This is a genomic window from Pauljensenia sp. 27098_8_83 (assembly GCF_041432695.1).
GTDB lineage: Bacteria > Actinomycetota > Actinomycetes > Actinomycetales > Actinomycetaceae > Pauljensenia.
Window position 1 is genome coordinate 57,672 of the sequence record NZ_JAPWAD010000006.1, and the last position, 49,560, is coordinate 107,231.

At 63.1% G+C, this 49,560-nt stretch carries 38 protein-coding genes and 5 tRNA genes (1 of these 43 cut by a window edge); 31 read left to right on the top strand and 12 right to left on the bottom strand.

Translation table 11 applies throughout. From position 1 onward, the window contains the following. Window positions 1–344: the 3' portion of a DUF3159 domain-containing protein gene (locus O3656_RS03860; RefSeq protein WP_500062705.1), read on the top strand. The gene continues 325 nt to the left of window position 1, outside the view; the window shows 344 of its 669 coding nt (coding positions 326–669); its start codon lies beyond the left edge, outside the window; it ends in the stop codon at window positions 342–344. On the opposite strand, the gene O3656_RS03865 is transcribed toward O3656_RS03860, so the two are convergent. Then, the gene (locus O3656_RS03865; RefSeq protein WP_500062706.1) at window positions 293–991 is read right to left on the bottom strand and encodes a potassium channel family protein; all 699 of its coding nucleotides are present in this window, start codon (window positions 989–991) and stop codon (window positions 293–295) included. The genes O3656_RS03860 and O3656_RS03865 overlap by 52 nt on opposite strands. A 2-nt stretch (window positions 992–993) precedes the next feature. Continuing rightward, on the bottom strand, window positions 994–1,644 hold the full coding sequence (locus O3656_RS03870; protein WP_500062740.1) for a potassium channel family protein: 651 nt from the start codon (window positions 1,642–1,644) through the stop codon (window positions 994–996). A gap of 106 nt (window positions 1,645–1,750) precedes the next feature. Here O3656_RS03870 and O3656_RS03875 point away from each other — a divergent pair, with 106 nt between their 5' ends. Both O3656_RS03875 and O3656_RS03880 read left to right on the top strand, forming a co-directional pair. Next, window positions 1,751–3,829 (top strand): APC family permease, encoded by a 2,079-nt coding sequence (locus O3656_RS03875; RefSeq protein WP_500062707.1) that lies wholly within the window; start codon window positions 1,751–1,753, stop codon window positions 3,827–3,829. After that, window positions 3,826–5,175 carry a class I SAM-dependent RNA methyltransferase gene (locus tag O3656_RS03880; protein ID WP_500062708.1) on the top strand — a complete coding sequence of 450 codons (1,350 nt, stop codon included), beginning with the start codon at window positions 3,826–3,828 and terminating at the stop codon, window positions 5,173–5,175. The genes O3656_RS03875 and O3656_RS03880 overlap by 4 nt, the downstream gene beginning before the upstream one ends. 162 nt (window positions 5,176–5,337) lie before the next feature. On the opposite strand, the gene O3656_RS03885 is transcribed toward O3656_RS03880, so the two are convergent. Next, the gene (locus tag O3656_RS03885; RefSeq protein WP_500062709.1) at window positions 5,338–7,179 is read right to left on the bottom strand and encodes a chloride channel protein; all 1,842 of its coding nucleotides are present in this window, start codon (window positions 7,177–7,179) and stop codon (window positions 5,338–5,340) included. Beyond that, window positions 7,176–9,176, bottom strand: coding sequence for an alpha/beta hydrolase family protein (locus tag O3656_RS03890; RefSeq protein WP_500062710.1), 2,001 nt, complete (start codon window positions 9,174–9,176; stop codon window positions 7,176–7,178). The genes O3656_RS03885 and O3656_RS03890 overlap by 4 nt, the downstream gene beginning before the upstream one ends. 134 nt (window positions 9,177–9,310) lie before the next feature. On the opposite strand from O3656_RS03890, the gene dxs reads away from it, so the two are divergent. Next, entirely contained in the window at window positions 9,311–11,212 is a 1,902-nt protein-coding gene (gene dxs / locus O3656_RS03895) for a 1-deoxy-D-xylulose-5-phosphate synthase (protein WP_500062711.1), read from the top strand. Between the two features lie 11 nt (window positions 11,213–11,223). On the opposite strand, the gene O3656_RS03900 is transcribed toward dxs, so the two are convergent. The 3 genes from O3656_RS03900 to glgX all read right to left on the bottom strand — a co-directional run bounded on the left by O3656_RS03900 (window position 11,224) and on the right by glgX (window position 15,247). After that, the gene (locus tag O3656_RS03900) at window positions 11,224–12,468 is read right to left on the bottom strand and encodes an HRDC domain-containing protein (protein WP_500062712.1); all 1,245 of its coding nucleotides are present in this window, start codon (window positions 12,466–12,468) and stop codon (window positions 11,224–11,226) included. Next, entirely contained in the window at window positions 12,469–12,993 is a 525-nt protein-coding gene (locus O3656_RS03905) for a DUF3000 family protein (protein ID WP_500062741.1), read from the bottom strand. A gap of 142 nt (window positions 12,994–13,135) precedes the next feature. Then, window positions 13,136–15,247, bottom strand: coding sequence for a glycogen debranching protein GlgX (gene glgX / locus O3656_RS03910; RefSeq protein ID WP_500062713.1), 2,112 nt, complete (start codon window positions 15,245–15,247; stop codon window positions 13,136–13,138). 153 nt (window positions 15,248–15,400) lie between these two features. Here glgX and O3656_RS03915 point away from each other — a divergent pair. The 6 genes from O3656_RS03915 (at window position 15,401) to O3656_RS03940 (ending at window position 17,967) form a co-directional block, all read left to right on the top strand. After that, window positions 15,401–15,473 (top strand) — tRNA-Gly (locus O3656_RS03915). Between the two features lies 1 nt (window position 15,474). Further along, a tRNA-Val gene (locus tag O3656_RS03920) sits at window positions 15,475–15,546 on the top strand. 56 nt (window positions 15,547–15,602) lie between these two features. Next, a tRNA-Gly gene (locus O3656_RS03925) sits at window positions 15,603–15,675 on the top strand. Window positions 15,676–15,709: 34 nt separating this feature from the next. Continuing rightward, window positions 15,710–15,780, top strand: a tRNA-Cys gene (locus O3656_RS03930). Window position 15,781: 1 nt separating this feature from the next. Further along, a tRNA-Val gene (locus O3656_RS03935) sits at window positions 15,782–15,856 on the top strand. Between the two features lie 482 nt (window positions 15,857–16,338). Next, on the top strand, window positions 16,339–17,967 hold the full coding sequence (locus O3656_RS03940) for a DUF5979 domain-containing protein (RefSeq protein ID WP_500062714.1): 1,629 nt from the start codon (window positions 16,339–16,341) through the stop codon (window positions 17,965–17,967). 218 nt (window positions 17,968–18,185) lie between these two features. Here the strand turns inward: O3656_RS03940 and O3656_RS03945 are convergent, their stop codons facing one another. From O3656_RS03945 to O3656_RS03955, 3 genes are all read right to left on the bottom strand, one after another. Continuing rightward, on the bottom strand, window positions 18,186–19,964 hold the full coding sequence (locus tag O3656_RS03945) for an alpha-glucosidase (RefSeq protein WP_500062715.1): 1,779 nt from the start codon (window positions 19,962–19,964) through the stop codon (window positions 18,186–18,188). Window positions 19,965–19,985: 21 nt separating this feature from the next. Next, a complete protein-coding gene (locus O3656_RS03950; RefSeq protein ID WP_500062716.1) occupies window positions 19,986–20,897 on the bottom strand; it encodes an adventurous gliding motility protein AgmX in 912 nt (303 codons plus the stop codon). Window positions 20,898–21,006: 109 nt separating this feature from the next. Continuing rightward, on the bottom strand, window positions 21,007–21,798 hold the full coding sequence (locus O3656_RS03955; RefSeq protein ID WP_500062717.1) for a hypothetical protein: 792 nt from the start codon (window positions 21,796–21,798) through the stop codon (window positions 21,007–21,009). Between the two features lie 71 nt (window positions 21,799–21,869). Here O3656_RS03955 and O3656_RS03960 point away from each other — a divergent pair, with 71 nt between their 5' ends. From O3656_RS03960 to O3656_RS04015, 12 genes are all read left to right on the top strand, one after another. Beyond that, complete coding sequence (locus O3656_RS03960) at window positions 21,870–23,147, top strand: carboxylate--amine ligase (RefSeq protein ID WP_500062718.1); 1,278 nt, start codon at window positions 21,870–21,872, stop codon at window positions 23,145–23,147. Between the two features lie 103 nt (window positions 23,148–23,250). Next, the gene (locus O3656_RS03965) at window positions 23,251–24,276 is read left to right on the top strand and encodes a lipid II:glycine glycyltransferase FemX (RefSeq protein ID WP_500062719.1); all 1,026 of its coding nucleotides are present in this window, start codon (window positions 23,251–23,253) and stop codon (window positions 24,274–24,276) included. A 72-nt stretch (window positions 24,277–24,348) separates the two neighbouring features. After that, complete coding sequence (gene thrS / locus O3656_RS03970) at window positions 24,349–26,382, top strand: threonine--tRNA ligase (protein WP_500062720.1); 2,034 nt, start codon at window positions 24,349–24,351, stop codon at window positions 26,380–26,382. A gap of 5 nt (window positions 26,383–26,387) precedes the next feature. Further along, window positions 26,388–26,981 (top strand): HIT family protein, encoded by a 594-nt coding sequence (locus O3656_RS03975; protein ID WP_500062721.1) that lies wholly within the window; start codon window positions 26,388–26,390, stop codon window positions 26,979–26,981. Further along, on the top strand, window positions 26,981–27,607 hold the full coding sequence (gene pgsA / locus O3656_RS03980) for a phosphatidylinositol phosphate synthase (RefSeq protein WP_500062722.1): 627 nt from the start codon (window positions 26,981–26,983) through the stop codon (window positions 27,605–27,607). The genes O3656_RS03975 and pgsA overlap by 1 nt, the downstream gene beginning before the upstream one ends. Then, window positions 27,604–28,530 carry a phosphatidylinositol mannoside acyltransferase gene (locus O3656_RS03985; RefSeq protein WP_500062723.1) on the top strand — a complete coding sequence of 309 codons (927 nt, stop codon included), beginning with the start codon at window positions 27,604–27,606 and terminating at the stop codon, window positions 28,528–28,530. Before pgsA ends, O3656_RS03985 begins: the two co-directional genes overlap by 4 nt. Continuing rightward, the gene (locus O3656_RS03990; protein WP_500062724.1) at window positions 28,527–29,705 is read left to right on the top strand and encodes a glycosyltransferase family 4 protein; all 1,179 of its coding nucleotides are present in this window, start codon (window positions 28,527–28,529) and stop codon (window positions 29,703–29,705) included. The genes O3656_RS03985 and O3656_RS03990 overlap by 4 nt, the downstream gene beginning before the upstream one ends. Further along, window positions 29,702–30,325, top strand: coding sequence for a hypothetical protein (locus O3656_RS03995; protein WP_500062725.1), 624 nt, complete (start codon window positions 29,702–29,704; stop codon window positions 30,323–30,325). Before O3656_RS03990 ends, O3656_RS03995 begins: the two co-directional genes overlap by 4 nt. Window position 30,326: 1 nt before the next feature. Continuing rightward, complete coding sequence (locus tag O3656_RS04000) at window positions 30,327–31,622, top strand: PrsW family intramembrane metalloprotease (RefSeq protein ID WP_500062726.1); 1,296 nt, start codon at window positions 30,327–30,329, stop codon at window positions 31,620–31,622. A 12-nt stretch (window positions 31,623–31,634) separates the two neighbouring features. Further along, on the top strand, window positions 31,635–33,221 hold the full coding sequence (locus tag O3656_RS04005; protein WP_500062727.1) for a PrsW family intramembrane metalloprotease: 1,587 nt from the start codon (window positions 31,635–31,637) through the stop codon (window positions 33,219–33,221). Window positions 33,222–33,312: 91 nt separating this feature from the next. Further along, window positions 33,313–34,161, top strand: coding sequence for a PrsW family intramembrane metalloprotease (locus O3656_RS04010; protein WP_500062728.1), 849 nt, complete (start codon window positions 33,313–33,315; stop codon window positions 34,159–34,161). Next, window positions 34,158–34,685: an NUDIX hydrolase gene (locus O3656_RS04015; protein WP_500062729.1), complete on the top strand. Its 528-nt coding sequence runs from the start codon at window positions 34,158–34,160 to the stop codon at window positions 34,683–34,685. The genes O3656_RS04010 and O3656_RS04015 overlap by 4 nt, the downstream gene beginning before the upstream one ends. A 9-nt stretch (window positions 34,686–34,694) precedes the next feature. Here O3656_RS04015 and serB read toward each other — a convergent pair whose 3' ends face one another. Both serB and O3656_RS04025 read right to left on the bottom strand, forming a co-directional pair. Next, on the bottom strand, window positions 34,695–35,378 hold the full coding sequence (serB, locus tag O3656_RS04020) for a phosphoserine phosphatase SerB (RefSeq protein ID WP_500062730.1): 684 nt from the start codon (window positions 35,376–35,378) through the stop codon (window positions 34,695–34,697). Between the two features lie 2 nt (window positions 35,379–35,380). Then, window positions 35,381–36,664: a glucose-1-phosphate adenylyltransferase gene (locus O3656_RS04025; protein ID WP_500062742.1), complete on the bottom strand. Its 1,284-nt coding sequence runs from the start codon at window positions 36,662–36,664 to the stop codon at window positions 35,381–35,383. Window positions 36,665–36,787: 123 nt separating this feature from the next. Here O3656_RS04025 and glgA point away from each other — a divergent pair, with 123 nt between their 5' ends. From glgA to O3656_RS04070, 9 genes are all read left to right on the top strand, one after another. After that, the gene (glgA, locus tag O3656_RS04030) at window positions 36,788–38,011 is read left to right on the top strand and encodes a glycogen synthase (RefSeq protein WP_500062731.1); all 1,224 of its coding nucleotides are present in this window, start codon (window positions 36,788–36,790) and stop codon (window positions 38,009–38,011) included. Window positions 38,012–38,047: 36 nt separating this feature from the next. Continuing rightward, window positions 38,048–38,836 (top strand): ABC transporter ATP-binding protein, encoded by a 789-nt coding sequence (locus O3656_RS04035; RefSeq protein ID WP_500062732.1) that lies wholly within the window; start codon window positions 38,048–38,050, stop codon window positions 38,834–38,836. Window positions 38,837–38,849: 13 nt separating this feature from the next. Continuing rightward, window positions 38,850–39,323, top strand: a complete 474-nt coding sequence (locus tag O3656_RS04040) for an NfeD family protein (RefSeq protein ID WP_500062733.1) — start codon at window positions 38,850–38,852, stop codon at window positions 39,321–39,323. A 44-nt stretch (window positions 39,324–39,367) separates the two neighbouring features. Further along, window positions 39,368–40,327, top strand: a complete 960-nt coding sequence (locus tag O3656_RS04045) for an SPFH domain-containing protein (protein ID WP_500062734.1) — start codon at window positions 39,368–39,370, stop codon at window positions 40,325–40,327. 70 nt (window positions 40,328–40,397) lie between these two features. Further along, window positions 40,398–41,738, top strand: a complete 1,341-nt coding sequence (locus O3656_RS04050) for a glutamine synthetase beta-grasp domain-containing protein (RefSeq protein ID WP_285098020.1) — start codon at window positions 40,398–40,400, stop codon at window positions 41,736–41,738. Beyond that, window positions 41,735–44,671: a bifunctional [glutamine synthetase] adenylyltransferase/[glutamine synthetase]-adenylyl-L-tyrosine phosphorylase gene (locus tag O3656_RS04055; RefSeq protein WP_500062735.1), complete on the top strand. Its 2,937-nt coding sequence runs from the start codon at window positions 41,735–41,737 to the stop codon at window positions 44,669–44,671. Before O3656_RS04050 ends, O3656_RS04055 begins: the two co-directional genes overlap by 4 nt. Next, the gene (locus O3656_RS04060) at window positions 44,668–45,339 is read left to right on the top strand and encodes a histidine phosphatase family protein (protein WP_500062736.1); all 672 of its coding nucleotides are present in this window, start codon (window positions 44,668–44,670) and stop codon (window positions 45,337–45,339) included. Before O3656_RS04055 ends, O3656_RS04060 begins: the two co-directional genes overlap by 4 nt. Before the next feature lie 173 nt (window positions 45,340–45,512). Beyond that, entirely contained in the window at window positions 45,513–46,895 is a 1,383-nt protein-coding gene (locus O3656_RS04065; protein ID WP_500062737.1) for a lipase family alpha/beta hydrolase, read from the top strand. Beyond that, window positions 46,892–49,560, top strand: a 2,669-nt coding sequence (locus O3656_RS04070) for a tetratricopeptide repeat protein (protein ID WP_500062738.1), incomplete at its 3' end; no start/stop codon positions are given. The genes O3656_RS04065 and O3656_RS04070, both read left to right, overlap by 4 nt.

Genomic DNA, 49,560 nt, shown 5'->3' on the forward strand with positions numbered 1-49,560 from the left:
TGGCCTTTGTTTTCGCGTTGTCCGTCCTGTGTCGGCGAGGCCTCGTCGCTCAGTTCTACGGGCCACTGACGGGTCTGGCTCAAGGATGGCGGACCGACCCGGCACACGCGGACCTGGCGCGCAGGTGCAACCTGCTGACGTGGATGTGGGCGGGAATCTTCGCGCTGCGTGTTGCCGTTCAGGCGCCCCTGTGGCTGAGCGGCCAGGTCGCGGCGCTCGGCGTCGCCAAGCTGGTCTTGGGCCTGCCGCTCTTTGCCGTTGGCGCCTGGGCCACCTGGTGGGGCTTGCGCTGCTACTCCTCGTCTTCCGAGGATGCTTCGGATTCAGGAAAAGCGACCAACTGACGCAGTTTCGTCAGCTCCTCAGCGTTTGCGTCGGGTACGAGCAGGAGTAGCTCGTCCGCAGCTTCGAACACGTCATCGGCGCTCGGTGTGATGGGTCGGCCGTCGCGCAGGAGAGCGGCCAGCACAGAGCGCGGAGGCAACTCAAGGGAGTGCACACGCTTGCCGACAACCGGAGAATCATCCGGCAGGATGAGGGCATGCATGGACACGGCTGCCGTGTTGAAAGAGAAGAGACGCACCGGGATACCCACCGATACGGCTTCCTCCACGAGGGAGGTCATGATGCGCGGCGTCGACACCGAGACGTCTACCCCCCACGCCTGATCGAAGAGCCACTCGTTCTTCGGATTATTCAGGCGCGCGACGACGCGGGGGACCGCAAACTCGGTCTTTGCCAGCAGGGAGATGACCAGGTTCGCCTTGTCGTCGCCCGTGGCAGCAACCATCACGTCGGCCTCAGCCACGCCAGCGTCGCGCAGGGCATCGGGCGAACATGCGTCTGCGAGCACCCAGTCAGCGTCCGCGACCGAGGAAATACGCAGTTTTTCCGGCATGTTGTCGATCAGGGTGATGTCGTGACCGTGAGCGAGGAGCTCCAGTGCGACGCTGCGTCCCACCGAACCGGCACCGGCAATGACGATCTTCATGCTCACTCCTCCGTCTTGGGCGCGCTCGCCAGCTGATTGCGCAGCGTGGCCGTATCTGTCCCATTGATCGCAAAGTACAGTTGGTCGTGCTCCTGAACGACCAGGTCAGGCGACGCCGTACGAATCGACCCCAGGCGCGAGGTAAACGCGATTCGACATCCCGTCAGTTCCTCGACGAGCTGGAAGCTCAGGCCATACCAGGGCGCCGAGGGCGTTGCGTTGACGAGAGCGACCTCACCGGTCGGATGCGACCAGATCAGTGAGGCATCCGGCGGCAGCAGGCGACGCAAGACCGAGTCCGCGGTGCGCTGGACAGACGCAACAGTCGGAATGCCGAGGCGCTCATACAGGTAGGCGCGAGTCGGGTCATAGATGCGCGCAACCACGTGTTCAACGTGAAAAACCTCACGAGCGACGCGCGCGGCAATAATGTTCGAGTTATCACCCGATGAGACTGCCGCAAACGCGTACGCCTCCTTGATGTTCGCTTGACGCAGGCAGTCACGGTCCATGCCCACGCCCGTCACGCGACGGCCGGAAAAGTCCGGTGACAGGCGAGAGAAAGCCTTGGAATCCTGGTCAATAACCGCCACGGAATGACCCGCAGCGTCCAACGTCGATGCAAGGCGGGCACCGACGCGCCCGCAACCCATGATCACAAAGTGCACGACTACCAAACTACTCCGGTCCCGGCGTAATAGCCATGCGTGACGTTTCGACGTTCTCACAGCCAGGCAAGGTGGACTACGCTTGCTTTTCGTGACGAACTTGTTGGCCTACGCAAAGCGCGTGCTCATCGGACGCCCGATGCGATCGGACGCGATGGGCCACCAGCTTCTCCCCAAACGTATCGCTCTGCCGATCTTCGCGTCGGATGCGCTCTCGTCGGTCGCCTACGCGCCCGATGAAGTCCTCCTGACGCTTGCGCTCGCCGGATCCATGGCCGCCCTTCAGTCGGTCTGGGTGGGCGTTGTTGTTGCTCTTGTGTTGGCTGTCGTGGTCGCGTCCTACCGCCAGACGGTTCACGCCTACCCCTCAGGTGGCGGCGACTACGAGGTTGTGACCACGAACTTGGGTCGGTCGTGGGGGCTACTCGTCGCCTCGGCCTTGTTGGTCGACTACATCCTCACCGTTGCGGTCTCGATTTCGTCGGGCGCCAACTACATCACGACGGCAGTCCCCGCTCTCCTCGGCCACGAGGTTCCCATCGCGGTGGCGCTCGTCATTATTCTGGCGACTCTGAACCTGCGCGGTACACGCGAGGCCGGTGGCGCGTTTGCCGTGCCCACCTACCTGTACATGGGCGCGATCGGCCTCATGGTCGTCGTCGGTTTCGCGAAGATGGCAACCGGGCATCTGGGCGCGGCTCCGACGGCCGCCTACGACCTCGTTGCTGCCCCCGCTCACGCGGACGGCCTCGCCGGACTCGCGGGCGCTTTCCTCCTCATGCGCGCCTTCTCGTCGGGTTGCGCGGCCCTCACCGGCGTCGAGGCGATCTCTAACGGCGTGCCGATGTTCCGCCGCCCCAAGTCGCGCAACGCGGCCACCACGCTGGCGATGCTCGGCCTCATCGCGGCTTCGATGATGCTCTCGATCCTCGTGCTGGCCCGTGCGACCGGCGTGAAAATCGTTGACGACGCGGCGAGCCAGCTGACCTATCAGGGCGCGCCCGTCCCGGAGAAAACGCCGATCGAACCGGCGATCTCTCAGATTGCGTCGGCCGTGTTCGGACAAGGGTCGATCCTGTTCATTCTGATCACCGTCGTCACCGGCTTCATCCTGGTTCTCGCCGGTAACACGGCGTTCAACGGATTCCCGACGCTGGCCTCGGTCCTGTCTCGCGACTCGTTCCTGCCTCACCAGATGGTGCGCCGTGGCGACCGCCTGTCCTATTCGAACGGCATCGTGGTTCTCACCGTTGCGGCAGTCGCACTCATCGTTGGTTTCCAGGCACAGACGACGCGCCTCATCCAGCTCTACGTCGTTGGTGTCTTCATTTCCTTCACGCTCTCGCAGCTGGGCATGATCAAGCACTGGAACAGGCAGCTGCGTTCTCGCCAGTCCGGCCAGGCGCGCATGGCCGTCCTGCGCTCGCGCGCTGTTAACATTGTCGGCTTTATGATGACCGGCATCGTGCTGCTCATCGTGTTGGCCACGAAGTTCACGCACGGCGCGTGGATTACTCTGCTCATGATAGCGGTCGCGTTTGGCGTCCAGATTTCAATTCACCACCACTATGAAACCGTACGCACGCAGCTGCGCGTGGACGACTGGAACGCGCGCCGCGCCCTGCCGACCCGCGTGCGTGCCCTCGTCCTCGTGTCCTCCCTGTCGCGCCCCGCTATGCGAGCGATCGCGGCGGCTCGCGCGTCCTCGCCGACGTCGATCGAGCTCGTCTCCGTCGTCGCGGATGACGAGGAGGAAAACAAGATTCTGCGCCAGTGGAAGGCTTCCGGCGTTCCCGTTCCGTTGACCTTGCTGTCTGCGCCCTACCGTGACATCTCATCGGTGATCCTGCAGTACGTGCGCGGCCGCCGACGCGCGATGCCCACGGAGATGCTCGTCGTCTACATGCCCCAGTTCCTCGTGACCCACTGGTGGGAAAACTTCGTCCACAACCAGTCGGCGCTGCGCCTGCGTGCCGCGCTGCTGACCGTTCCGGGTGTCGTTATTACGATCGTGCCGTGGCAGCTCGGCGAGGACGATATCGTCGAGGGCCGCCAGCGTGTCAACGACCCGTTCTTGCGCGTCGGGGCATCGGCGCCGAGTGAGTCGAATGCCCGTACTGAACAGCCCGGCACGGCCAGCGGGGACGCCACCCCTGAGGAGAGTGCATGAGCCCCCGTTCGTCCCGTCGCCGTCCCTCCCCGCGTCGTCGTCACGCTTCTGCGCGTGCGCGCGAGGGGATTGGTGAGATCCTCCAGCTCACCGTCGGCGAACCCGCACACGGTGGGGCGTGCGTCGCCCGCGACGAGAGCGGGCGCGTCGTCTTCGTGCGCCACGCGGCACCCGGTGAGGTGGTCCGTGCAAGGGTCACCGCCGTTCAGAACAAGCTCGCGTGGGCGGACGCTGTGGAGATTCTGGAGCCCTCGCCTGATCGCGTGGAGTCCGTGTGGCCACAGGCCGGACCGGGCGGTGTCGGTGGTGGGGAGCTCGGTCATCTGACCCCGGCCGCGCAGCGTGAGTGGAAGTCTCGCGTGATCGCCGGGCAGCTGCGTCGGGTGGGTGGCGAGGCCCTGGCCGAGGCCGTGGATGCCCTCGGGGGAGTGTACGTCGCACCTGCGCCTGGCGACGAGGAGCCGCACGATCCGTTGACCGGTCGCCGCTCGCGCATCGACGTCGTCATCGATGCGGATGGTCGCGCAGGCATGCACGAGTTCCGCGGCCGCCGGGTGATCGCACTCGATGATATGCCGCTGGCTGTTCCAGGGATCCGTGAGCTCGGCCTGTTCGACGCGGATTCTCCGTGGCGTCGACTGTGGAAGCCGGGGGATCGGGTGCGCGCTGTCGCCCCGTCCGGTGGTGATCCCGTCGTCCTGATCGGCGATGACACCTACGCCGCGGACGGCGAGCGTATTGACGCCGACGTCTTGCGTTGGAACGTGCCCGTCGGCTGCGGCGTCGAGTCGTATGACGTGCGTCCCTCCGGTTTTTGGCAGACCCACGTGCGCGGCGCCGAGGTGCTCGCCAACGCTGTGCTTGCTGCTGCGTTCGGATCGGACGAGGCCGGGGCTGGCCGTGCGGTCATGGAGCTATACTCGGGTGCCGGCCTATTCTCCGTGCCGCTTACGCGCGCCGTCGGCGAGACCGGGCGCGTCGTGACGCTCGAGGGTGACGAGGCCGCCGTGCGTGACGCGGGCGAAAACCTTGCAGCCTTCGATTGGGTGGATGCGTTCGCCGGAAACGTGGATCGCGAGGGTGTCGTCGATCTGTCCGGCCAGCTCGGCGCTGTGCCCGACGTGGTCGTGGCGGACCCGCCGCGTGCCGGCGCCGGTGCCGAGGTGTGCGAGGCGATCGCTGCCACGGGTGCTCCTCGCGTCGTCCTGGTGTCCTGCGACCCGGCAGCGGGCGCACGCGACCTGCGCACCCTCACCGAGGCCGGATACGAGCTCGAATCACTGCAGGCGTGGGACCTCTTCCCGCACACCCACCACGTGGAGATGGTGTCGGTCCTGAGCCGCTGACGACAGCTACTTTTCTCTACAATTCCGCATGCAATTCCCTTACTAACCGCATCAGTCTGATATGAACTGACACCGCCGTTGTGGGAATTGCATGCGGATTTTGTGCGCAGTCCGGCTGAGCTGTGTCGCACTGTGTGATCGGCAGGTATCGGGTTCTCGCCGCTAGTTGTTCTTCCTGCGCTCAAGCATGCGCGAGCCCCACGACGTCTGCGTGCGCGCCTCAATAGCACGGCGCTGATCGCGGTACATGCGATCCACCAGATCGCGCTCGGACACCCAGCCAACGACACGTCGATCAACGTCCACGACCGGCAGAGCCTGCAAGCCGGTACGCCGCAGCGCCCCGAGAACCTCGGACGGAGGAGCGGAGGCAGCCACGGCCTCGTCGATGAGAGGCAAATCTGCCAGGGGAGCATCCAGAGAACCATCCTTCTGCGTCATCTCAGCCAGGCGCAGCGAGGACACGAGGCCGACGAAACGCCCTTTGTCGGATACGACGGGCAGGACCGTCTCCCTCGTGCGGCGCAGGGCGGCGATCGCGGATGCCGCACTCGTTGTCGAAACCAGCGTCTCGGGGGCCTCCAGCATCCACTCGGACGCCGCGCGGGTACCCAGCAGAGTGCCCTCGACCGGGTCGTCAAGCACGTCACCGCGGCGGCGCAGCTTCTCCGTGTAGATCGTCGCGCGCGTGAGGAAACGCGACGCGCCCGTCGCGATCACGACCGCGAGCATCATCGGCAGGATGAGCGAGAACTGACCGGTCATCTCCACGATGATGAGCACGGCCGTCATGGGGGCACGTGCGGCGCCCGCGAAAGCGGCACCCATGCCGACCACGGCAAAAACACCAACGGGAGAATCCGAGAGCGGAGAGACGATGTTCCCGAAGGCCGCACCAGCCATGGCACCGATGAAGAGCGTAGGGGCAAAGACGCCGCCCGAACCACCCATACCGATCGTGAACGACGTGTAGACGGCGCGCCCCAGCATGAGGGCAAGAAGAAATGCGATCGAGAAGTTTCCGGCGATCGCCTCCTCCTCCAGCGGATATCCCGAACCGTACATGTACGGGAACGCCACGAGAGCCACGCCGAGGGCGAGACCGAGGACACCCGGACGCGCCCACTCGGGTAGATGCGTGCGTGCCCACACCCAGTCAATCGCGTCCTCTGAGGCATACAGGAGCTTCGAGAAACCCAAGCCGCACAGGCCAGCGATGAGACCGAGAACAGCAACCCACCACATGTCCGACATCGACGCGAACGTCAGGTTGTCGGCGACGCGCACGACCATCTCGTCGCCCTGGAGGAGACGCGCAACCACCGACGACGTGACGGCTGAGAGGACGACGAAACCAAAGGTCTCGGCCGTGAATTCGACGAGAATAACCTCAAGAGCGAAGACGGCACCCGCGAGAGGCGCATGGAACGTGGCCGCGATGCCGGCCGCCGACCCGCACGAGGCCAGCAACACCACGCGGGAGACGGGCATATGCAGCCACGAGGCAATAGTGGAACCCAGCGACGCTCCGACCTGAACGATTGGGCCCTCGCGGCCGGCGGACCCACCCGAGCCGATAGTCAGTGCCGACGCAAGGATCTTCACGATCGCAACGCGTCCCGGGATGCGCCCACCCTTACGACGCACAGCGAGCATCACCTCGGGGATGCCGTGGCCCTTCGCGGAAGGCGCGAAGCGCTGGATCAGCGGTCCGTAGAGGAGACCAGCGATAGCGGGGGAGAGGAGAAGAAAGAGCCACGGTGCCCACCCCCAGACGCCGTGCGACTGGCCGATGTGGGTCGTGTACTCGTCGAAACCTGTCGACACCCAGGTCCATGCGCGAATCGCTAGGTTAAACAGGACGGCTGCCGCGCCGACGACGCCGCCAACGAGTGCAGCGGCGACGCCGAGCAGGGAACGATGCGCGGCGACCGTATGGCCGACGCGTAAGCGAGTCCCCGCAGCCGGTTCCTCTGACTGCGGGGACTGTGCTGTATGTATCACAGGTTTGCGATCTCCACGTGAATGGGGGCGTCAGTGGCGATGCCCCAGATGGTCCGGTAGAAGGACAGCTCCGACTGCCATGCATCCTTGATGTTGATGGCCGAGCGGAAGCGGTGCCCCTCACCCTGATACAGCTTGAGGGCAACAGCATTGCCGTTCGCCCGCAGCGCGTCGTACATTTCCTGGGCCTGCGAGGCGGGGACCACTGGGTCTGCGGTGCCCTGCAGGAGCATGAGGGGTGCCTTGATGTGAGACACTCGGTTGATCGGCGAGCGCTGCGCCCACACCGGATCCGACCTATCGTCTGTACCGAGCAGAATGTCGTCGTAGTGCGACTCAAACTTGTGGCTGGTTTCGGCCAGCTTCGCCAGGTCCGCGATGCCCGAGAAAGACGCGCCAGCGGTGAACACGTCGGAGGACGCCAGCGCGTTGAGTACGGTGAAGCCACCGGAGGAACGGCCGCGGATCGCGATCCGCTTGGGATCGACGCGCCCCAGATCAACGAGGTACTGGGCACCGTCGATGCAGTCCTGAACGTCCATGACGCCCCAGTGGCCGTTGAGACGCTGACGGTAGGGACGCCCGAAGGAGGTCGAACCGCGGAAATTCACGTCTAGAACAGCGAAGCCGCGGCTGGTCCAGTACTGGAACGGTACCTGCAGGCCGGGTCGTGCTGCCTCGGTCGGGCCGCCGTGCACGTTCACAATGAGGGGCGGAAGCTCGCCCTCAGGCGCGGTGAAATCGGGGTTCACGGGCGCGTAGTAGAAGCCGTGGGCCTCCTCGCCATCCGAGGTCTTCCACGTCAGCATCTCGGCCGTGGAGACGAGCGCTGTCGGGACCTCGGCCTCCGACGACGGACGAAGCACCTTGGTCTTGCCGCGCGACACTTCGATGATGGCCGGCGTGTGGGTCGCGGAGTCAGCAAGGAAAACGACACGGCCGTCAGCGGCTGCCACGTTGCCGATGGGCCACCAGCCGGTCGCCCACTCCTCGGCCATGCCATTGTCGATACGAACGGTTCCGATGTGCCACACCTGCTCCTCGGTCCACGAACACACGAGGTAGTCGTTGTCGTAGTTGTCGTAGGAGTGTAGGCCGAGCTGCCAGTGCGGGTGCGAGAACGCGCAGTGTCCGGGGTGCAGTGCACGGGTGCGCAGCCTGGAGGTCCACGCGTTTGCGTCCTCGCCTTCCTTCCACACGAAGCCCTGGGTGCGGTAGAGGTTTGCCCAACCGGAGGAATCGTCGACGTGGATCAGGTCACCGTCAAGGGTCCAGCGCGGCTCGTAGACACACACGTCAGAGCGATCCACCAGGATAACCTCCTGGTCGATGGTGCCCTCGAAGGTGAGGGAGGCGACGCGCAGCTGGGAATACGTCCACGGCATGTTCGGGTGGTTCCAGGTGATCCAGGCGATCTTCGTGCCGTCCGGGGACACCGTGGGAGCCTGCGCGAAGTCGGTGCCCTCGAACACCGTGATGATTGCGCTGTCATTACGGGCGGCGGAACCATCGAGCGGAATGGCGACGATCTTGTTCACGGGTTCGCCCGGAGCTGAGTGGTCCTCGGCGACTGCGTACACGAGTTCGCGCACGTCGGCGATCCAGAAGTCGCCGTAACGGACCTTCGACAGGGTCGTGAGCGGGCGCACGACGCGGCGCGGATCGGCCGTATCAAAGGCGTACACGCGGCCATCGGTCTGATCGGAGAAGACAATGACGCCATGGTGAACGGCATACGCCTTACCGCCGTACTCGTGCACGCGTGTGCCGACGTCGGGCAGGCGAGAACCATCGATCAGGGGCAGAACCTCACCCGTCTCGCCCGTTGCACGACGGCGCAGCAACGTGCCGCGACCGCCCTGGAGTGGATGTCCTTCAACCCAGTAGGTATCGGGTCCGTCGACACGAACCTGGGAAAGCGTGACCGAACGGGCGGTGAAGGAATCGCCCGAGATGGGGGACTCCCACAGGCCGTGGGGTGCGACGGTGACGGACATAGTGCCTCCTTGAGCGGTACGGCGAGCCAACAGTGTCTATCTTAGTGCGCGTGCTTGTCGCCTGCGCGGGTCGAAGGCTGCTGACATGCACTTTGATCTGTAGGTGAGACGCTTCGGCAACTACACTGGTTGCTATGTCTGGAACACGAGAGTCGCGCGACCTGCTGTCGCGCTGCAGCGCACCGCGTGAGCTGCGTCGCCTGGAACGCGCGCAGCTGGACGATTTGGCGGCGGAAATTCGCGCGTTCCTCATCGACAACGTGTCGCGCACGGGCGGGCACCTTGGCCCCAACCTGGGTGTCGTCGAGCTAACGATCGGTTTGCACAGGGTGTTCCGATCCCCGCAGGACACGATCGTGTTTGATACGGGTCACCAGGCGTACGTGCACAAGCTCCTGACGGGCCGTCAGGATTTTTCATCGCTACGCTGCCCGGGCGGGTTGTCGGGCTATCCGTCGCGCGCCGAATCTGAGCATGACGTTGTGGAGTCTTCGCACGCGTCCGCGTCGATCGCGTGGGTGGATGGTATTTCGCGGGAAAAGCACCGCCGGGGGAACCGCACGTGGACGGTTGGTGTCATCGGCGATGGCGCGTTGACCGGCGGCCTCGCATGGGAGGCACTCAACAACATCGCGACGGCGAAGAATCGTCGCATCGTGATTGTGGTGAACGACAATGGGCGCTCGTATGCGCCGACGATCGGTGGACTCGCCGATCACCTCGATGCTTTGCGTACCTCGGCGGGTTACGAGAAGGCGCTTGCCTGGGGAAAACAGCATCTCCTCAGTCACGGCACGCCCGGCCGCGCGGCCTACGACGCGTTGCACGGCCTGAAGTCCGGCATCAAGGATGCGCTCATTCCCCAGGTGATGTTCGAAGACCTCGGTCTCAAATACATTGGGCCCGTCAACGGTCATGACATTTCTGCGGTGGAGACTGCGCTTCGCCGGGCGCGTTCGCTGGGCGAGCCCGTCCTCGTTCATATGATCACGGAGAAGGGGCGCGGATACACTCCCGCAGAGGAAGATATCGCAGATCGCTTCCACGCGGTTGGACCGATCCACCCGGAGACCGGCCTGCCCGTCGCTCCTGAGCGTTTTGGCTGGACCGGAGTGTTCGCCGATGAGATTTGTGCTCAGGCGGCGAGGCGCGACGACATCGTCGGCATTACCGCGGCGATGATGCGCCCGGTCGGTTTGGGTCCGATGCACGAGGCCTACCCGGGTCGCGTGATCGACGTCGGCATCGCCGAGGCAGAGGCCGTCGCCTCCGCAGCTGGCATGGCCTACGAGGGTGCGCATCCCGTTGTCGCGCTCTATGCGACGTTCCTGAACCGTGGCTTCGACCAGCTCCTCATGGATGTTGCTCTCCATCGTGCGGGAGTGACGCTCGTGTTGGATCGCGCGGGCGTCACGGGTGCGGACGGCGCGTCGCATAATGGCGTGTGGGATATTGCCATGTGTTCCCTGATTCCGGGCCTGCGTCTGGCCGCGCCCCGCGATGAGGACAGTCTGCGCTCACGTGTACGTGAGGCGCTCGACGTTGACGATGCGCCCACTGTCATCCGATACCGTAAGGGTTCTCTGCCAGAGCCTATGCCCGCGCTACGCACCGTTGGGGGAGTGGATATTCTTGTCGACGAGGCCGGGGATCCCTCATCCGATCGGGTTCTCATCGTCGGTACGGGGGCATGTGCGCCCGACGCGATCAAGGCCGCGCGCCGCCTGGTCGCCGACGGTGTGAGCGTGACCGTCGCGGATCCGCAGTGGATGATCCCGATCTCGCCCGATCTGGTGTCGCTGGCGGGGGAGTACGACTGTGTCGTGAGCGTCGAAGATGGCATCGTCCAGGGCGGTTTCGGTTGGTCGCTGCGCGATGCGTTGGCGGAGGCGCGCGTGCCCGTACGATGCCTCGGCGTCCCGCAGGGATTCCCCGAGCACGGTGATCGTGCAGCGATGATTGCCCGCTTCGGCTACGACGCCGACGGCATCGAGAGCGCCGTGCGCGAGCTACTCGAGCATATCTCCGCCCGGTAACGGGTCCTTGGTCAGACGCCGAGCGCGTCGCAAATCGGATCGAGCGTCAGGTCGATCTGCCAGTCGCGTGCACCGCGATTGACCATGCGCTCTTCGACCTCGTCGCCGGACGGGCGCGACGGGTCGAGGGGCGCCCATGCAAGGTATCGCTGTACCTGGGGAGCGAGCACAACCTCGGGTGCCAGCCCGAGACTCGACGCTACGGACGCGACTGCGTTGCGCACCGTTCCCAGGCGTGCGGCCGAGGCCTCGTCGATTCGGTTCCAATGACGGGGCTCCGGGATAGAGCCCGGCTGAACGGGTTTGCGCTTCGGCGGAAGTTCATCCTCCGTCATGGCGGCCACACTGGCGAGCGCGCGCATCCACTCGTCCTCGTACTGGCGGGCGACGGGGGAGCGGAACTCGCTGATGCTCATGAGGGCCCGCCTGTTACGCGGAGGATTCGACGCCGCGCGCACGAGCGCTGCATTACGCACGAGGCGCCCCGGACTCAGGTCGATGCGCTGAGCGATCGACTCGCGTGTCTCCCACAGGGCCTTAAGGACCGCGAGGCCGCGGCGCGACCGAATCTTGCCCGCGCCGGGTACCGAACGCCAACGATCCGGCTTAGGGGCGGGAGGAGTGACCGCCAGGGCGTGGGTGAACTCCTGCTGTGCCCACTCCCAACGGCCCATCTCATCGAGCCTCTTTGAGAGCCGGTAGTAGAGCTCGGTCAGCAACTCGACGTCAAGGGCCGCATAGCGCAACCACTCCTTGGGCAGGGGACGCACCGACCAATCCGATGCCTGATGATCCTTCACGAGGCCCAGGCCGAGAATCTGCTCGGCGACAGCCGCCAGTCCGAAACGCTCCAAGCCAATCAAGCGAGCGGCAATCTCAGTGTCAAAGAGAGCGGGGGGACGGAGCCCAACCTGGCGGAGATTCGGCAGATCCTGCAGGCAGTCATGCAAGAGCCACACGTCCTCCACACCTCTCTGAAGCACAGACAGGTCCGGTAGTGCGTGCGTATCGATGAGGAACGTGCCGACGTCCTCACGCCGAATCTGGACAAGGTAGGGGTCTGCGCCATAGCGGAACCCCTGCGCTCGCTCAACATCCACGGCGATCGGGGTTGAACCGGCGCTCAACGCGCGGGCCGCCACCTCAAGTTCCTTCTGGGTATCAATGACCGAGGGGGTACCCCCACGCGGCTGCGCGATAAGCTCCGGATTATCCGTATCGCCCTGCGGCAAGCCGCCGCCATTGTTGACCAGCACTCAGACTCCTTCGAGATGACGGGCAGGCACGATCCCTGCCGTCCGACGCATCACATCCGCCCAGCCGGACAGATGCTCACCAAGATACTCACTGTACGGCGTCCATGACGCGCGGACCTCGACGAATAGCGATGATCCGCGAAGCTCGAGACCGCCGAAGGCCTCACTGATTTCACGCGTCACCGTCCCCGTCATGTCGTGGAATCCTGCCCCTGCGCTCTCCATGCAGTCGAGCATCCAGCCCCAAATCCCCTCCGACAGCATCGGGTCGCCGATCATCTCAGCATCTATCTGGGTGCGCAGCTGGGAGACGATGCGGAAGGTACCGTTCCAGCCGATCTGCTCCACCGGGTCGTGCAGGATGACCATACGACCAGTCGACAGGGGCTGTCCGGCCTCGTCCTCGTCCGTGGTTCGCATCGCGAGCGCCGCCGTAAAGGGGGCCAAACGACGAGGTGGGGGGACCTCCTCGAGGAGGATGTGCGGCAGGTGGTCCGCCTGTCGCAGGGACAGCAGAGCCCGCATAAACTCCTCGGGCACCGCGTTTTCATTCACAAATCAAATCGTACGGGTGTCCACACGCCTTTTGGGCCAGACGCGCCGCCAACCCCCAGGTCGATAAGTAGTCGGTACGCGTACCTGGAAGTTGGCGGCCTGCATTGGTCGTCTAGAGCCCGCGCGGGTTGCGCAGGATAAACGACGTGCGTGGCTTGACGTGCACGACGTCGCCCGAGTGATACTCAGCGCGATCATCGTCGCCCGCCGTATCGACGACGGTGTGCCAGATTTGACCGTACTTTGTGTCGGGGAGCGTGAAATCGACGGGCTCCGGAGCAGCGTTCAGAAGAAGCAGGAAATCGTCGTCGAGGATCCGGCGTCCGTTCGCGTCGGGTTCGCGGATGGCATCGCCGTTGTAGAACACCATCGTCGATCGCGCCCACGGCTGGTTCCATTCCTCTTCCGTCATGTGAGTGCCGGCGGGGGTGAACCACTCAATTTCACCGAGCTCTGACTCGCCACCGCGCTGGGCCGGGCCTTCGAGGAAGCGACGCCGACGCATGACCGGATGATCGCGGCGCAGGTGGATGAGATGACGGGTAAATTGCAGCAACTGGTGATCGTTCTCGTCCAGATCCCAGTTGATCCACGAAATCTCATTGTCCTGACAGTACGCGTTGTTGTTACCGCGCTGGGTGCGCCCGAGTTCATCGCCATGGGCGATCATGGGCACGCCCTGGGAGAACACGAGGGTCGTCAGGAAGTTGCGCTGCTGTCGGTAGCGCAACTCGATGATGTCTGGGTCGTCTGTGTCGCCCTCTGCGCCGCAGTTCCATGAACGGTTGTCGTTCGCGCCATCCGCGCCGCCTTCGAGGTTCGCCTCATTGTGCTTCTCGTTGTAGGACACGAGGTCACGCAGTGTGAAGCCATCGTGCGCAACCACGAAGTTGATGGATGCCATGGGCTTGCGGCCCGTCGAGCCATACAGGTCCGAAGACCCCGCGAGGCGCGAGGCGAAGTCGGGCAGCGAGGAGAACTCTCCGCGCCAGAAGTCGCGCACCGTATCGCGGTACCTGCCATTCCACTCGGACCAGAGGGGAGGAAAGCCGCCCACCTGGTAGCCGTCTGAGCCCACGTCCCAGGGCTCAGCGATCAACTTGACCTGTGAGACCACGGGATCCTGATGGATCAGATCGAAGAAGGCGGATAGGCGGTCGACCTCAGCGAACTGTCGGGCCAGGGTGGAGGCTAGGTCGAAGCGGAAACCATCGACGTGCATCTCCGTGACCCAATAGCGCAGCGAATCCATGATGAGTTGCAGGACCTGGGGGGAACTCATAAGGAGCGAGTTGCCCGTGCCCGTCGTATCGAAGTAGTGCTGGCGGTCTCCGTCGACGAGGCGGTAGTAGGAGGGATTGTCGATGCCGCGGAAGGAGAGGGTTGGCCCCATGTGGTTACCCTCTGCCGTGTGGTTGTAGACGACGTCAAGGATGACCTCAATGTCGGCTGCGTGCAGGGCCTTGACCATTGCCTTGAACTCGGAGACCTGTGCGCCCGGTTCGTTCGTCGCCGCGTAGCCATAATGCGGGGCAAAATAACCGATCGTGTTGTAGCCCCAGTAGTTCGACAGCCCCTTCGCCTGCAGGGTTGTGTCGTTCGTGAACTGCTGGATCGGCATGAGCTCGACCGTGGTGATGCCCAGCTTCTTTAGGTGCTCGATGATCGCTGGATGTGCCATGCCGGCGTACGTTCCGCGCAGTTCCTCCGGGACTTCCGGGTGGCGCATCGTCATGCCCTTGATGTGGGCCTCGTAGATGATCGACTCAGAGTAATCATGGCCGGGGCTATGGTCGCCTTCCCAGTCGAAGAAGGGGTTGACCACGACGGAATGCATCGTAGCGTCGGCGGAGTCACCACCCTTGAGAGTGAGAGGATCATCGGCCTGATAGGACAGGAGGTCGAGTGAATCGGTCAGCTGTCCCTCGATAGCCTTTGCGTAGGGATCAAGGAGGAGCTTCGAGGCGTCGCATCGTAGACCGTTGTGAGGATCCCACGGGCCGTCAATGCGGTATCCGTAGCGCTGTCCGGCCCGCACCTGCGGCACGTAGACGTGCCACACGTAGGCGTCGACCTCCGTCATGGGGATGCGCATTTCATTGAGATCATCATCCAAGAGACACAGCGTCACAGACGTTGCAACCGAGGAGTAGATCGCGAAGTTCGTACCGGTTCCGTCAAAGGTGGCACCCAGGGGGTAGGCCTTGCCAGGTCGCGTTTCCATACCGTCAAGCCTCCCACGAATATGTCGAGACGGGCGATAAACCGTGCAAAAATGATCATGTGACTTGGATAACGGCTGTTTGGTTTTGCGTTCTGGGTGGATCGTCTGTTAAGGTTTTACCCGTTGCGAAGAACGGTTGACGTTCTGAGAAACGCGGATGTGGCTCAGTTGGTAGAGCATCACCTTGCCAAGGTGAGGGTCGCGGGTTCGAGTCCCGTCATCCGCTCGGGCGATTGGCGCAGCGGGAGCGCGCTTCCCTGACACGGAAGAGGTCACTGGTTCGATCCCAGTATCGCCCACGGTCATCCTGGTAACAGGATCGGCGGGCTTTAGCCCGGCCGCACATGCGGTTCACGCGGATGTGGCTCAGTTGGTAGAGCATCACCTTGCCAAGGTGAGGGTCGCGGGTTCGAGTCCCGTCATCCGCTCTCAATCGGGAATCCACTCGATCCCATTGGGTGTGGTGGGTTGGCCGAGAGGCGAGGCAGCGGCCTGCAAAGCCGTATACACGGGTTCGAATCCCGTACCCACCTCGGGCGATTGGCGCAGGGGTAGCGCGCTTCCTTCACACGGAAGAGGTCACTGGTTCGATCCCAGTATCGCCCACCAGTTAGCCGGATCTGTCGATCCGGTTTTTCGTTTATCTGGCTCCCGCGTTCCGGTGGGAGTTTTGTCGTGTGTGGGTAGTGGGCGTGCGCTGTCGATTCTCGCTCCTCTGTCGTGTTGGGGTTCCTGATGGCGCGGTCGGCCCGCTGGATGAGCGTCGACTGTCCGCATGGTCGGGAGGCTTAGTGGCGCATCGGTTCGAGCTCAGTGTTTCCTGCTATCCGTTCGGTTTGTTTACTGAACAGTTGGTTCGTTTGTCGGATGCTCGTCACTGCCGTTTGTGGGGTGGCGACACGCCCGGACAACAAATTTTGTCAGTTTATAAAGTAGCTCCAAAACTTAGCGAGAATCGCTTTTGTCGATCCGGCCTTTTCCGGTGTTTTCAGAACGCGTTATTTCCATTCTTGACCGTATTGCAGGTGATTGGCATAGACTGATCCGGTATGCGGCGACGCCGTCGCTCATCCCGTTGACAGGAGTTTTCTATGGTTGCCCTGAAGCGCCGTCACTTCGGCGTCCTTCTTGCGACTTTCGCATTGGTTCTGAGTTTCTTTGGTCTGGCGCAGTTTGTTGGTGCCCAGGCCCCTGCGTCCGCGGCTCCCTTGAGCTGCCCGACGCCGACCACGGATGTGAGCGACAAGGTCACATTGGATTGGAACAACGCTCAGCTCGTGGACCACAGCGGTCGAGAGACCCACGCTGTTGGTGACTGGTGGGACCTGGGCATCAAGCTCCCGTGGCAGACTGAGGGGCGCGTGAAGGCGGGCGACTACTTCACCTACGACGCGTCGATCGTGAACTCCGCAACGGGTCAGAGCGTCCTGCGCCCTAACATTACCCGCCAGTTTGAGGTTATCTCCAATAGCGGTGTTGTCGTCGGCTGTGGTACCTGGGGCACTGACGGCAAGGTGACCGTCGTCTTCAACGAGAAGGTCGAGTCTGCCGCGCAGTGGTACGGCCACGTTTCTACGAACGGCCTCACCAACTACACGGGCCCCGGAGATGAGACCTACACGGTGAAGCTGGGTAAGAAGGTGGAGCGCGAGCTGACCATGCTGCGCCGTACGCCCGGCGTGGCGCGCTACCAGAAGGATGGGTGGCTGACCCTTCCCGAGAACTCGGATGGCGACGAAAACCAGGCCATTATGTGGCGTGTCGTCTTCCCTGCGGGCAATGCAGCTGTCTCCGGCGCGTCGATCGTCGATGAGGTCCCCGCGGGCTCCAACTGGAACTTCAACTGCGATGTCGTGAACGAGTACACGAAGAACCACACCTACCTCGTCACCGATCCGACGACGTCCGCCGGTCTGAGCCAGGGTAACGATACGTCGCACGGCGCTTTCGGTGCCGCTGCGCAGGTCGACTGCACCTCGACCAAGGTGACTGTGACGCTCGCCGAGATCCCGGCGAACCAGTCCGCCATCATCCTCCTGCCCGGTCACGTCCAGGGCGCGAAGCGTGCTGGTGACATCAATGGTCTCTTCTCGAATACCGTCAACTTCAATGTCGCGGGCGTGAAGATTACTGAACCCATCACGAAGGTTCTGCGCTACGGGGCGTCCGCCGATGCGTACGCACACCAGACCTTCTCGGTGACCAAGAAGGTGGAGGGTGACCTTCCTGAGTCCGCGAAGGACCTCGAGTACACTCTCTCAATTACCCTGAAGAATGATGCTGATCCTTCGGTGAACAAGACGTTCGAGGCGACCCTCAAGGCGGGCGAAACCTACACCTACCCGACGTCTCTGCCGCTGGGGACTGTCGTCACGGTCTCTGAGGGTGACCTGCCCGCCGGTGCTGATATCACTTGGGTCGATGGCGAGAGCCGTGTCTTCGAGACCGCCGATGGTGTCACCCTCTCGGCGGACAATCGTGAGGCTACCTTCACCCTGAGCGATGACCAGGTCTACTCGCTGACTCTCACCAACGTTCTGGCTCCGACGCCGACCCCGTCGGCCACGCCCTCGACCCCTGCTCCGACGCCGTCGGCTACACCGTCGCCTGCCCCGCAGCTGGCGAAGACCGGTACTGATGCGGCTGGCCTTGGCGTCCTGGCTGGCATTGTCGCCATCGCGGGTCTGTCCCTCGTGGCCGCCAAGCGCCGCAGCCACTGATCGCGAAGAGGACTCGGCGCGCGTGAGCGCCTATCGGTGGGCGGGATGAGCAATGCTCGTCCCGCCCACCTTTATCTTCCGTTGTGATGTGTCGGGTGCCGAGTAGATGCGAGAGTGGTGAAATAGCAGGGCAAGCGCGGGCTGGCTATTCGCTGGGCTACGGGCGCAACCCCATGGATATGCGTGGATAATGATGCGCCCCCTACCATGTTTTCCAATTATGAGGGGGCTGTAGTGCGCACGTAGACGCGAGCCTCCCACGGTCTCATCGATGCGCATGGGGGGAGGGAACAATCCTCCTCGTTCTGCCCGTCAGGAGAACCACCTGCACGGGGCTCGTCCACATTGCCCAGATACAGTGCCCAGCGTGACGGCGTCCACGCCTCGTCGGGGGAGGGGAAGTGCGGCGTACGTGCAGTGCCCGAGAGGTTCACCATCACGAGAACCTCGCTTTGTGACGTGCGGCGACAGTACGTGAAGAGCGCCGGATCACCGACGTCAATGCGGTCGAATGTGCCGTCGGTCAGCGCCGGAATACGATGGCGAGCATCGATCAGCGCCTTGTAATACGACAGTACCGATGTGGGATCTGGAACCTGCGCTGCGACGTTAATGGAAGAAGCTGACGGCGGGATGTCAATCCAGGGATCGGCTGAAGTGAAACCGGCGGCGGGGGAGTCGTCCCACTGCATGGGGGTGCGCCCGTTATCGCGCGACATAGCCGCCACACCGGCAGGCACGTGGTCGCCGCTGAAACTAGCCAAATAGTTGAGGGATTCAACGTCACGGAAATCGGAGGGTGCTGAGAAAGAACCTCCGAGCATCCCGATTTCCTGACCCTGATAGATGAAAGGCGTTCCGCGCTGCAGGAAATACGCGGTCGCGAGGGCCGTTGCAGAGTCTCGCCAATACGCCTCAGGATCACCGAACCGGGCGACCGAACGTGGCTGATCATGGTTCTCCAGATACAGAGCGTTCCAGCCGCGTTCCCCGAGCGTCTCCTGCCAACGCGTGAAGACATCGGCGAGCTCGCCCTCCTGAAGGGGGTGAGGTGAGAACTTCCCGTCTTCGAGCCCCAGATTCATGTGTTCAAACTGAATGAGCATGTTGAACTCACCGCGCTCTGGTGCGCAGAACAGCAGCGCGGACTCAGGAGATGCATTCGAGGCCTCGCCGACCGTGAAGGTGCCCGGGTGATGGGCGAACGTTCGCGCGTTCATCTCCTGCAAGAACTCGTGCAGGCGAGGGCCATCTGCGTAGAGCTCATGCCCGACTCCGAATGGGGCGCGAGCCGGGCCACCATCGGGGAGCTCCGGCACCTTGGAAATGACGTCGATGGCGTCGACCCGGAAACCATCAACGCCACGGTCCAGCCACCAGTTCATCATCTCGTAGACGGCTTCGCGCACCCGTGGGTTCTCCCAGTTCAGATCCGCCTGCTCGCGGGCGAAAAGGTGCAGATAATACTGTCCCGAATCCGGGTCAAATTCCCAGGCTGATCCTCCGAAAAACGACTCCCAGTTGTTCGGCTCCGCACCGGGCGTTCCAGGCTCCGTGCCAGGGCGTGCGTCACGCCAGTAATACCAGTCACGGCGCGGTGAATGAACGGACGAGGCAGACTCAAGAAACCACGGGTGCTCGATCGACGTGTGGTTGACGACGAGATCCATCACAATGCGCATACCGAGCTCATGGGCACGTGCGACCAGACGATCGAAGGCCGCGAGGTCCCCGAAAAGCGGATCAATATCGCGGTAGTCCGAGATGTCGTAGCCGTTGTCGGCCTGCGGCGAACGGTAGATCGGGGAAATCCACACGATGTCGATCCCGAGATCCGCCAGGTAGTCCAACCGCTGATAGACGCCCTCTAGGTCACCAACTCCATCCCCGTTCGTGTCCTGATACGAACGGGGATAGATCTGGTAGAGAACCGCGTTTGTCCACCACGTTTGTGCTTCGTAGCGTGCGGAAGGAAGCAGTTCCGGACGGTACAGCATCGCTTGTGCTCGCTGCCAGGCTTACTTGTGTTCGATGGTCGACCAGGCCTCGTACAGCCCGGAGTCCTGGTGGTAGACGGCCGTGCATGTGAAGTTGTAGATACCCGTCTCGCCGGTGATCAGTGTGCCGTTAATTTGGCCCTTGGAGATGTATTGCTTCTCTCCCTTGGAATTCACGCCGTCGCGTTCGACGGTCCAGTTTTCCAGCTTGCCCTGTTGAACGAACTGTGTCATCGCATTCTTGCACTCAGATTTCACGCCGTATTCCTCGTCAACGGACACGGTGCTTGACGAGCTAGCGCTCTGAGACGGCGTCGGCTTGGAGGAGGCGCTGGAGGAAGGCGAGGATTGGCTCGGTGTCGGCTTTGAAGAGGAGGACGTCGACGGTTGAGAGGTCGAGGACGGTGAAGCTGACGGGGTAGTGCTGGTCGAGGTCGTCGGCGAGGCGCTGGGCGAGGCCGAGGAGTCGTCAGAGGAATCCCCCCTGTTCAGTGCGATGATTGCAATGACGGCAATGAGTATCACAACGATGACAGCGGCGATCGCACCGATAATGAGGCCGGTATTTGGCCCTTTCTTTTTCGGCTGTCCGCCATAGGGGCTTGCCGGGAACTGACCCGGAGGATAATAACCCTGCTGCTGTGCGTAGCCGGGCTGAGCCTGCCCATATCCGCCTGCGGTCGGCATTTGTTGGGTTGCTTGTTGGCCGTAGTTGGCTGCCGGCATTTGTTGGGTTGCTTGTTGGCCGTACCCGCCTACGGCCGGCATTTGTTGGGTTGCTTGTTGGCCGTAGTTGACTGCCGGCAACTGTTCGGTCGGTTGTTGGCCGTAGTCAACGGCTGGCAACTGTTCTGTCGGTTGTTGTTCAGTAGAGTACTGGCCGTTGTTATCGCCGTTAAGAGGTTGCTGATTGGGGTCGTACGGGTTGGACATGAGGACTCCCTGAAGTTGATAGTGGTAGAAGTCTGGTGAGTGCGGCCGATCTCGCCCGTGGCCGGAGACCGAAGAAGTAGCGGGACAGGCTGCAGCACAGGCTCGTTGATTACTGGAATGTTGTCTCGATCAAACCCGTCGCCGGGTCATAGTCTGCCTTGCAGTTGAAGTCGCCATTGACGGCCTCGTTGGTTGAGGCTTTCCTGCCGGTCACGCGACCCGTGTACTCGTAGGTTTGCTTACTGGAGGTCGAGGAAACCAAGGTGATCTGCTGATCCGTGATAGACGCGCCCTTGATCGCCGCGTTGATCTGGCTGTCGCAGGTGGACATGATCCTCGATTCGACATCGGGGTCGGATCCGCCATTCGACCCCTTCGAGCCCTTGGAGGAGCCCGTACCGGTGCCAGATCCCGACGTCGGTGACGGCTTGGAGCCGTAGGTGGGCGACGAGGAAGGCTGGCTCGTGGGCTTCGATCCGTATGACGGAGAGCTTGACGATGTGGGTGAGGGGCTTGCTGAACGGTCGTCTTGAGAGGACGACGAGCTGTATCCGAATACAAGATAGATGACTGTCGCTACGACGAGGGCAGCGACAAAAGAACCGGCAATGATCGCAAAGATCTTCCCGTTGTTGGAACCCGAAGGCTGCGGGCCCATCGGGCCGCCCGAGTAGGCGGGTTGGCCGTACGGGGAAGCGCCGTACCCGCCCTGAGGGGACTGCTGGGAGTATCCGCCCTGCTGATATGCACCTTGCTGGTAGCCTCCCTGCTGGTTTCCTCCCTGAGGGTAGCCTCCCTGCTGGTTTCCTCCCTGAGGGTAGCCTCCCTGATGGGGGTATCCGCCTGCTCCCTGCTGAGGCTGGAAGGGCTGTTGATTATGCTGCGAAAATGGCGAACTCATAGCGAACTTTCGTAGAGGTGAGAGAGGTCTCAGGGATAGTTCTGTATCCTACCAGGCGCTAGGCTTATGGCATGACAATCGACTACCTGGCCCGGCCTCGCCCCCTGTCGCCCCGCGACGATATTCTGCCTGTCATCATTGGCGGAGACTTCGGCGTGTATGGAATCGGGCGCTGTTTCAACGAAGCATTCGGTTGCCGATGCATCTGCGTCGGGTCCCAACCCACGGAGTCGATCACACGGTCACACTTTTTCGATGTCCGACACGTGAGCGCCCACGCGAGCGATGCACAGCTCCTCGACGTCCTGATGAGCATCGCCGGTGAGCATGCGGACAAGAAACTTATCCTGATGGCGAACCATGACATCTTCTCCGCGTTCGTCGCCCGCAATATGGAGGCGCTTTCGAGGCACTACGCCGTGCCTTTCCCGACCGAAGAGGTCATGGATCGACTCACTGATAAGGAAGAGTTTGCGCGCGCGTGTGAGCGCGCGGGGATTGACTCGCCGGGCACGGTCGCGGTCGATTTTTCCGGCGTTGACGACGAGGCCTGGGTTGCCCCGGACATTCCGTTCAGTTTCCCGGTCGTCGCCAAGTCCGCAAAGGGCGAGCCCTACGACGTTCTCGATTTCGACGGCAAGCGCAAGATCTGGTTCATTGATACGCCGGAGGAGCTGGCGCAACTCTGGAAGACCCTGAAGGATGCAGGCTTCCGCGATACTTTCCTGGTCCAGGAGCTGATCCCCGGGGACAACACGGCGATGCGATCGATCACCGCTTATGTCGACTCGCGTGGGAAGGTCACCCTCATCGGTTCGGCCCGCGTCCTACTGGAGGATCACGCCCCCACAATGATCGGCAACCCGGTTGCCATGATCACCGAAGACTTCCCCCAGCTGTGGGCCGACGCATGCGCGCTGCTCACCGAGAACGGGTATCGCGGATTCGCGAACTTCGACGTGAAGATCGACCCTCGCGACGGGCGCGCCCTCTTCTTCGAGGTCAACCCTCGAATCGGCCGTAACAACTGGTACATGGCCGCTGCCGGCGCGAATCCGATGATTCCCATGGTCGCAGACCTTATCGATGGGAAGGAATGCGAGCAGGTCCAGGCGAAGGACGAGATCCTGTACACCCTCGTCCCGGATTCCCTGCTCCTGCACTACATCACGGACCCCGAGCTGCGCAAGCGTGTCAAGCGCATCATCCGGGAGGGGCACCGCTTCGACCTGCTCCTGAACCCGACGGAGAAGGATCTGCGCCGTAATCTCACTGTTTGGCTGCAGAAGCAGAACCATCGTCGTAAGTTTGCCCGCTACTATCCGGAGCCCACGGAGACGTCCTACTGACGTCGTGGCTCTTCCGTGCGCTGCCCCGGCCTCGTCGGCGGGGGAGTAGGCCCTGATAGACTGACACCCTACGCGACCGATATTTCCGACCAACGAGGACACCATGACGACAACCGCACTCGTGCCCATTTCCAAGGACGATAAGATCGCTGCGGTCTCTGGCTTCCAGGACCGTTCACTTCCCATCGAGCAGGCGTGCGTGTGGGAGGCGTTCGAGGAGTCCCAGGGACACGGGGTGTGGGGCCGCTACGCGTGGTGCGAGGATGACGCGAAGATCGCGTTCATCACGCTCTATAAGTACTCCGTGCGCGGCGTCCACTACCTGTGGGCCAAGTGGGGACCGGCGTGGGTGAAGGAAGCGACCCCCGAGCGCGAAGCGGCTCTGCGTGCCGACCTCCTGCGTGAGATCAAGGCGAAGGACAAGTCGGTTGCCTTTGTGCGCCTTCATGCCATCTACCAGCACCCCGATCTGTGCATGCCGCTGCAGACAATCTCCTACGACCGTACCGTCGTCATCGACACCAGCGGCAAGACCGAGGAGGCAATCCTCGCCGCCATGCCCAAGGCCGGCAAGCGCTCCATCCGCTCGGGCCTGAAGAAGGGCAAGGCCCAGGGCGTGACCTTCCACGAGGACACCGCGAACGCGGCCGAGGTCATCGACGAGTACTACGCCGTCATGGAGGAGACCGCCCAACGTGACGGATTCCGCCCGCATCCCAAGGATTACTACCTCACGCTCCTGACGATCCTCGGCCCCAAGCACGCGCGTATCTTCTCGATGCGTGACGCCGAGGGCGACATCCTCTGCTGGGACTTCTGCCTCGTCGAGGGAATCCGCGCGCAGGCAGAGTACGGCGCCTCCACTGAGGGCGGCCGACGCCTGCGTCAGCCCCCGGTCCTGGACTTCCTGGCCGCCGAATTCCTCGCCCGCGACGGCGTGCGCGAATTCGACCTTATGGGTGCCCACTCGCCGCGCTGCCCCGAGCTCTACAGCGTCGGCAAGTACAAGAGCGCCTTTGCCTCGCACTTCACAGACGTTCCCGGCGGATGGGACATGCCGATCAAAAAGGCGACCTACCGGGCCCTCAGCGCGGCGAAAGCCGTCAAGGACTGGCGTGCCCGCTCCTGAAGCGTTCGCGCCACAGGGATAGAATCCCAGTAACAACACAATCTCGCGTACCTCATGAAACTAGGAGACACAGTGCCCGATATCTCGCTCGTCATTGACGGACATGAACAAACCGTACCGGCGGGGACCACGGGCACGACGTGGTTCGAGAAGTCTCGCGATGTCGTCGCTATCAAGGTTGACGGAACTCCGCGCGACCTCGAAACCCCCTTCGAGGAGGGCACGACCGTCGAGGCCATCACGCTGGCTAGCGAGGACGGCCTGAACATCCTGCGCCACAGCGCCACCCACGTGCTCGCCCAGGCCGTCCAGGACGTGTTCCCCGACGTCAACCTCGGCATCGGCCCCTTCATCACCGACGGTTTCTACTACGACTTCGGCAACATCGACGCGGTCACGCCCGAGCTGCTGCGTGAACTCGAGAAGCGCATGAAGCGCATCGTCAAGGAGGGGCAGCGCTTCGTGCGCCGCGAAATCTCCGAAGAGGAGGCCACCCGCGAGCTGGCCGCTCAGCCCTACAAGCTTGAGCTCGTCACCACCAAGGGCAAGGGCGCCGAGGGTGCCTCCGTCGAGGTTGGCGGTGCCACGCTCACCATGTACGACAACGTCCGCCGCGACGGCTCCGTCGCGTGGAAGGACCTGTGCCGCGGTCCCCACCTGCCCTCCACCAAGCTCATCGGTAACGGCTTCGCGCTGACCAAGGCTTCGGCTGCCTACTGGAAGGGCGACCAGTCGAACGATCAGCTCCAGCGCATTTACGGCACCGCCTGGGCCTCCAAGGAGGACCTCGTCGCCTACCAGGAGCGCATCAAGGAGGCCGAGCGCCGCGACCACCGTCGCCTCGGCGCCGAGCTGGACCTATACTCCTTCCCCGAGGAAATCGGCCCCGGCCTCGTCATCTTCCACCCCAAGGGCGGCATCCTGCGCCACGAGATCGAGTCCTACGTGACCGACCGACACAAGTTGGCCGGCTTCGACTTCGTGCACACCCCCGAGATCTCCAAGGGCGGACTCTTCCACACGTCGGGTCACCTGCCCTACTACGCGGACACGATGTTCCCGCCCATGCTCGTCGACGAAGAGCGCGATGAGGACGGCAACGTGACCAAGGCAGGCCAGGAGTACTACCTCAAGGCCATGAACTGCCCGATGCACAACCTCATCTTCCGTTCGCGCGGCCGCTCCTACCGTGAGCTGCCCCTGCGCTTCTACGAGCTGGGCCACGACTACCGTTACGAGAAGAGCGGTGTCGTTCACGGCCTGACCCGCATGCGCGGCTTCACGCAGGACGACTCGCACACCTACTGCACCCCCGAGCAGGCCTCGGAGGAGATCCGCAGCCAGATCGAGTTCTTCCTGTCGATCCTGTCGGCCTTCGGCCTCAAGGACTTCTACCTCGAGCTGTCCACGCGCGACGAGGACGGCAAGAAGAAGGATAAGTTCATCGGCTCGGACGAAGACTGGGCGGCCGCCACGAAGGCCCTCGAGGATGCCTGCGCCGCAACCGGTCTCGACCTCGTTCCCGATCCGGGTGGTGCCGCCTTCTACGGCCCCAAGGTCTCCGTCCAGGTCAAGGACGCGATCGGCCGCACCTGGCAGATGTCGACGATTCAGTATGACTTCAACCAGCCCGAGCGTTTCGACCTCGAGTACACGGCGGCCGACGGTAGCCGTCAGCGCCCCGTGATGATCCACTCTGCGAAGCTTGGCTCCGTTGAGCGCTTCATCGGCGTCCTCACCGAGCACTACGCGGGTGCGTTCCCGGCGTGGCTCTCGCCCGTTCAGGTCCGCCTCATCCCCGTCGCCGAAGCCTTCGACGGATACGTCAAGGACGTCGCCGCCAAGCTACGCGAGCGCGGCGTGCGCGTTGAGACCGACCTGTCCGATGACCGCTTCGGGAAGAAGATCCGCAACGCCTCCAAGGACAAGGTTCCCTTCACGCTCATCGCGGGTGGCGAGGACGTCGAGGCGGGAGCGGTTTCCTTCCGCCTGCGTGACGGTTCGCAGCATAACGGCATTGCTGTTGACCGCGCGATCGAGCTGATTGTGTCGCACATCGAGGCGCGTAACAACGCGGATCAGATCGACGGTCTCGACGAAGCGTGAGAGACATGAGCCGCGACGCCGATCCCGATGCGATCGGTATTACGAACGGCCCGTTGCCGACCGAGGACGCCCGCTCGCTGGCGGGCGTCCCGGACGGCTTCGGTCGCTTCTGGACCCCCTATCGGATGGCTTACATCCGCGGTGAGGGGAAGCCTTCAGAAGCCTCGGATGTCGGCTGCCCGTTTTGTACGGCACCCGGCAAAGACGACCAGACTGGCCTGATTGTCCACCGCGGACGTACGTGCTTCGTCCTCATGAACCTGTTCCCCTACAACTCGGGGCACCTGCTCGTGTGCCCGTATCGGCATGTTTCCGACTACACGGAGCTCACCGATGAGGAACGCGTCGAGTTGGGTGACCTTACGGCCACCGCGATGCGAGTGACGCGGGCTGTTGCTGCGCCAGCAGGTTTCAACCTCGGCATGAACCAGGGAGAGGTCGCCGGGGCAGGAATCGCCGCGCACCTCCATCAGCACGTTGTTCCCCGCTGGCTGGGAGACGCCAACTTTCTGCCGATTATCGCTCAGACGAAGGCTGTCCCCGAGCTGCTTGAGGACGCTCGCGCCCGGCTGGCCGCTGCCTGGCCCAAGGAGAACTGATGCTCGGAAATCACGGACGTTCTATCACGAGGGCCGTCTTTACACCGCTCGCGCGTGTTCTCGCGCGCGCGGGGGTAACCCCCAACATGGTGACCGTCGCGGGAACGGTCGCGACTGTCGCCATCGCGGTCATCTGCATCCCGCAGGGGTGGATCTGGCAGGGAGGCATCGCTCTCGCGGTCGTGATGTTCGGCGATTCCGTCGATGGGACGCTCGCGCGTATGACGACGGGAGGCACCCGTTTTGGTGCCTTCCTTGACTCGACGCTTGACCGTCTGGGTGATGGTGCCGTGTTTGGATCGCTTACTGCTTACGCGGTCTTTCACATGGACAACTCGTCCGTTCGTACGTGGACGATCATTGCCGGTATCTGCTCGATCGTCGGTGCAGCCGCCGTTCCTTACGCACGCGCCCGCGCGGAGTCCGTTGGAGTTGTCGCCAAACTGGGGATCGCCGAGCGAACCGACCGGCTCATCATCGGTATGGGAACGGCCATGCTGATGAGCCTCGGCCTGCCGGAGTGGGTGTTCGCGTGCGGCCTGACGTGGGTTGCGTTCGCCTCATTCGTCACGGTGTGCCAGCGCATTTGGTTTACCGCTCGCCACATTGACGAAGGAGCCCAGTGAGTTTCTCGCCCCTGTCACTCGCTTTTTCCGTTGCGCCACGCCTTCCGCTACGCCTTGTCATACGCATGGCGGATACGGGTGCATCGATCGCTGCGAGACGTGGGGGAGCCATGATCGAGCGGCTGCGCTCCAACATGGCTCGTTTGACCGGAATTGATCCATCGGATGCGCAGGTGCGCGATGCGGTTCGCTCCCACATCCGCAACTACGCCGAGCAGCTGATGCTCGGATCACGTCGCGGCGCACCATTGCTTGAGGGCGTGTCCTTTGAAGGGTTCGAGGCCTTGGTACAGGCGAGCGAGGATGGGCCTGTCGTCCTCGCTCTGGGGCATTCGGGCAGCTGGGACCGCGCGGGTGCTTGGGTCTGCGCGCACGGTCGTGGCATCGTTACCGTGGCCGAGAAAGTTGAACCTCCCAGTCTCTTCGATCGTTTTGTCGCTCTGCGCGAGGGACTGGGCATGGAAATTATCGGCGTCGCGAAGGGCGAATCGGTGTTCTCGACGCTCATGGAGCGCGTTCGCGGACGCAGCGTGATTGTGCCGCTTCTGGCGGATCGAGACATTTCCGGCTCGGGTATTGAAGTCGATTTAGGGACGCGGCGGGCGCTCGTCGCGGCAGGGCCGGCCGCCCTAGCAACAAAGCTCGAACGCCCGCTTTTTGCGGCGTGCATTACCTACGAGAATGAGAGCGCAACGGGGGCTGACGTGCGCGTGCGCTGCGTCGGGCCGATCACCGTCGGTGAAGAGGAACGCCCGGGGTTCAACCGCGTCGAGGCTCTCACGCAGGCGTGGGTGGAACAGTTTGCCGCCATGATGGCTTCGAAGCCTCAGGACTGGCACATGATGCAGAGGGTGTTTGTCGAAGACCTTGACCCCGAACGGCTTGCACGCGCGAGGGCCGAGCACGAGAGGAAGAATCGATGAAGATCGGGATCGTGAACCCGTACTCCTGGGACGTGCCCGGGGGAGTGGGCTTTCATATTCGTGACCTTGCGCTGAAGCTTCGTTCGCGCGGCCACGATGTGCGGGTGCTGACCCCTTCAACATCCGATGACCTGCCCGAGTGGATTACATCCGCCGGCTCCTCTGTGTCTATTCCCTTCAACGGGTCGGTTGCAAATATTTCCATCAAGCCCAAGGCTCTCGCGCGCACCCGTCGGTGGCTCGCGGACAACGACTTCGATGTGGTGCACGTTCACGAACCCGTCGTGCCTTCGGTGTCGATGGCTGCCGCGATGCTCTCGAGTGCACCTCTCGTGGGTACGTTCCATGCAGCACTCGGACGCTCAGTATCTCGCGCGATTGCGTCGGCTCCGATGCGCCTGTACATGGAACGCATTGGCGTGCGCATCGCTGTCTCAGAAGAGGCTCGACGCACCCTGATTGAGCACCATGGGGGAGACGCCGTCATTATCCCGAACGGCGTGGAAACGGCATCGTTCCGCACGGCGCAGCCCCTGGACCAGTGGGTTGCGACGGACGAACGACCGGTCATCGTGTTCCTTGGCCGCCTTGATGAGCCGCGCAAGGGACTGGGTATTTTCGCGGGTGCGATCGAGTCTGTCCTCGAGCGCGTTCCAGGCACCCGTTTCTTGATCGCGGGGCGCGGAGATGCCCCCGATATTCGCGCGACTGTGGCACGTTTCGGAGATTCAGTCTCGTTCCTGGGTGGAATCAGCGATGAGGAGAAGGAATCCCTCCTCGCCGGAGCGTCGATCTATGTGGCTCCGCAAACCGGCGGGGAGTCCTTCGGTATTGTCCTTGTCGAGGCCATGGCGGCCCGAACCACCGTTGTTGCCTCCGATATTCCAGCGTTCCGAGCCGTTTTGGAGGATGGTCGAGCAGGCGCACTCTTCGAGACCGGTAACAGCGACTCCCTTGCCTCAGTCCTGACGGACCTGCTGGGTGATCGCGAGCGCCTCGACGCCCTCGCGGATGCGGGTCAGCGCGCGTCCGCTCAGTACGACTGGGAGGTCGTCGCGGATAAGGTCTTTGAGGTCTACAAGCTCGCCATCGACATGGGCAGTCCTGCAGATTCGGGTTCGAGGCGGGCGCTCGATCTGATTCGTGGCCGTGATGACGAGGAGAACCCCCGATGATTCATGTCTCGCCTTGGACGGTTGTTCTCGCCTGCGTGTGCGTCATCGTGGCAGCCCTCGTCGCGGGCGTCGCCATCACGCGTGCGCGTCGGCTCGATCGCCTGCATCAGCGAATCCTCGCATCGCGCGACGCGCTCTCTCGTCTGCTGTTGCGTCGCGCCTCGGAGGCGGAACTGCTGGCTCACGCAGCCAGCCTTGAAAGCGCCGGTGGCCCCAGCCTCGTCGATGCCGCACGCGCGTATATCCAAGACGGTGGCGATCAGCTGACGACAGACGGACTCGACCGGCGCACGAGTGCGCAGCGTCAGGCGGATCGCGTCGAGGTGAGTGCTCGGCTGGAGCGAGCGTCGGCATTGACGCGTGCGATCCGGGAAATGCTCACACCGGACGTGCGTGCGCGGATTGAAGAGGACCCGCAAGCAAAAGCGCGACTCGAGGCACTCGACGCGACGTGTTACCGCATCGAACTAACCCGAAACGTCCACAACGTCGATGTAGCGGGAGTCCGTGCTCTGCGTTCCGCACGAATGGTAAAATTACTTCGGCTCGCCGGACACGCGCCGGTGCCCGAGCCTATTGACTTTGATGACGACACACATATCGGCGGACGGGGATACTGACATGAACACGACCCACTGGGGAGGGCCGGGAGAAGACTATCGCCTGAAGAAAATCAGCAGCGTCAACGTCGACATGGTGAACGGCATGTCCACGCCTGCCCCCGACGATGCCGCGCCCGTGTGGCAGACGCCGAAGGCACGGCATTCGTTTCCGTGGCTCGAGGTCATCATCGCGACGGTCAGTACTATCGGTTTCGTTGCGCTCGTTATCTTCTGGCTGAGCCCGGCGTCATCGGGTGTCGTATCCCTTGTTCGGACGAGCCTTCTCGCCGTCGTGCCTCTCCTTATCGTCGTCAGCTTCATCCTGCTCATCGACCGCTGGGAGCCTGAGCCGTGGAAGACGAAGGGAGCTCTCTTTCTCTGGGGAGCGGGGGTTGCCACTATTTCTGCCGGTATCTTGAACACGGCCCTTCAGGAAAACATCATCCTCTCGCTCGGTGATGTCAATCAATCCAACGCACTCGCCGCTACCTTTATCGCCCCACTCATCGAAGAGACCCTCAAGGGGTTGGGTGTTCTCATCGTCGTCGTCGTGCGTCGAACCAACATCAATTCGATTATCGATGGCGTCGTCTACGCGGGTTTTTCTGCCTGTGGATTCATGTTTGCCGAGGACATCCTGTACTTCCTCAGGGTCGATGATCCCGCTGATAACAGTCTCCTGTTTACCTTCATTATGCGTGGAATCGCCAGCCCCTTCGTGCACGCCATGGCGACCTCGATGACGGGTATCGGCCTCGCGCTGGCGCTCATCAAGTTCAAGCGCGGCTGGTCCAAGACCGGCATTGTCCTGGTGTTCTGGTTCTTCGCGATGGTCATCCACTTTGTATGGAACGGAACCGCGTCGTTCCTGGGTCAATACTTCTTCCTGATCTATCTCGGGATCGAAGTTCCAGCCTTCTTGGTCTGGGCGATCACGCTCATCATTTTGTCCCGGAAGGAAGCCGAGAAGATCCGCGTCGGACTCGTCCCGTACGTGCGTACCGGGTGGCTTATTCCTGGCGAGGTCACGATGGCCACGGACAGGCGAGCGCGCAGGGCTGCCCTCAAGTGGGCACGCAGTGGCGGACGCGAGGCCAAGCGAGCCATGCGGTCCTTCCTCGTCAACCTCGCCTCGCTGGGCATGGATCAGCGACTCATGGCCAAGCATGGTCCTGACCGCGCACGCATCGATAACGATCAGCGCATGCTGGCCGAGGCCGTCGAGAATAGGCGCGAATTCTTGCGTCTGACGTCCATCGCCGAGCAGCAACAGGACGTGACCGACGCCGTTTCCCGCCTCGCACAGGCACGCTAAGAAAGAAGAACTATGAGCAACAATTTCCCGCATTCCATGCCTCCGCAGGGCAATATGCCGCTGAATCAGCAGCAGAACCAGTCGGCTCTGGGCGGTCAGTACGGTGCGCCGGCGAGTTCGGGTTACGCTCCCGTGCCTCAGCCCCAGCAGGGACAGTCGGCGCCGGGTGGGCAGTACGGTGCGCCTGCGGGTTCGGGTTACGCTCCCGTGCCTCAGCCGGGCGCTTCGGATGTGCCGCAGCCGCAGGAAGCGAGCGTTCCGCAGCCGCAGCCTGCGCGAAGCTACGCTCCCACTGCTTCCACCGGACAGTCTTTCGGCACTTCGGCACAGATTCCTGCTCCAGACCCGATGACCCGCTTCGAACCAGAAGCACAGTTCACCCCGTCCTTCCAGTCGTTCGTCAATACTGCGCCGACCATGCCCGGGCCCAGCGCCGCACAGTATCCGCAGGCTGCACCACAGCAGGTGCAGGCGTGGGCTATGCCCACAACTGCCAAGAAAGCGCCGGTTTTCGAAGCCGTCGTGATCGGTGTCGGCGCGGCTTTGATGCTTGTGGGTATCAGCGGCTTCCTCTTCGCGAGCGGACCGTTCCTTGGTCTTCTCCTCGCCATCTGCTGCCTGATTCCTCTTGCCATTACTCTGACGTTCCTCCAGTTCGTGGACCGCTTTGAGCCCGAACCGTGGTGGACGAAGATCGCGGCTCTGCTGTGGGGCGGTGGTGTGGCGATTTTCTTCGGCATCATCTCGAACGAAATCGCCGGCAGTGTTATCGCAAGCGCAACCGGTAGCGAAGCTGCGGGACAGATTTTTATGGTCGTTGTTGCCGCTCCAGTCGGCGAGGAATTCCTCAAGGCCCTCGGCGTGCTCGTGATCGTGATGATGCGTCGTAACAGCATTTCCTCCCCGCTCGATGGCCTCGTTTACGCCGGTTATTCAGCGGCCGGATTCCTGGTTGTCGAAGACTTCACCTATTTCGTGAGAGGCGCCTACGCCGGGCAATTCGCTCAAATGTTCATGATGCGTGTCTTCCTGGGTGTCTTCGGACACATCATGTACACCTCGTGCACCGGCTGGGCGATCGGGTGGGCTGCGACGCGCACTCGTTCGGTGGGTACCGGCATCGGCGTGAGCCTCCTCGGCTACCTCATCGGTGTGACGATGCACGGTGTGTGGAACGGATCCTCGGTGATCTCTGGCAGCCGCGGTGGCTTCTTGTTGCTCTACTTCATCATTCAGGTTCCCCTGTTCTGTGGCTGGCTGTTCTTCGTGTCCCGTGCGATGCGTCGAGAGCGGCGCGATATCGCCGCCGGTCTCATGCCCTACGTCAACCAGGGCTGGATTCTGCCCAGCGAAGTCCAGATGGTGTGCGATCCCGCTGCACGCCGAAACGCGCTCTCCTGGGTGGCGAGCGGCGGCCCTGAAGCAAAGCGGGCGATGAAGTCCTTCATGAACAACTTGGCGTCCCTCGGCCTCGACCAGGTCATCATGAACGTGCGTGGTCCCGAACCGGGGCGGATTGAGGATACGCAGCAAAAGGTGCAGGAGGCGACGACGCAGCGTCAGACGTTCCAGGCGCTCATGGGCATCCGCCCCATGTGAGTCTTTCGATTCACACGGTCGTTGCATGGCGTTTTCATAGGTCACGCATAGGTTGATGTCGCACGATGGTGGGGATAGAAAGGAAACAAACGTGACTCACACTCATCCTGCCCGCCCTTCGTCGCGGGCCCTCACCGTGTGCTCGATCATCTTGATCGTCATCAGCATTCCGGCACTAGCTCACGAGGTGCGTGGTGCGATTGACGATGCCAGCAGTTCCACGGCGGCTCTCGCAGTGAGCGCCTCGTGCGTCAGCGCTCTCATCGGCCTCCTCTTCTTGGCCTGGGCGGCGCGATTCACTCCGTCGATCCTGTCATGGATTGCCGCGTTCACGTGGGGCACCGGCGGTGCGCTCATGATCGCAGGCATCGGGAACGGCCTGATCGACGCCGCGGTGGAATCAACCAGCATGAGTGACGATGCGGTTGACTTTGTCACTTCCGTTGCCACGGGGCCCGTCGTGGAGGAGACCGCGAAGGGCATCGGTGTTCTTATCCTGATCCTCGCCGCCCGTAAACTGCTGACCCATCCGTCTCAGGGCGCAGTCCTGGGTGTCCTCGTTGGTCTCGGCTTCGCGTGGGGCGAGGACATGGGCTACTACGTGAGCGCCCTCGACGAGGGGATGGGCGGACTGTGGGAATCCTTCCTGGCGCGTGCGCTCCTGGGCGGATACGGGCACGCGATCTTCACGGGCGTCTTCGGCTACGCTCTCGCGTGGGCTGCGCTGCGCGCGAAGAATGTGCTTGCGGGCATCCTCGTTGCGGTCGGTGGATTCGTCGCAGCCCTCGTGCTTCATGGGCAGGCCAACGGCGTTGGCTTCCTGGCGCCCGAGGACTCGTGGAACCTCACCTACGGAGCTATCGAGGTGCCCGTCCTGCTTGTGAGCGTTGCGCTCCTCGTGTGGGGCCTGCGTCGTCACCGGGCTACCCTGGAGGCATGAGCGCACTCGACTGGCCCGTGGACGCGGACGGCTATCCCCACCGGGAGGCCGCCCGCGTCCTCCTGTTTGACGATGCGGGACGTGTCCTGTTGGCGAAGGGCCATGATGAGGATCAGCCTGAGCGATTCTGGTGGTTCACGATTGGCGGTGGCATCGAGGAAGGAGAGGATCCGCGCAGCGCAGCTGTCCGTGAGGTTTTCGAAGAAACCGGGATCGTGCTGGCCCCTGACGATTTGGTCGGCCCCGTCCTCTATCGGACCGCTGAGTTTGACTTCCTGGCGGTCACCGCACGCCAGGACGAGTGGTTCTTCCTCGCTCATGCGCCGTCGACGGCGCTGAGTCGGGAGGGGTGGACCGATCTGGAGCGATCCGTCATCGACGCGCAGGCCTGGTGGGACCTTGACGAGGCTGTGGCTCAGATTGACGCAGACATCTACCCCGCGCAGATTCTCGAGTACGCCCGTACGTGGCGTGACGGCTGGGACGGGCACATGATCCGCCTCACGGACACGCGCGAGCCCTGACGTCGGCGGCTAGGCGAGTCCGAGGGGAGTGATCGCCAGGGAGAGATCCGGCGTGTTGAGCTGGATCGACACCTGATCGCGAACGGCGGGCTTTGCGCAGAACGCGATACCGACGCCGGCCTCGTGCATCATGGGGATGTCGTTCGCCCCGTCGCCGATCGCAACCGTGCGCTCGAGGGGGAGGTTGAGCGCCGAGGCCCACGAACGCAGGCAGTCGACCTTCACCTGGGAGGTGACGATGCGGCCCAACACGCGGCCCGTCAGTACACCATCTACGACCTCAAGGTGGTTTGCCACGTAGAAATCAATGCCGAGGGAGGCCGCCAGGGGAGCGACCACTTCCTCGAAGCCGCCCGACACGATGCCGAACTTGCCGCCGCAGCGGTGGACCGCTTCGATCAGCTCGCGTGCGCCCTTCGTGGGAGTGATGGAGGTCAGGACATCGCCGAACACGGATTCTGGGACACCCGCGAGGGTCGCGACTCGCTCGCCCAGCGACTGCGCGAAATCGAGCTCGCCGTTCATGGCGCGGGAGGTAATCTCGGCGACCTGCTCTCGCGTACCCGCGGCCTCGGCGAGCTCCTCGATGACCTCCTGGCAGATCAGCGTCGAGTCGACGTCTGTGACGACGAGGCCGGGTGCCCCGCTGGGAAATAGCAGCGGGGCACCCGGCTCATCGAGATGGAGCATCATACTCACTTGTGGACGACAGTGCCCTTGGGAACGACCGTGATGCCGGACTCGGTCACCGTAAAGCCGCGCTCGAGGTCGTGCTCGAGATCGACGCCGACGACGGCGCCCTCCTCGACGATGACGTTCTTATCCAGAATCGTCTTGACGACCCGTGAGGAACGACCGATGCGAGACCCGTGCATAACGACCGAATCCTCGATCTTCGCCCATGAATGAACGTAGGTGTGAGGGGAGACGATCGAGCGCACGATCTCGCCACCGGAAACAATGACGCCGGGGGAAACGAACGAGTCGATCGCATGACCCAGGCGATCCTTATCACCGTAGACGAACTTTGCGGGTGGCAGGGAACCGTCGATCATCGTCATCGTCGGCCAGTCGCGGTTGTACAGGTTGAACACCGGGTGCACCGAGATGAGGTCCATGTTCGCCTCGTAGTAGGCGTCCAGCGTACCAACGTCGCGCCAGTAATCGCGGTCGCGGTCGGTCGAACCCGGCACGTCGTTGTCCTGGAAGTCGTAAACGCCGCACTCGCCGCGCTCCACGAACCACGGGATGATGTTGCCTCCCATGTCGTGCTTGGAATCGGGGTTGGCCGCGTCCTCGCGCAGGGCGTTGACCAGATCCTTCGTGGTGAACACGTAGTTGCCCATCGAGGCAAGCACCTTGGTTGGGTCGTCGGGCAGGCCGACAGCGTGCTTCGGCTTCTCGAGGAAGTTCTTCACGACGCCGCCCTCGCCGTCGATGACGCCGAGCGCGGGAGCCAGCTCGATCGGCTGGCGGATGCCGGCTACCGTGGCGGGCAGGCCCGAATCGATGTGGTGCTGGACCATCTGCGAGAAGTCCATGCGGTAGATGTTGTCAGCGCCGATGATGACGATGTATTCCGGTGCCTCGTCATCAACGATGTTGAGGGACTGGTAGATAGCATCCGCGCTACCCAGGTACCAGTGCGGTCCGCGACGCTGCTGGGCCGGCACGGGGGCAATGAAGTTGCCGAGTAGGGGAGATGTGTACCAGGTCTTCGTGACGTGGCGGTCAAGGGAATGGGACTTGTACTGCGTCAAGACGACAATCTTGAGGTATCCGGAATTCACGATGTTCGACAGCGCGAAATCGATGAGACGGAAGTGACCACCGAACGGGACGGCCGGCTTTGCGCGGTCCTCCGTCAGGGGCATCAGTCGCTTACCCTCACCGCCCGCGAGAACGATTGCCAGGACGTGGTTCTTTGCCATGTGGCACCTCTTCGTTGGTCGAGTGGACTCGCATCGGCGCGAATCCATGGGAGTGGTCACACTGTATTACAAATGTCTATCGATTGCTACACCGTCTCGTTTTCTATCAGCACTGACGTGAGATCGGATACCATGTGTGCTACGCGTCGCTACTGTCGGAAGGACCCCATCATGCGCGTCGATCTGCTTACCCGCGAATACCCGCCCCACGTCTACGGAGGCGCTGGCGTTCACGTCCTTGAACTGGCAAAGGTCCTGCGTGGGCTGATCGATGACCTGCGGGTGCAGGCGTTTGACGGTCCGCGCGAGCCGGGCACCGACGGTGCTGACCCGGGAGTGACCGGGCATGCCGACCTGCCTCAGTTGGCCGGAGCGAATCCGGCCTTACGTACCCTGGGCGTTGACCTTGAGATCGCTGCTGCATGTGAGGGCTCGGACCTCGTGCACTCGCACACGTGGTACGCGAACTTCGCCGGTCATGTGGCTTCATTGCTGAGTGACATTCCCCACGTTATCTCCGCCCACTCGCTCGAGCCGCTGCGCCCCTGGAAGGCCGAGCAGCTCGGCGGCGGCTACCGCCTCTCCTCCTACGTGGAGAAGACCGCCTACGAGGCGGCCAGCGCGATCGTCGCCGTGTCGAACGGTATGCGCGACGACATCCTGCGCTGCTACCCGGGCATTGATCCCGACCGAGTGCACGTCATCCACAACGGCATCGACCTGAACAAGTGGCACGCGCCCGAAGGCGAAGCAGGAGAGGAACTGCGTGCCCGCGTGCTCGCCGAGCACGGTATTGACCCGTCGCGTCGCACCGTCGTCTTCGTCGGCCGTATCACCCGCCAGAAGGGCCTGCCGTACTTCCTGCGCGCCGCCCAGCTTCTCCCCGAGGACGTCCAGCTGGTCCTGTGCGCAGGTGCCCCCGATACCCCCGAAATCGCGGCCGAGGTTGAGGGCCTCGTCGCCGAGCTGCGTGCCCGACGCTCCGGCGTCGTCCTCATTTCCGAAATGCTTCCCCAGCCGGAGGTTGCTGCGATCCTTTCCTCGGCGCAGGTGTTCATTACGCCTTCCGTCTACGAACCCCTCGGTATTGTGAACCTGGAGGCGATGGCCCTGGGCCTGCCCGTCGTTGGTACCGCAACCGGCGGCATTCCCGACGTGATCGTCGACGGAGAGACGGGCTACCTCGTGCCGATCGAGCAGAAGCAGGACGGGACGGGAACGCCGCTGGATCCGCGTGCGTTCGAGGAAGCGATGGCCGACCGCCTGATTCGTGTTCTCGACGATCCCGAGCTGGGCCGCCGCATGGGCGAGGCCGGCCTGGCACGCGCGCGCGATCACTTCTCGTGGGAAGCGATCGGCGTTAAGACCGCCGAGCTGTATCGTTCGCTCGTTTAGGGCGCACGCCACCCTACAGACGACTAGGCTGGATACATGACTTACGTCCTGAATCTTTCGCACGTGTCCGTCCAACGAGGGGATACGCAGATCCTGTCCGATGTCTCATGGTCAACGCGTCCGCGTCAGCACTGGGTCATTGTTGGTCCAAACGGTGCGGGCAAGACCACGCTGGCGCGCGTCGCATCTGGTCGCGTTGCGCCGGACGCCGGTGAGGTGACTGTCTCGGACACGGATTTGGCGCAGGCGGATCCTGCCGAGGTAGCTACTCGCGTCGGACTGGCCTCCGCTGCGGTGGGTGCCAAGATCGTGCCGACGCAGTCGGTTCTCGACACTGTTCGCAGCGCCGCCTGGGGTTTGGCTGTGGCTCACGACGAGGAGTACGAACAGGTTGATGACGAGCGTGCTCGTGCGCTCATGGAGATCTTCGGCATTGATCACCTCGCTCAGCGTGAGTTTGCGACACTGTCGGAGGGGGAGGCGCAGCGCGTGCTCCTCGCCCGAGCGCTCATGACCGACCCGGAGGTCCTCGTCTTAGACGAGCCGACGTCCGGGCTCGATCTGGGCGCTCGTGAGTTGCTGATCGCCGCTCTTTCTGAGATCATGAAAGGTTCCAAGTCTCCTCAGATCATCTTGGTGACCCACCAGATCGAGGAGATTCCTGATGGCGTGACGCATTGCGCGATCATGTCACAGGGGCAGATTGCCCATCAGGGTCCGATTGAGGATGTTCTGACGGGCGTCAATCTGTCGCAGGTCTATGGCATGCCGCTGCTCGCCGGTCGCACCGATGGTCGCTGGTGGGCGCGCGGTGTGACCGAGTAAGAGAGGCAGGGCGATGAATACCTGGTGGCTGTGGATCCTTGCGGCACTCGTGTGCGGCATTGTCGAGGTCATGAGTGTGAGCTTCGTGTTCTTGATGTTCGCGATTGGAGCTCTTGCCGCCGGTATCGCGGGAGCGTGTGGCGCGAGTCTGACGGTCCAGGTGATCGTCTTCATCGTCATATCCATCGCTCTCCTGTTTCTGTTGCGTCCGTTCCTGAAAGGACGGATTGAACGATCGAGCAATTATGTTCCCAGCAATACGGACCGCCTGATCGGCAAGAGTGGCTACGTCACCGAGGCAGTGGGTGTGCGTCACGGACGTATCCAGTTTTCTGGCGGTGAATGGAGCGCGCGGACCGAAGGACCGGAGTTGCCCGTTGGTGCCGAGGTACGCGTTGATCGTATCGATGGTGCAACTGCCGTTGTCAGCGCTCTTCACCTGGCGCAGCAGCCCCCCGCCCAGCCGTCTGCAGGTTCGGCCTCCTGATAGACCCGACTTGTTGACTTTGAAGTAAGAAAGGAAAGACGACAGTGAGCTCAGCAGAACTCTTTGGCGATGTCGCGTTCATCGTGATCCTTGCCCTCGTCATCTTTGTCGTTGTATCGCTTGTCCGCGCGGTCCGCATCGTTCCGCAGTCGCAGGCGTACGTCGTCGAGCGTCTGGGACGTTACCAGGCCGTGATGGAGGGTGGTTTCCACCTCCTCGTCCCCTTCGTGGATCGCGTCGCAGCCCGTATCGACCTGCGTGAGCAGGTTGCGAACTTCCCGCCGCAGCCTGTCATCACCGCCGACCAGGCGATGGTGTCGATCGACTCCGTGATCTACTTCCAGATCACGGATCCGCGCAGTGCTACCTACGAGGTGGCCAACTTCCTGCAGGCGATTGAGCAGCTGACCGCGACGACCCTGCGTAACCTGATTGGTTCGCTCGATCTCGAGCAGACGCAGACCTCGCGCGAGTCGATCAACAAGCAGCTGCGCGGTGTCCTCGATGAGGCCACGGGCCCGTGGGGCATTCGCGTCACCCGCGTGGAACTCAAGTCGATTGAGCCGCCGCCGCGAGTGCTGGCCGCCATGGAGCAGCAGATCACGGCTGAGCGCACCAAGCGTGCGACGATTCTGACGGCCGAGGCTGAGCGTGAGGCACAGATCAAGAAGGCTGAGGGCGCCAAGCAGGCCGCAGTGCTGGCGGCTTCTGCTCAGCAGGAAGCACAGGTGCTCCAGGCCAAGGGCCAGAGGGAAGCGCTGATCCTGCAGGCCGAAGGTGCACGTCAGGCGCAGATCCTGCGTGCGCAGGGCGAGTCCGAGGCCATCCAGACGGTCTTTGCGGCAATTAACGCCGGCAAGGCCACGCCCGAGCTCCTGTCCTACAAGTACCTTGAAATGCTGCCGAAGATCGCTGACGGTCAGGCGTCCAAGCTGTGGATGCTTCCTTCCGATCTCACCGGCGCACTGGAATCCATCTCGAAGGGTTTCAACCTGGGCAAGTAGACTGAAGCCATGCCGGGCCGACCGCAGTCCCTGCGGTCGGCCCGTTCATTTTCTCGACGGGAGGACATCGGTGGATTCGCATCAGGAATATGTGCTGCGTGAGGTGGCGCAGAAGAATATTCGTTTTATTCGTTTGTGGTTCACGGATGTTGCGGGCGTCTTGAAGTCAATTTCGATCGACCCGGGCGAGCTTGAAGAAGCGTTCGCCGAGGGCATTGGTTTCGACGGCTCGGCGGTCGAGGGCTTGACGCGCGTCTACGAGTCGGACATGCTCCTGAAGCCGGATGCCTCGACGTTCCAGTTGCTCCCGTGGCGTTCGAATGATGACCCGGTGGCGCGCATGTTCTGCGACGTGCTCATGCCTGACGGGCGGCCTGCGCCTTCCGATCCGCGCGGCGTACTTGAGCGCACCGTCCAGCGGGCCGCGGATGCGGGTTTCCGCGTCATGATCCACCCTGAGATCGAGTTTTATCTCCTGCGTCAGCCGGTCACCCCCGACCGCATGATTCCGGTCGACCAGGCCGGCTACTTTGACCACGTCGCACGCGGGGATTCGAATGACTTCCGTCGTCGTGCGGTTCGTATGTTGGAGGACATGGCGATCCCTGTCGAGTTCTCCCACCACGAGGGCGGGCCCGGGCAAAACGAGATCGACCTGCGTGCGGTGGATCCCGTACGCGCTGCGGACAACATCATGACTGCACGTACCCTGATCGAAGAGGTCGCGCTGCGTGAGGAGCTCGTCGCCACGTTTATGCCCAAGCCGTTCATCGAGCATCCGGGCTCGGGCATGCACACGCACCTGTCGCTGTTCGAGGGCGAAGAAAATGCGTTCTTCTCCCCGGCGGGTCAGTACCGTCTGTCGACGACGGGGCGCCAGTTCATCGCGGGCCTGCTCGCGCACGCGGAGGAGATCGCGGCGATCACGAACCAGCACGTGAACTCCTACAAGCGTCTGTGGGGCGGGGGAGAAGCTCCTTCCTACGTGTGCTGGGGTCACTTGAATCGTTCTGCGCTCGTGCGCGTCCCGCTGTACAAGCCGAAGAAGGCCGCTGCCGCGCGCATCGAGTACCGCGCTCCCGACCCGAGCGCGAATCCCTACCTCGCCTTCGCGGTCCTTATTGCGGCGGGCCTGGAAGGCATCGAGAAGAAGATGGAGCTCATGCCCGAGGCCGAGGATAACGTGTGGGACCTGTCGGATCGTGAACGCCAGGTGATGGGTATTCGCGCGCTTCCGGCATCCCTGGCTGACGCCGTGCGCTCCATGAAGAGCTCCGATCTGGTGGCTTCTACCCTCGGTGAGCAGGTTTTCGACTACGTTATTCGTAACAAGCGCAAGGAATGGACGGAATATCGTCAGCAGATCACTCGCCAGGAGCTTGAGCAATTCCTGAAGGTCGTTCCGCGGTGACGCCGGACGAGCTTCGGATTGCCGGGTTCCTGGACCCGCGCCGCGCGCTCAGCTTTTTCGAGGAGCTGCCGGGCGGTGCCGAGGCGTGGGAGCGTGACCTGGGCGCGAGCGCCGATCCCGACCAGGCGCTCCTGGCCGCGATCCGTCTGCACGAAGCAGACCCCGGCCTCGTGCGCGGGCTCGTGGACAAGCCCGACGCCCGGCGTCGCGTGTGTGCCGTGCTGGGCGGCAGTCAGTGGCTGGGCGACTACGTGATCGCCGATCCCGCGCGTGCGGTGTCTATCTGGGAGGACCCCGGCCAGAGCAGGCAGGTGCTCCTGGCTTCCGTGGGCGCAACTCGGGCTGAGGGGGGAGCCTATGTAGCCGCAGAGGGGGCGAGCGCGGACGACTTGCGCGCAGCCTACCGACGCGTTCTCCTGTCTGTGGCCGCCGACGATCTGACAAGTGAGGATCCCGAGGCTCTCATGCCCGAGGTTGGGCGACGCATTGCGGACCTCGTGGATGCGACGCTCGAGGCTGGTCTCGCACTCGCCCGTCGCGACATCGATCCACAGGGGCAGACCCCGTTTGCGATCATCGCGATGGGTAAGACGGGGGCGCGCGAGCTCAACTACATCTCCGACGTTGATGTCGTCTACGTCGCGCAAGCCGGGCTAGACCAGGACGAGCGTGTGGCCCTTGAGGTCGCTACGCGACTTGCGGCGGCAACGGCTTCCGCGTGCTCGGGGCCGGGCACGCAGGCGCCACTGTGGACCGTGGACGCGAACCTGCGCCCGGAGGGACGCAACGGGGCCCTCGTTCGCACGGTTGAGTCCTACCGCCAATACTGGGACAAATGGGCACAGACGTGGGAGTTTCAGGCGCTGCTGAAGGCCCGTGCCTGCGCCGGAGACGAGACTGTTGGGCGCGCCTTCGAGGATGCCGCGCAGCCCTACGTGTGGAGCGCCGCCACTCGTGAAGGGTTCGTCGAGGCTGCGCGTGCGATGCGTCGAAGAGTCGAGGACAACATCTCGCGTTTGCATGCGTCGCGTGAACTTAAGCTCGGACGTGGCGGCCTGCGCGACGTCGAGTTCACGGTCCAGCTGCTCCAACTTGTCCACGGCCGCACGGATGCTTTCTTGCGCGTGCGCTCGACGCTGGAGGCGATTGAAGCGCTGCGAGACGGCGGCTATATCGCTCGCAGTGATGCTGATCAGCTCGCATCCTGCTATCGCTTCCTGCGTGCCGTCGAGCACCGTACGCAGCTGCCTCGTATGCGCCGCACCCACCTGATCCCGGACAAGGATCGGGAACTGCGTGTCCTCGGGCGCGCGATGGATCGCTCGCGCTTCCCCGACGCGGGCTCGATCAGTGCCGCGATCGATGAGGTACGTGCACGGGTACGGGCCCTCCATGAGGATGTGTTCTACCGACCGATCATCGCCGCGACTGCGTCGCTGAGCGAGGACGAGGTGTCCCTGCATGCAGATGGCGCGCGCGACCGACTGGCCGCGATCGGCTACCGTGATCCGGCGGGTGCCCTCACACATATCGCTGCTCTCACGCAGGGGACGAGCAGACGCGCTGCAATTCAGCGCCACCTGCTCCCGGTGTTTATCTCGTGGCTTGCGGCGGGGGCCGACCCCGACATGGGTCTGCTGAATTTCCGGATCCTGTCCGAGGACATCGGCGATTCGCACTGGTACCTCGCGCTCCTGCGTGACTCCGGCGTTGCTGCTCGCAGGCTCACGACCATGCTCCCGAACTCCAGGTGGATCGCCGAGGCGCTCGCCAAGCGTCCCGAGGCCGTCGCCTGGCTCGATGACGATGACGAGCTGGCACCGCGCGAGCCGCATCGGCTGGCTCGGGAAGTGGCGGCGCTCATTGACCGCCATGAGGATGCGTCCGAGGCAGCTGCCCGAGTCCGTGCTGTGCGCACGCGTGAGCTGACCCGTTGCGCGATGACCGACCTCCTGGATGGCGTCAATCCTCGTGGAAACGCGATCGCCGACGCCACGGATGCTGCAATCCTGGGAGCCCTCGCCATCGCCCAGCGGGAGGAAATCGAGCGCTGGGGCGGGCAGCGGGCGAACGTTGTCTTTGTCGCGATGGGCCGCTACGGCGGACGGGAATGCTCGTACGCATCGGACGCAGACGTGATTGCCCTGCACGAGGCCGCCGGCGGAGCTTCCGACGCGGAGGCGGCGGCAAGCGCGACGGCGATCGTCAACCGCGTGAAGAAGCTCCTTGGCTCTGCGACTAATCAGCTGGGCATTGTCGTCGACCTCGATCTGCGGCCCGAGGGCAAGAACGGCCCGATGAGCCGCACGATCGAGTCGCACCGTGAGTATGCGCAGCGCTGGGCATCGACGTGGGAGAGACAGGCGGCGGTGCGTGCGCGCCCGATCGGGGAGGGGAGCCTCGCCGATCAGGCTCGAGAACTTTTCGCGGAGCTTGCGTACGGGGGAGTGAGCGAGGCAGACGTGCGCGACATCCGCTTGCTCAAAGCCCGCATGGAAAACGAGCGCCTGCCGCGCGGCATTGAGCCTGCTCGTCACGTGAAGCTCGGACCCGGTGGCCTCACCGACGTCGAGTGGACGATCCAGCTCATTCAGATGCGAGCAGGAACAAACAACCCCGCACTGCGTACGCCCTCGACGACGCAGGCGATTCGAAGCGCTCGGGAGCACGAGCTGATCAGCGCTCAAGACGCGCAGACTCTTCTCGATGCCTGGGACATGGCCACCCGCATTCGCGTGGCCAACACGCTGGCGACTGGGCGCATGAGCGGTGTGAAGCTCGACGTCTTGCCTCGTGACAGCGCGGAGCTGCGTGCCCTCGCAGCGATCCTCGGGTACGGTAGCGGCGGGCTGAATGCCCTCGAAGACGATTGGCTGCGCGCTGGACGCAAGGCGCGCGCCGTCATGGAACGACTTTTCTGGGAGCAGCAGTGAAGATTGTGCTGGTACGGCACGGACAGACCCCCGCGAATCGCCTCGGCGCGCTCGATACGGTGCGCCCCGGCCTCGGACTGACTCCCGAAGGGCTTCTCCAGGCCCAGCGCCTCGCGGATCGATGGGAGTCCGAGGTTGCGCCTCCTCCCACGGTCATCGCTTTGTCTGGGCTCCACCGCACGCGTCTGACCGCGGCCCCGCTGGCGAGCGCCTACGGGCTGACCCCGCAGGTGCACCCTGGCATCCGCGAGCTGCGCTCCGGCGATCTCGAAATGGCGGCCGACCCGTGCTCTCAGTCCCTCTACGTGCACACGACCCTGTCGTGGTGCGCCGGGGAGTTGGACAACCGTATGCCGGGCGGCGAAAACGGGCGCGAGGCCCTGGCCCGATCGCTGGAAACCGTGCGCCGCGTGGGCCTGGCCGCTCGCGAGCAGGCGGGGGACGAGGCCGTCGCAGTGTTCGTCATCCACGGTGCCCTCACGCGCCTGCTGGCCACGTGGCTGTCCTCCGACATCGACGAGGAACTCGTCTCCAAGCACTTCATGTCCAACACGGGCACGTCCACCTTCGAGTGGGCGCCCGACTTCGCCCCCGCCTCGGCCTCCGAGCTGGCCAAAGGCCTGCACGCCCTGACCTGGAACGACCGTCCCCTCGATCAGTGGTTGTGAGACGATTCGCCGCCTGAATGCCCGGCCTCGGGGGCGACGAACGCTGAGATCTCGTAGAGGTCTGTATGAGAACTGATACCGGTTGATCCGTTTGTTGTCGTCAAACCGTCAGTCGAGGTACCCTGAGCTTGTGGTCAGTGTCATGTAAGACACCACAACGAGGAGGTACGCCGATGTCCCGTTCCCTGCCACTGGTCGTCGTCATTCCCGGTATCGGGGGAAGTGAACTCGCCGATTCGTCGGGGAAACGAGTGTACGGAGCCAGCGTCTCCGGCTTGGTCGCTCGCCTGTGTGAACCGAGCGTGCTCGATCTGAACAACGAGCTGCGCCCGGTCGGACTTGTCGGGCCCTGTTCGGTGATATGTTGGCAACTCATTACCGGCTACGACGGCTTGCTGAACGGTATCAGCAAGGGACTGGGACTATCCCCTGGACGCGTCGTAACCGCGGGTGCGGATCTCGTCGATCCGGACGCTACCGTGGTCGCTTTTCCTTATGATTTCCGCCGGTCGGTGGAACATATCGCCAATGATTTGGACCGTGTCGTGCGCGAGCGGGCGCAGGGACGGCGCGTCGTGCTCGTCGCGCACTCGATGGGGGGCCTGGTTGCCGCGTGGTGGTGGGCTTTCCTTAGCGAAGGTATCGATGTCGCTGAGATCATTACGCTAGGAACACCATATCGAGGTGCTGCGAAGGCTCTCAATGTCTTGGTTAATGGGATGCGCATCGGGCCATATGTGCCTCAGGCTGTTACTGACACGGTGAGGACATGGGATTCCGTCTTCGATCTGCTGCCCCACTACCAGGTTGTCAACGGGAATGATAAGTACCGGTACCCGTACGAATTGCCTTCTGGCATCACGTCAGCCATCACTGGATTCTCAGGTAAAGCGCGCGCGGCCTATGTGAAGAACCGATGTTTGCATGACGCACTGGCCAATAAGGTTTTAGAGAGTGGGCGTAATCCCTTCACCGTCTACTACTCGCAGGGACACACAACTCTGGGATGCGCTAGCATCGATGCTCACTCGAATCAACTCGTGGTGGCCAAGGGAAACCCGCGAGCGATCCCAGCGAGCTGGGATGGCGGCGACGGGACAGTTCCGGCGTTCTCCGCGATCCCCGATATTGTGGAAAGCGACTTTTCCCGGTGGCGGCGACTGGCTGGCAAGCACCAAGGCCTGGTGGAAGAGAAACCGGTGTTTGAGCATGTGTCGGAGTACGCGCGGGATCGTTTGCCTGCTGCGGCCAGGGGTGCTCGCGGACATGATGTCGATGCATACCTGCAGCTCGATCTCGAGGATGTCGTGCTCGCGGGCACTGAAGCTGAGGTGAGGCTGCGCGTGGTAGACAAGGCTGGCAGTGTATTGGATGTGGGGAATGTCGGCGGCAACGTCGGCGGTAAACGGTTCCTGGCGAACCGCCGTGACGACGGTTGGTGGTCGGCTCAGCTTCCGGCGCTGGAGGAGGGCGTGCACTCGTTGATGTTGTCGGCGACGGGTGTGCCCAACGTCGATCGTCTTGTGTTGAAGACGCAGGTGGGGGCAGCTTCGTGAACGAGCGCAATCTGTGGGATTCAATCAACCACCCGACGGGCTTGGTGGATATGGTTCACGTCGGGTGGGTGCAGCGGTTGCTTCGTTCTGCGCAGTGGAGCGGTTTCCCCGGTCCTGAGCCTGACCTCGTTGCTCACGGACAGACGCGAGTGGGCCCTCATGCGAGGAAGATTTTTGAGAAGTTCGCGGAGCTGGGGATCGAATACGTTGCGGAGCCGACAGATAGCGAGCCTGGGGCGCAGCGTATTCGGCCCGTCAATGAGGTGCTTAAATTCGGCAAGGCGACGTGCGTGGATCTGTGTGTGGCCTTTTGTTGCGCTGCGCTTGATGCTGGGATCTACCCGCTGATCTTGACGGTGACGGCTGACGGTGGGCAGCGGCGGCACGCGATCGTCTTGGTGCCGATGGAACGTCAGTGGGCCATGGGGTGCGACGTCCTCATCGACGAAGGGTTCAGCCGTGAGTCGATGCTGCCTAATCGGGAAGACCTGAGAGATCTCGTGGTCGGGTCCGCCGATGATCCCGGGGGTTCGTGGTTGGCGATCGACGTCGAACAGGTGACAGAACCTGGGGCTGGGTGGGGCGTTGCGCTCTCCCGCGGTGCCGCCTATATCCGGGACTGGGACTGGGATGTATTAGTGGACATTGGGGGTCTGCGCAGTCGCATCCCTGATCGGGAGATTCCGCCCGGGGGGCACATCGAGAAGGTCTTGGCCCCTGCTTATGCCGAGCTGCCCGAGGATTTCACGCCCCTGCAGCTCGTGCGGGCGCGACATGGTGCGGTGCCATATCAACAGTGCGACGAGTTCCGTCAGCTTCGCGAGTGGGCAATGATGACGGCGGATGCTGCCGCGCCGTCGCAGAGAGGACGTAGTGGCGACATTGCTGTCGCTGTGGTGACGGGGGCGGGTGGCTCCGGGAAGACACGCTTGGCCGCGCAGCTGTGCCATGACCTGTCGTCGATCGGTTGGTACGCGGGGTTCTTGCCCTCGACGGTCGATGTGACGGATGAGGAGCTGTCTGCTCTCGCGGAAGTGACCACTGAGCTTCTGGTGGTGGTGGACTACGCTGAGGAAGCTCGGCGAGGTCTCGTCGCACGGGTGGTTCGTAAGCTGCGGGCGAGGCACTCGCCGACCCGGATCGTGTTGACAGCGCGTGGCGCCGACGCGTGGTGGGAGGAGTTCCGCGAGGAGGCGGAGCAAGACGGAAGCGTACTCAGTAACACACTGTCACTGTCCATTCGGGGCAAGCAACAGGTGGAGAGGGATCCATGGTTCTTCGGGCGCATGTATCGCAGGGCGGTTCAGCAATTCTCTGACAAGCTCAATAAGGCTGTTCCCACGGACGTTGAGGTTCCCGACTACCTTGGGGATACCGCTCTTGACGCAGTGTTGAGGGCCTGGCTCGCCGTGTGCGGCGACAATGATGGGGCTCAGGAGGCTATGCCGACCCGGCAAGAACTCTATGACAGGGTTATGTCGATCGAGTTTGCACGGTGGCGTCAGGAACTGATACTGGAGGAAATTAGCCGTAAGCAAATGCGTCAGGCTGCAGCTACCCTCAGCTTGCTTGCCCCGAGCCAGGACGAGGATGCGGTCGACGACGTCCTGAGCAGATTGCCAGAGTGGAGTCAGGAGCATCTGCTCCGCAGTCGTTTCGCAGAACTGCTAGTCCAATCCTTCTTGCGTGATGACGGTGCTGAGGCTGTGAGCCTGCGGCCCGATCCGGTTGCAGAACACCTCATCCTGGAGGTATTCGGAAAGAATCCGGACCTGCTGGTTCGGGTGCTTCCACAGGATCCGGCGCAGGTACCTGGCTTAGACGACCCCGATGCTGAGGACTCTGTCGTTACGCGTGCGCTCGAGATAGGCCAACAGGTGCGCAACGCGTGCGTGACCCTCACACGTGCCTCCTCTCTCGATAGAGAGGTGGCACTTCGCCTGGCCCGGCGTGCTCTCCGTGAGAGGCCATTCCTGTGGAAGGAGGCGCTGGACGTCGCGCTCACTCAGGGAGGACCGCTGGCACCCGCTCTCGAAGCGCTCATCGAATCCGGTGCGACCCTGCCACTCGGTGAGATTGATGATGCGATTCCTGTCGGGCACCCGGTATTGGCGGAAGCCGCTTTGGCTGTAACCAGGCGCCTTGCAGCTTCCGCTGAGCGTAGTCCCGAGCAACAGGCACGCTGGGCCAATAACCTGTCCATTCGTCTCTCGGATGTTGGGGATCGGGTGGGGGCGTTGGAGGCGGCCCGTGAGGCGGTGCGTTTGCGTCGGGCGCTGGCTGAGGCTTCCCCGGCGGCCTACACTTCCGGCCTGGCAATGTCATTGAGTAACCTAGCGAATTGTTTGTCGGGTGTGGGGGAGCGGAATGGGGCGTTGGTGGCGGCTCATGAGGCGGTGGAGCTGTATCGTGGGCTGGCTGAGGCTTCTCCGCAGGCTTACACCCCCGACCTGGCACTGTCGTTGAATAACCTGGCGAACATTTTGTCGGGTGTGGGGGAGCGGAATGGGGCGTTGGTGGCGGCTCGTGAGGCGGTGGAGCTGTATCGTGGGCTGGCTGAGGCTTCTCCGCAGGCTTACATCCCGAACCTGGCTGCGTCGTTGAATAACCTAGCGGCCTTTTTGTCGGCGGTGGGGGAGCGGAATGAGGCGTTGGAGGCGGCCCG

Bases quoted from the DNA above. Each gene is read 5' to 3' on its own strand.
- pgsA (WP_500062722.1), top strand. From the start codon at position 26,981: ATGCTCGGAAATCACGGACGTTCTATCACGAGGGCCGTCTTTACACCG.
- O3656_RS03995 (WP_500062725.1), top strand. From the start codon at position 29,702: ATGATTCATGTCTCGCCTTGGACGGTTGTTCTCGCCTGCGTGTGCGTC.
- O3656_RS04005 (WP_500062727.1), top strand. From the start codon at position 31,635: ATGAGCAACAATTTCCCGCATTCCATGCCTCCGCAGGGCAATATGCCG.
- O3656_RS04015 (WP_500062729.1), top strand. From the start codon at position 34,158: ATGAGCGCACTCGACTGGCCCGTGGACGCGGACGGCTATCCCCACCGG.
- O3656_RS04025 (WP_500062742.1), bottom strand. From the start codon at position 36,664: ATGGATTCGCGCCGATGCGAGTCCACTCGACCAACGAAGAGGTGCCAC.
- O3656_RS03880 (WP_500062708.1), top strand. From the start codon at position 3,826: ATGAGCCCCCGTTCGTCCCGTCGCCGTCCCTCCCCGCGTCGTCGTCAC.
- O3656_RS03990 (WP_500062724.1), top strand. From the start codon at position 28,527: ATGAAGATCGGGATCGTGAACCCGTACTCCTGGGACGTGCCCGGGGGA.
- O3656_RS03945 (WP_500062715.1), bottom strand. From the start codon at position 19,964: ATGCTGTACCGTCCGGAACTGCTTCCTTCCGCACGCTACGAAGCACAA.
- O3656_RS03955 (WP_500062717.1), bottom strand. From the start codon at position 21,798: ATGAGTTCGCCATTTTCGCAGCATAATCAACAGCCCTTCCAGCCTCAG.
- O3656_RS03940 (WP_500062714.1), top strand. From the start codon at position 16,339: ATGGTTGCCCTGAAGCGCCGTCACTTCGGCGTCCTTCTTGCGACTTTC.
- O3656_RS04000 (WP_500062726.1), top strand. From the start codon at position 30,327: ATGAACACGACCCACTGGGGAGGGCCGGGAGAAGACTATCGCCTGAAG.
- O3656_RS03865 (WP_500062706.1), bottom strand. From the start codon at position 991: ATGAAGATCGTCATTGCCGGTGCCGGTTCGGTGGGACGCAGCGTCGCA.
- O3656_RS03965 (WP_500062719.1), top strand. From the start codon at position 23,251: ATGACGACAACCGCACTCGTGCCCATTTCCAAGGACGATAAGATCGCT.
- O3656_RS03950 (WP_500062716.1), bottom strand. From the start codon at position 20,897: ATGTCCAACCCGTACGACCCCAATCAGCAACCTCTTAACGGCGATAAC.
- O3656_RS04040 (WP_500062733.1), top strand. From the start codon at position 38,850: ATGAATACCTGGTGGCTGTGGATCCTTGCGGCACTCGTGTGCGGCATT.
- O3656_RS04065 (WP_500062737.1), top strand. From the start codon at position 45,513: ATGTCCCGTTCCCTGCCACTGGTCGTCGTCATTCCCGGTATCGGGGGA.
- glgA (WP_500062731.1), top strand. From the start codon at position 36,788: ATGCGCGTCGATCTGCTTACCCGCGAATACCCGCCCCACGTCTACGGA.
- O3656_RS04035 (WP_500062732.1), top strand. From the start codon at position 38,048: ATGACTTACGTCCTGAATCTTTCGCACGTGTCCGTCCAACGAGGGGAT.
- O3656_RS03960 (WP_500062718.1), top strand. From the start codon at position 21,870: ATGACAATCGACTACCTGGCCCGGCCTCGCCCCCTGTCGCCCCGCGAC.
- O3656_RS03870 (WP_500062740.1), bottom strand. From the start codon at position 1,644: ATGGGTTGCGGGCGCGTCGGTGCCCGCCTTGCATCGACGTTGGACGCT.
- dxs (WP_500062711.1), top strand. From the start codon at position 9,311: ATGTCTGGAACACGAGAGTCGCGCGACCTGCTGTCGCGCTGCAGCGCA.
- O3656_RS03905 (WP_500062741.1), bottom strand. From the start codon at position 12,993: ATGCGGGCTCTGCTGTCCCTGCGACAGGCGGACCACCTGCCGCACATC.
- O3656_RS03890 (WP_500062710.1), bottom strand. From the start codon at position 9,176: ATGTCCGTCACCGTCGCACCCCACGGCCTGTGGGAGTCCCCCATCTCG.
- glgX (WP_500062713.1), bottom strand. From the start codon at position 15,247: ATGGAAACGCGACCTGGCAAGGCCTACCCCCTGGGTGCCACCTTTGAC.
- serB (WP_500062730.1), bottom strand. From the start codon at position 35,378: ATGATGCTCCATCTCGATGAGCCGGGTGCCCCGCTGCTATTTCCCAGC.
- O3656_RS03975 (WP_500062721.1), top strand. From the start codon at position 26,388: ATGAGCCGCGACGCCGATCCCGATGCGATCGGTATTACGAACGGCCCG.